Origin of the sequence: Amycolatopsis sp., from assembly GCF_025464955.1 — a bacterium.
Taxonomy (GTDB): domain Bacteria; phylum Actinomycetota; class Actinomycetes; order Mycobacteriales; family Pseudonocardiaceae; genus Amycolatopsis.
In genome coordinates, this window is record NZ_JAODNM010000038.1 from 1 (window position 1) to 50927 (window position 50927).

The following is a 50927-nucleotide window of genomic DNA, read 5'->3' on the forward strand; positions in this document are numbered from 1 at the left end:
CGGCGCCTCGGTGGTGTTGTACTGGGAGATCATCCCGCACAGCACGATCCGGCCGTGCAGGTTCAGCACGTCGATGGCGGCTTCGAGATGCTCGCCGCCGACGTTGTCGAAGTACACGTCGATGCCCTGGGGCGCGGCGGCGCGTAGCTGGTCGACGACGGGGCCGCCGTGGTAATCGAAGGCCTCGTCGAAGCCGTATTCCTCTACCAGCAGCCGGACCTTGTCGGCGCTGCCGGCGGAGCCGATCACCCGGGACGCGCCCATCAGCCGGGCGATCTGACCAACCTGGGTGCCGACCGCGCCCGCCGCACCGGAGACGAACACCGTCTCTCCCGGCTGCAGCCGCGCAATCCGGGACAGCCCCGCATACGCCGTGAGCCCGGTAATGCCCAACACGCCCAAGTAGGCGGAAAGCGGTGCGGCATCGGCGTCGATCACGGTAACGGCAGTGGCGTCGAGCAGCGCGTACTCCCGCCAGCCCAGCATGTGCTGCACATGCGTGCCTACCGCGATCTTGTCGGACTCCGAGGCGACGACGACGCCGACCGCGCCGCCGTCCATCGGCTCGTCGAGTTGGAACGGCGGCACGTAGGACTCGACGTCGTCCATCCGCCGCCGCATGTAAGGATCCACCGACAAGAACTGGTTCCGCACCAAGATCTGACCCGCCGCCGGCGGCGGAATCTTGTGCTCCCGCAACGCGAAATCACTCGGCGCGGGCCGCCCGTGCGGCCGGGCCACCAAATGCCATTGCCTGCTTGATGTGTAGCTACTCATGACGCTCTCTCTGCTTTGTGACATCTCGCGCCAGATCGAAGGCACGGTCGGTCAACTCGATCGGAAGTTCGACGCCAGGGCCGGCCAGCCACTGGTCCAACGCGGTCCGGAACGCGGACACCGAAATGCGGGCCAGCAAGATCGGCGCCGGCTCGACTGGCTCGGGGTGCCGCTCGCGCAGCACGTCGGCCAGCGCGTCCTCCCACTCGGCGTGCTTGCGCATGCTGTACGGCCGCAAACTCGGGGTCCGCTCGACCATCGCCGCGGTCGCGTGCACCTTGGTCACCTCGTCGGTGAACGAGTAGTTCAGCGCCTGGAACGCCGCACGCAGCGACTCCATCGGATGCTCGTCCACCGGCCGGCCCCGCAACGCCTCACACAGCACCGTCGTGGTGCCGCGGGACCACTCCATGACGATGTCGCCCTTGGTGCCGAAGTAGCGGAACAGCGTGCGCCGCGACACCTCGGCCGCGTCGGCGATCTCGTCGACCGTGATGTCGTCGAAGCCCCGTTCGGCGAACAGGCTCATGCCGGCCGCCACGATCTCCTCCCGCTGCCGTTCCTGCTTACGCGCACGCAGCCCCTCCATACTCATTCCTCTCGTGAACGTTCACGCAGTCCGGGGGCTCAGCACGGCCTTGAGCTCGATGAACTCGTCGAAGCCTGCCTCGCCCCACTCGCGGCCGTTGCCGGACTGCTTGTAGCCACCGAAAGACGCGGCGAAGTCCTGTTCGGCTCCGTTGAGCACCACCCTGCCCGTGCGCATGCGGCGGGCCACGACCAAGGCGTGCTCGGGGTCGCTGGACTGCACCGCGCCGGACAGGCCGTAATCGCTGTCGTTGGCGATGTGGATCGCGTCGTCCTCGTCGGTGTAGGTCAGCACGGACAGTACCGGCCCGAAGATCTCCTCCCGTGCGACGCGCATATCCGGGGTGACGCCGGTGAGCACCGTCGGGCGGACATAGAAGCCGGTGTCGAGGCCGTCGGGCTTGCCGAGCCCGCCGACGACCACGCGGGCCCCCTCGTCGATGCCCGACTGGATCAACTCCTGGATCTTGTCGTACTGCGTCTGGGAGGCGACCGGGCCGAGCGCGGTCTCGGCGTCTCGGGGGTCGCCCACGACGAGACGTTCCGTCGCCTTCACGAGCAGTTCCATCAGCTCGTCGTGCTGGTCCTGCTGCACCAGCAGCCGCGTCGGCGCGTTGCAGCTCTGTCCGCTGTTGCCGAAGCACGAGATGACCGCGACCTCGGCCGCCTGGGCCAGGTTGGCGTCGGGCAACACGATGTTGGCTGATTTGCCACCCAACTCCAACGACACGCGTTTCACGGTGTCCGCGGCCACCTTGGAGACCTCGACGCCAGCTCGAGTGGACCCGGTGAAGGAGACCATGTCGACGTCGGGGTGGGCCGACAGCGCGGTGCCGACGACCGACCCCAGACCGTGCACGAGGTTGAATACGCCTGCCGGCACGCCGGCGGCGTCCAGGATCTCGGTGATCAGCACAGCGGTCAGCGGCGCGACCTGGCTGGGTTTGAGCACCATCGTGTTACCCGTCGCCAATGCAGGCGCGATCTTGCACATGATCTGGTTGAGCGGCCAGTTCCACGGCGCGATCAACGCGCAGACACCCACCGGCTCACGCAGGACAACGGTGTCGCCCCGCTGACCCTGGAACTCGTAGTCGCGCAGGATGTCCACGGCGACCCGCAGGTGGGCAAGACCGGACGGAGCCTGCTCCTCGATGGCCAGCGTCTGCGGCGCACCCATCTCGACCCTGACCGCCTCGGCGAGGTCGGGCAGTCGCCTCTCGTATTCATCAGCCGCCGCCTGAAGCACCGCGAGCCGCTCCTCGCGGCTGGTCGTCGACCAGGCAGGGAAGGCAGCCGAAGCCGCTGCGACCGCGCGGTCCACATCCGCCACGCCGCCCAGCGCGATCTGCGCCACCACCTGCTCAGTGGCCGGGTTGACCACGTCGAGCAGGTCGACGCCAGTCGGCTCCACCCACTTTCCGTCGATGTACAGCAAGGTCGCGTTCTCATACAAGTTGCCCATGTTGGGACACCTCCTCGGTTCCTCACCCACCATACAGGCACTGAGGGCCAATTGTCACCCAGTGCCTATAGGCACCGAGTGACGCCCGCGACATTCGAGCAGTCGGCGACCCATGTGCGCTCCTTCGCCAGCTCGAAGTTGCGTGCGATCGACGAAGGTGCACCTGCCACTACAGGGCTGAAGGAGCGGCAGGTTGGTTCAGGCGACCAACAACGCCCACGTGAAGTCGAGGATGGCCATGAAGGTCGAGCCTCGGGACCAATGTCGGGATCGCTTACTGGACAACAGCTTTCGGCGATGCCGCAGTGGTGATGACGGACAGGCTAACCTGCGCCGCCCGCACCGCTGGCGCAGCCGTGCCCGCCGCTGCGCCTTGGTCCTGCTCGCCTTGCCCGTGAGCGCACTCGCCCCTGTACGCCGAGTCCATCGGGTGAACCCAGCACACAACCGCCCAGCGCGGGCCGGTTCTCGGCGATCCACGTAGCCAGAGCGGGCAGGATCTCGGGATGCTCGCGCAGCGCGGTGGTGTCGTGCTCGCGGCCCGGCCGCACCGGCGATGTCCACAGCGGCCAGCCGTCGGTAGCGGTGATGACCTGGATGTTCCCGCCATGGTTGGCGTGTTTGCCCGACCACTACAGGTCCACGCCTTTCGTGGGGGGCCTGGGGTGCGGCACCGATCAGTCTCGATCAGCGTGCCGTCGATCGAAATGTAGCTGTGGCCGGCCATTTTCGCCGCCAGCAACGCCGACTCCACGCGGGTGCCTGGGCGGCGAGCACCGTGAACCCCTCCTCGAGATAGGCGTACACGGTGGACTGCCGATCGCGTTGTCGACCGCCAGCTGCCTGACCCGGGTGCCATCGAGAAACCAGCGCAGCACCAGAACTGCCTGCTTGAACGGGGTCAGGACCCGGCGGTCCCAGCGGGTACCGCGCCGCACACGCTCGGCATGCAGCAGGCCCGACACGTACAGCACGGTCTGGTCGCGTACCGGCAAGGTCGCGGTGTATGACACACTAATCAGGCGCGGAACCTCTATGAAGTTGATCTGTGGTAGGACCAAATTCATACCGAGGTTCCGCGTCTTTACGTTGCACCACAACAACTCCGGCGTGTCGCCACCGCCAGCATCGACCATATCCCGGGCTGTTACCCAGCGTCACGGATGCTTACGCGGAAAGACTCAGTGCTTCGCGTTGGTCGACGTGTTCGGCCCAGTCCTCGGGGAGCAGTGCTTCGTGGATGGCGGCGGCGACGCGGGCGACGAGGTCCGGGGTCCAGGGGTCGTCCCGTACTGCCCTGCCAACCATCGCCACGGTTCTGTTCAGGACGTCGCGCAGACGGACACGCGATCCCGTCCCGGTCCAACCCCGTAGCGATGGCCCGGTCGCCGAGGCCATCGAGATACTCGCCGTAGATCCGGCGCACCACCACGGCCGCCGGCGGGTCGACCTGCAGTACCCGCACCCGCAACCCCTCCGCCGCCTTCCGCGGATGAGGATGCGGGGCGCCGTCAACGACAACGTATCCGTACGGCGCCCGACCACCCTGGTGACGGCCCTCGCTGACAACCTGGGCATCCATCGCCGCACGCGCCCGCGCCTGAACATGCTGCCGCTCCGACTCACTCATCCCGCCCAGCAAACTCATCAACATCGTGTGCGACGGGTTTCGTGGCTCGAATCGCCCACCCAGCTCAGGAACCCACAAGTCCACGCCATACCCGGCAAGTCGCGGCGCGATCAGGGAAAACTGGTTGCCGAACCAGCAGCGAGTGCCCTCGCCGACGACAACCGCCGACCACTTGCGGGAGGAATCCTTCAGCGTGTCCAGTAGCCGGGCGGCCTCCGGGCGCCGGTGCCACGGCACCGACCGCGACTGACCTACATCGAAGAACTCGGCGGACACCCGACCGCCCAGTGGCTCCACCAACCGACGAGCGTTGCCCAGTTGCCAGCCCAGCGACGTCGCCGGGCCCAGATGGTCCTCAGTCGAACACCGACCGTAGAAAGCAATTTCACCGAAAGTGCGTGCTGTACATCCGCTTGAGTTGTGAACCAATACCGGCGTCGACCCAGCAACTACATAATAGGTATGGGCTTACGCGCATGCGGACGAGGCGACCGGAGTTGACCAATTAGTGGCCGAGGTTGACCTGTGCCCTGTGGTGGTCGCCCTTCTCGATCAGGTCGACGAACCCGAGGGCGTAGTCCGCCGCCGAGATCGCGCCGCCGTCCTCGGGCTGAACCGCGACCTCGTCACCGAGCCGATAACGACCGAGTCGTTCGCCGGGCACATGTGCGCCGAACCTGAGCGCCGGGCTCACGTAGACCCAGTCGAGTGTCGCAGGCGTGGCCGGGAGGTCCTCGATGATGAACGCCGCTCCGTCGCGGATCTCGTCGTGGAGCTCCGTGGGGATGAGGCCGAGGTGGCTGGGGTCGGTGACGAAGCGATCCGCCCCGGGCGCAGGGCGCAGCGACGAGGCGCCGCCGACGATGAACAGGCCTACGCCCGCGGCATTGGCCAGACGCGCGATGGTGCGGTGGACATCGCGGGCGTGGCCGACCAGCGGGCCGCGCGGGGCGATCGCGTCCACGACGATGTCGGAACCCTCGATGACCGAAGACAGCGTTGTTTCGTCGGTGGCGTCGCCTTGGACATAGGTCACGTCCGGGATCGGCGCGTCGGGGAGCGAGCGGCTCAGTGCGGTGACCTGGTGACCACGAGCAGCGGCCTCCGCGAGGATGGCCGAACCGGCATAACCGGTGCCGCCGATGACCGTAATGCGAGACACGGGGGTGCCTTTCTGCGAGACGGGGTGGCGTCGGGTGACGCCCTGCGATTACCGTATGAGTGCAGCTCTCCAACGGGAAGAAGGCACCTTGTGGTAACCACTCAGGCCGAGTCGGTGCTCTTCGGCAGCCCCTACCGCGCGGACTGCCCGACTCGCCAGATCCTGGATCGCATCGGCGACCGGTGGACCGTGCTCATCGTGGGCGCCCTCTGGGACGGCAACGTCCGCTTTTCGGAGTTGCGTCGACGCGTTGAGGGTGTCTCGCAGAAGATGCTCACCCAGACTCTCCGCGGGCTCGAACGGGACGGGCTCGTGCGCCGCACCGTCTACCCCCAGGTACCGGTCCGCGTCGAGTACACGCTCACCGAGGCGGGCCGCACCCTGCGGGAGCCGCTGCGGGCGCTGGAGGAATGGTCGATCGCACACCTCGGCGACGTGTCCGGGTCACAGGAAGCCTACGACCGCGCGGATCGACCTCCTCCTGACTCCACGGATCGCGACAAGTAACGCTGCGACATCGGCGCTACTTGCTGCGGACAGTCACAACCGGGGCTTGTGCGGGCTTCCTGTCGAGTGTCACGTTCACCCGGAGCGCTCGCAGCATCGGTCAAGTGCGTGTCCCGGCGCTACGCAGCAGGCTGCCGCTCTCATCGCCTCAGCCCTCGTGAGAGTGCTCGAAGCGCGGTCCCACGACTGAATCCCGGGTTCCGCGTCGTCGAGGAACGCCTGGGCACCTGGATCGCGCTGGTGCTGACCGGTGTGGTGTTCGGTCTGATACACCTGGTCAACCTGGACGCCAGCTTGTGGGGCGCCACCGCCATCGCTGTCGAGGCCGGTTTCATGCTCGCCGCCTGCTACGCCGCCACCCGCAACCTCTGGGTGCCGATCGGACTGCACTTCGGCTGGAACTTCGCCGCGGGTGGCATCTTCAGCGCCGTGGTCTCCCGCAACGGCGAGTCGAAGGGACTGCTGGACGCCACGACGTCGGGCCCGGTCCTGGTCACCGGCGGGGACTTCGGACCGGAGGGCAGCCTGTACACCGTGGGGGCGGGCGTGGCGCTGACAGTGGTGTTCCTGTGGCTGGCCCACCGCCGCGGCCACATCGTCCCGCGTCGCCGTCGCGCGGCCGGTGCCGAGACGCCCACTACTGTTTCCCGGTGATCGACCTCCTGAAGGTCTCGGGCCTGTGGCGGACATGGGATGTCACGGCCCTGGACCTTCCGCGCGCACTCGCGCTGGTCTTCGCTTCGCTGCTTCGGCGCTGACGGGAGGGGGCGTTGTGGGCCGCCGGTGTCGCCGAGCGGGCCCGGGCCGAGCTCGTCACCTCTCGGATCCCCTTGACCTGCGCCAAATAGGTCCGCGCGCCGTCCAGGGCGCCGGTGGCCTGGACGGCTTGGGCGAAATCCCGAGCAAGTTCGGAGCCCATGGCCCGGCAAATCCAGCGCTAAGCAGCGGAACACTCAGTAGGGCGTCCGGCCAGACCAGCCAACGGCCGCGTCGTCAGGCTGTATCTGGCGCGCTCATCCACCAACGAGTGCGCGAGATCCGAAATGTCGCGGCTGTGGCGATTAACATGACGGCAGACCGGCCATCACCGGGCAGCACCTCCTTGCCGCCGACCTCGACGTAGCCCCAGAGTAGGAAACTGGCCGTGTCGAGCCCAGTCGGGCGGGTTCAGCGAACAGTCTGAGAACCCTCCGGTGAGGCTGCATGCTGCTGTTCATCCAGCAATGCGCGGCTCAGATCGCGAAGCGCTCGCAGTTGAGCCGGGTCCAGCGAGCGGGTCATGGCGGCCGCCACGTGCCGCGCGTGTACGCGGCCGAGGCGGACCTGGACCGAGTGCCCTTCCTCGGTCAGCACGATCCGGGAGGCCCGGCCATCTTGAGGGTCGGACCGGCGCTCGACCAGGCCGCGCTGCTCCAGGCGAGCCACCAGCCGGGACACCCCTGCCTGCGTGAGCAGGACGTCGTCAATGAGTTCTGTGATCCGCAACCCCTCGTCGTGCCCAGCCAGTGCGTAGAGCACGCCGTACTCGCTCGGCGCGAAGCCGCCCCACGCCCCAGCCTGCTCGAACTCGCGAGCCAGGGTCGCCTGCGCACGGAACAGCGCCTCCCATGCCTCATTTGCCAATCGGAAGACGCCAGCCATCGACTCGGTTCGACCTCCTCCTGCTAAGGGCTCAGCGCCACAGTATGCCGAAGGGCGACAGGCCGGGCGACGACGCCACGGGAATACATAAGCAGTCATGTTGTTTCACCCGGTGGCAGACACTCTCGCCTGCGGCAGAGCCAGAAAGGAAGAACGCGCATGACCACGCCGGCACCATCAGCGGTACCTCTCGCCTTCGGTCTCGACACCTTCGGCGACGTCCCGGAGGACGATGCCGGCCAGCTGGTCTCCCACGGCGACGCGATCCGCCAGGTCGTCGCCGAAGCGGTCCTGGCTGACGAACTGGGAGTGGACGTCATCGCCCTCGGCGAGCACCACCGACCGGAGTACGCCATCTCCACGCCGGAGACCGTCCTGGCCGGCATCGCGACCCGCACCGAACGGATCAAGCTCGCGTCCGGGGTCACCGTGTTGTCGTCGGACGACCCAGTGCGGGTCTTCCAGCGGTTCGCGACCGTCGACGCCCTGTCCCGCGGCCGCGCCCAGGTAATCCTCGGCCGGGGCTCCTTCACCGAGTCGTTCCCGCTGTTCGGCTACGACCTGAAGGACTACGAAGTGCTGTTCGAGGAGAAGATCGAACTCTTCGCCCAGCTCCTAGAAGAGAAGCCCGTCACCTGGTCGGGCACCACCCGCGCTCCGCTGGAGAACGCCGACGTGTTCCCCAAGACCGACTCCGGACGACTCGACACCTGGGTCGGCGTGGGCGGCTCTCCGCAGTCGGTCATCCGCACCGCTCAGTACGGCCTCCCGCTCATGATCGCCATCATCGGGGGCGCGCCCTCGCGCTTCGCCTCCTACGTCGACCTCTACCGCCGCGCTGCCGCGCAGTTCGGGACGACCTCGCACCCCGTGGGGATGCACTCCCCCGGCTTCATCGCCGACACCGACGAGGAGGCCGCCGAAATTTTCTGGCCTCGCTACCGCGTCATGCACGACCGCATCGGCGCGCTGCGCGGATGGCCACCGATCGGGCGGCGGCAGTACGACGCCGAGGTCGCCGAAGGGTCGCTCTACGTCGGCTCCCCCGACACCGTGGCGCGCAAGATCGCGAGCGCCGTGCAGACCCTCGACGTCGGCCGCTTCGACCTCATCTACACCGTCGGCAGCGTTCCAGCGTCGGCTCGGCTGCACGCGGTCGAGCTCTACGGCACAGAGGTCATCCCTCGAGTGCGCGCCCTGCTCGCCGACCGCGACAAGACGAAGGCGTCGGCATGACGGCCTCGTCCCCTTCGCAACCGATTCGCGTCGGCATCGTCGGCGCCGGCAAGGTCGGCACAGTCCTCGCGCGGCTGGCCCTCGACGCCGGCGACGAGGTCCTGATCTCCGGATCCGGCGACCCGGCCAAGATCGCGCTCATCGCCGAGGTGCTGACACCCGGTGCCGTGGCCACCACCACCGCAGACCTGGCCGCACGATCGTCCGTGGTGATCCTGGCCCTGCCATTGGGCAAGCACACAGCGCTCCCCGTCGAGGCTCTCGCGGGCAAGCTGGTGGTCGACGCGATGAACTACTGGTGGGAGACGGACGGAATCCGCGACGACCTTCGCACGTCGACCAGCGAGACCGTGCAGGCGTTCCTTCCCGCGTCCCGGGTGGTCAAGGCGTTCAACCACATGGGTTATCACGACCTGGAAGCGGAAGCCCGGCCGAGCGGCGCCGATAGCCGCAAGGCGATCGCCATCGCCGGAGACGATCCCGCCGATCTCGCCGCCGTCGCGCAGCTGGTCGACTCACTCGGCTTCGACCCGGTCCGCGCCGGCTCGCTCGCCGACGGCGTCCGCCTCGAACCCGGAAGCAAAGCCTTCGGCGCCAACGTCGACGCCGACGACCTGCGCACCATGATCCACTCGGTCAGCCAAGGAGCAGAGACGTGAAATTCCAAGTCCTGGACATCCTGCCGCACCTGACGAACCCGGTGAGCGGTCGCCAGGTCCGCACTGACGAACGCTTCGCGCAGGCGCTCACCTCGGCGCGCTACGCGGAAGAGTTCGGGTTCGACGCCGTCGCACTCGGAGAACGCCACGCGGGGCCCTTCCTCAGCAGCGGGGTGACCGTGCTGCTCGGGGCGATCGCCGCGACGACCAGCCGCGTCCGGATCCAGACCGGCGTCTCGGTCCTGTCGATCCACGACCCGCTGCGGGTTGCCGAGGACTACGCCACGATTGACCAGCTCTCCCGCGGCCGGCTCGAGCTGGTCATCGGCAAGGGGAACGAGCTGCGCCAGCTGCCGATGTTCGGCATCGACAACGGCGACCAATGGGACGCGCTCGCCGAGAAGTACGAGCTGCTGCGGCGGCTCTGGCGCGAGGAGGACGTCACGTGGGAAGGGCGGTTCCGCGGTCCCCTGCAGGAGGTGACCAGCCTGCCCCGCCCGTTCGCCGGCGCGCCCCGGGTCTGGCACGGCTCGGCGACCACGGCGACGTCGGCCGAGCTCGCCGCGAAATGGGGTGACCCGCTCTTCTCCGCCAACGCGATCCAGCCGCGGGACAACTACACCGTCTTGATCGAGCGCTACCGGAAGCAGTACGCCGAACACAGCCACGACCCGCGCTTCGCCTTCGTCGCCGCCGGCGCGGGATTCCTCTACCTGGCAGACAGCACGCAGGAAGCACGGGAGGCCTTCGGGCCGACCTATGAAAAGATGGTCGCCTTCTTCAACCAGCCCGGGAACCACACACCGGGCAACGAAATGACGTTCGCCACGATCGACGACGCGATCGCGCGCGGGCCGGTCCTGGTCGGCAGCCCACAGCAGATCACCGAGAAGATCCTGTGGTGGCACGAGGCTTACGGGCACGACCTGCAGTCCTTCAGCCTGCCCACCATGCTCCCGCACGAGCAGCAACTCGAGATGCTCGAACGGTTCGCCAGTGAGGTCGCGCCCGTCGTGCGCAAGGCGGCGCCCACCATCTTGTGGACCGACGGCGACCCGTACGGCGGACGTCCCGCTGCCTATGGGCGCACCGTCCCCGACCCGGCTTGAGCACTTTATACCGGCGGAGTGCACATATTCGACTTACGATATTCGTTCACGGCCGCCACCACGGCATCATCACCCGCCCGACAACGCCACAAGAGCGGCATCGGCGTTCGTGGTCGGCCAAGTGCCACGACAGGTCCGCGGTGCGGCACTGCGGGCACCAAGCCGCCCGGCGCTGGGCTCGGCGACACCGCCTGCCAAGGAGATGGACATCGGATTGGTGCCTGCCTACTTTCCTGGCAGTGGCGCGGCAGTGTCGGCGAAGAGGACTGACAGTTCTTCGCAGGTTTGGAGCAGCCGAGGAGCACAGGCGCGCATGCGATCGCCGGTCCACCGGTCCGCGGGGCCGGACACCGCGACAGACATCCCACCACCGGCGGCGAACGCGGACAGGACCGGCGCCGCGATACCGTGGACCCCGGGATGGTTCGCGCCGTACGACAGCACGTAACCATCATGGCGGGCCAGCGCCAGAGAGTCTCTCACCAAGTCGGCGTCGTCGGCCTGGCCGATGATGCGATCGACGTCAGCGGGGTCCAGGTGAGCCAGAATCGCCTGGCCGCTGGCGCCTCGGCCCAGCCACGCCGTCTCGCCGATCGTCGCCGCGCGCCGGAGCACCTGCGCGGTGCTCTCCACGCCGAGAACCAGCACGCTTCGGCTGCCGCTGCGGACGTGCAGCGTCGTCGTCTCTCCCACCGCGTCCGCGAGCAGCCGCAACGATGGCCTGGCCGCTTGGTAGAGCGCCGCCTGTGGCAGCACGGCCGCCGCGATTCCGACAAGCCGGCTGCCGACGACGTAGCCGCCTGACTCGGCGTGGTCGAGGTAACGCTCGTCCTGCAGCACCCTCACCAGGCGGTAGCACGTGCTCTTGGAGAGCCCCACCATCGCGACCAGGTCGTTGAGAGCGACCGGTTCCCCGGCCGTGACCACTGCTTCCATCAGGCGCAGCGCTCGCCGGGCGGTCTCGCCGCCCTCCGTCTGCCCCGGCCCCGCCGGTTGATCCTGCGTCATACACCCCACCCGCGGTCGTTTCACTATTCGAGCAGCCAGTTCCAACTATAGGAACCGTAGGGCGGCAGGCTGGTGGCGTCAAACCACCCCGGTCACGAACCATTCGCGGTACTGCCGAGCCAATCGGCATATGCCCGGACGCCATCCCCGGCAAGAGGGGCGCCGTGGGCGAACGCCACAGCGGACACATCGACCGGAAGACGGCGGAGACTCGCGTCGCGCGCGCCCGAGTCAGCCGACAGTGCTGCCGGGCCCTGCTTGGGCTGACTGGAACGGTGGAACACCGCGTCACCGACGAGGAGCGTCCGGGTCGGTTCGTGCAGCAGCACGATGTGCCCTGGGCTGTGGCCAGGCGTGTGGATGACCTTGAGCCCGTCGATCACCTCGTCGCCGGACAAGGTCCGGTCAGGCTCCGTTGGCCGCCAGTGCAGCTTGGGTACCTTGTCGATCAGGCGGCCGAGGGCGCTCTGGCGGCCGGACACCGGAACCCGTCCGGACCGCAGCCAGTCCGCGTCGGCCGTGTGGATGAGAATCTCCGCTCCAGTGCGGGCCCGCATTTCGTCCGCGCCCTGCACGTGGTCCGGATGGGCATGGGTGAGCACGATCCGTCGGATGTCCGCAGGCTTGCGGCCGAGCTGTTCGACCGCCGCGGCGATCTGTCCCGGAGCCTTCGCCCAGCCGACGTCGACGAGGGTGTAGCCGTCGTCGGCCTCTACCAGGAACGCGTTGTCCCGATCGCGCGCTGTGGTCGGGATTCGCCAGATCCCGGGCGCGAGCCGCTCCACCGTCACGCGCCGCCTCCGGCGTCCGTGGGAATCGCCCCGGACCGCAGTGCGCCGAGCAGCTCGATCGGCAAATATCCCTGCTCGGCAAGGCGAGGCAGCACGCCGCCGCTGGCAAGGATTTCGAGGACCAGCTCCGGAAGCCGCGGGAAGTCACCCTCGGTTCCCTTGGTCTCGTTGACGTAGTGCCCGGCGGCGATGTCGAACTGCCCGACGTCTCCGTCGTCGAAGGCGGAGGTGACGCCGGGGACTGTCGCGGCGGGCAACCCCGCGTTGATCGCGTTGCGCAAGAACAGCGAGTTGAACTCCTCCGCCACGAGTGCACCGACGCCGAGGTGCCGCATCAACGCCGCCACCGGCCGTGAGGACCCGACGCCGAAGTTCTTACCGGCCACCACGATGTCGCCCGGAGCGACCTCGTCAGTCCATCTAGGACGGACCTCGTAGAAGACGTGCTTGGCCGCTTCGGGGATATCCATCTTCATCGCGAACGCGGGGTACATCGCATCGGTGTTCAGCGAATCCCCGAACAGCCACACGCGGCCGGAGACCTTGGTGGCACTCATGTGGTGACCTTCCTCGGATCGGTGATGACGCCCGCGATCGCGGACGCGGCCACGGTGGCCGGCGAGGCCATGTAGATCTCGGCGTCGGTGCTGCCCATCCGGCCGGTGAAGTTGCGAGTGCTCGAGGTGATGCAGACCTCGCCGGGCCCGAGGACACCCATGTGGTAACCGAAGCAGGCGCCGCACGTCGAGTTCGTGACCACCCCGCCGGCGTCGGCGATGTCCTGCAGGTAACCCAGCCGCATCGCGTCGCGGTACACCTTCTGCGATGCCGGGGTCACGAGCAGGCGGACACCCGGCGCAACGGACCGTCCACGCAGGATCCCGGCGGCGATGCGGAGATCTTCGAGTTGGCCGTTGGCGCAGGAGCCGATGAACGCCTGGTCGATCTTGCGATCTTCGATGTCGGAGACCGGCACGCCGTTACGGCTCACTGTGCCAGGCCTGGCGACATAGGGTTCCAGGCTCGACAAGTCGATGTGGCGGACGTCGAAGTAGGAGGCGTCCAGGTCGGCGTCGGCCGCGCGAAACTCCTCGACACCACGTTCGTCGAGGAAGTCGCGCAAGACGTCGTCGACGCCGAAGGTACTGAAGTCGGCGGAGATCTCTGCTCCCTGCGTGGCGATCGTCCGCCGGTCGTTCATCGGCACGCTCGCCAGGCCGGGGCCGCCGAACTCCAGGTTCATGTTGGTGGCGTCACCGTACTCGTTGGCGATGTGGAGGAAGATGTCCTTCCCGCTGACCTCGCCGGGTTTGACGCCGTCGAGCTCGTAGCGGATTGTCGGCGCGACCTGGAACCAGGTCGATCCGGTGCACAGGATGGAATAGACCTCGGTCGGGCCGAGTCCTCGTGCAGCGGTGTTGTAGGCGCCGCCGGCGCAGGTGTGGGAATCCGTGCACGCGAGCACCTCACCCGGGCGAGCCAGGCCGTTCTCGGCGATCACCTGGTGACAGATCCCGTGCCTGCCTACGTCGAAGAACTTCTCGATCCCGAAGTCGGCGACGAACTTGCGGGCTCGCGGTCCGCCGGCCGCATCCTTGAGCGACGGCGCCGGGACCGCGTGATCCATGATCACCGCGACCTTGGCCGGGTCGTGAATGCGGGACGGCTGCATCCATAGGGTGGCGAACTGCAGGTCGATCAGCACGCACAGGTCGACGTCCACAGTCACCGTGTCGCCCGCCGTCACATGGTTGACTCCCGCTTTGCGGGCGAGCAGGTTCTCGATCATCGTCATGCCCATGACTCAGACTCCCGTCACGGCTTCGCTGCGGTAGCGCTCACCGAGGTCGGACCATTCGGCCAGCCCCACGAGGTTGAAGAACTCGGCCGGCTTGCTGGGGATCAGGTCCTTCGGGTCGGTGCCCGCCAGCTCGGCGAGGCCGGTCAGCATCGCGAATGCGGCGCCACCAAGGGGCAGGGACGGATAAATGGCGATCGCGTACCCCAGTTCCCGAAGTCGCTGCGTCGACTCGATCGGAGTCAGACCGCCGATAACGAGGTTGATCAGCAGCGGGGCCGACACCTCGGCCGCGATCCGCTCGATCTCGTCCACCCCCTGCGGAGCCTCGACGAAGATCACGTCCGCGCCTGCCCGGGCGTAAGTGTTCGCCCGCTCAATAGCGGCGTCCACCCCGAGCGGGCCGCGGGCGTCGGTCCGCGCGATGACCACGAGGTCCGGGTCCGTGCGCGCTTCCAGCGCCGCGGTCAGCCTGACGGCGAACTCCTCCTGGCCGATCAGCTCCTTGTCCGGCAGGTGCCCGCACTTCTTCGGGAATGCTTGGTCCTCCAGCTGGATCGCGGCGACGCCGGCGGCCTCGTACTCCCGCACGGTGCGAACCACGTTGAGCTCGGCGCCGTAGCCGGTGTCGGCGTCGGCGATCAGCGGCGTGTCGCCGAGCACCCCGGTGATCATCCGGGCTCGCTCGGCCATCTCGGTCTGGGTCACGAGCCCGATGTCCGGCAGCCCGAACCCGGACGCGGCGATCCCGGCGCCGGTGAGGTAGCCGGCTTGGAAGCCGAGCCGGGCGACCAGGTGGGCGGAGATGCCGTCGAAGACACCCGGCGCGACGACGAGCTCCTTGGCGGCCAGCTGCCGCCGAAGTGCCACGCGCGCGTTCGATGCGCTCATAGTGAGTTCCTTTCGTTCAGTCCAGGACACCGGTCACAGCCGGCGCGAGGAGGTCGATGAGCTCGTTGAGGTCGCCGGCCTCGTCCAGGCCGAGGACCGCGGTCTCGATCGCGTTCTGCCTGGCCGGTGTCAGGGCGGGTTCGGTGAGGCGCCGGTACTTGTCGACGATCTCCTGCGCGGTCACCGGGTCGAACGGCGAGCCGTGTGGCATCACCACGTGCTTCGCCAGTTCGGTTCCGTCGCGCATCGTGATCCGCAAGTCGGTGGCGAACCTCTTGTGCGGCTCGGCGGTGTCGTACTCGGTGGCGTGGCGGACCCGGACACGGTCGATCAAGGCCCACACGTCGTCGGCGTCCAACCGCTCTGAGGTGAACTGCCGGGTGAGAACCTGGCCGTCGCACAACGCCACCGACACCGCGTAAGCGATGTTCATCTGCGCACCGATCGGCGTGAGCGGCCGTTCGGGCGGCCACCAGCCGTGGTGATAAACCGTGTCCCCGACCGCCACGTCGATCCGGTCGATCTGGTCCACGTCGATCGTGTGTTCCGACCGCAGGGCGAGGGCCGCCTCGACGGCACCGTGCAGGCCGCCCATCGCGGCGAACGACTTCACCATGATGATCTCGGTTTCCCATCGCTCGCCCAGCTGGGCGACGATTTCCTCGGGCGCGGGGTCGTGGCCTTCGCCGAACACGGCGAGGAAGCCGCCGTACTCCCGTTCGAACACCGCCTTGATGCCGGTGTAGCCACCCGCGGCCAGCCGCGCGGCGTAGAAACCGTTACGAGCGGCGAAACCGTGCTGCATCCGCTTGGACATCGCCTCGTACTGGGCGGCCATCAGGCCACCCGACTGGGTGCCGGCCATCCCGAGGGCGTCCTCGAGCTGCGCGGCGTCGAGGCCGCACAGTTTGCCGGTGGTCATCGCGGCCGTGTGGGTGCCGAACACAGGCCCCGAGTGCCAGCCTCGCGAGAGCATCTGCGACCCGTGCAGCGCCCGGCCGACCCGCGGCCCCACCTCGAACCCGGCGACCGCCGCCGTCAGCGCGTCCGCGCCGGAGACGTCGAACCCCGCCTGCGCCATCGCGAGGATCGCTGGGATCACCAAGGAGTCGCTGTGCAACGGAGCGATCGGATGGAAGTCATCAAGCTCGAAGCCCTGGACGAACGTACTGTTCAGCAGCACCGCGGCCGGCGCACTCGTGGTCCGGCTCGTGCCCACGACGATCGACTCCCCCGCGCCTTCGATCGCCAGGACCGAGTCGGTCGCCACCCGCGACCACGGCAGCTGCGCGCCTACGAGCGCGGCACCGACGCCGTCGAGAAGCAGATACTTCGCCCTCGTCCGGACGCGCTCCGGGATGTCATCGGGCTTGAGTCCGTGCACCCAGGCGGCGAGCTGGGCGGTGACCCCTCGCTGCGGGATATCCATGGCGTTGCGGCCTCCGATCGGTTTCACTATATGAAGATCCGATTCTATTTTATGAAGCCACGCTAACTCTGAACTCTTGACAAGGTCAACCCGGGACGCGACAGTCTTCATCACATTGTGGATATCTAGTTCCACATATTGGCACCATTGAAGAACGTGCGACCAAAGGCGGCGCAATGACAAAGATGTCTTCCGACTCCCCACCAGGCGATACCGGACGCCGCATCGCCGACCGCCTGGACGGGATCCCCGTCGGCCGCTGGCACCGTTCGCTGGTGACCGTGGTGGGACTCGGCTGCTTCTTCAACTTCTTCGAGGTTGCGGTGGGCGTGCTGATGATCCCGCTGCTGCCAGGCGATTGGGTGCCCACCACCCTCTGGAAGTCGTTGGTCATCGGGTCCACGTTCGCCGGTGAACTGGTGGGCGCACTCGTCCTCACGCCGCTGGCCGACCGCCTGGGCCGCCGCAGGATGTTCCAGATCAACCTCGTGTCCTATGCGGCACTGGCCCTCTTGTGCGCGTTCGCCACCGGTCCGGCTCAGCTGGTCGCCCTGCGTTTCCTGATCGGCATCGGCCTCGGCGCCGAGCTGGCCCTGGTGGACGCCTACCTCGCCGAACTGCTCCCGGCGTCCCACCGCGGCAGGCTGGTTACCCGCAGCTACGCGTTCGGCATGATCGCCGTTCCCGTCGCCGGCGCCGCGGCATCCCTGCTGCCGCACACCCTGTGGGGAGCATCCAGCTGGCGGTGGATGCTCGGCTTCAGCGCACTCGGCGCGGTAGTCGTCTGGGCGCTTCGCCGCAGGCTTCCCGAGTCGCCACGATGGCTGCTCTCGCGGGGACGTGACGGCGACGCGCTCGCCACCCTGACAGCGATCGAAGTACAAGCGGGACACCCCGCACCACCAGATCCCGACCCTGTTCCCACACCACCACCGCCCGGGCAGCATCCACCGTCCACATCGGAACGCCCCCGGCTGCTGCGCCGGCCGCTGCTGGGTCGCACAGTGCTGGCCTGCGTCATCGAAACGCTCGGGCCGGTCGGTTTTTACGGATTCGCCTCGATCGCCCCGCTCGTCCTGCTGTACAAGGGGTTCAACGTCGTTGAATCCCTCTCCTACAGCGCCTTGACCGCGATCGGCTACCCGCTCGGCTCACTTCTGCTAGCCCTCATCGCGGATCGCTACCAGCGCCGCACCCTGACGATCGTGACCTCAGTCGGCGTCGCCGCCGTCGGCACCGTCTTCGGCTTCGCCGGATCCGCCTGGCTGATCGTCGTCGCCGGGACCGCCACATCACTGCTGAGCGTCATCCAGGCGACGTTGTCTCGCACCTACACAGCCGAGCTGTTCCCGACCATTGTCCGCAGCACCATCATCGGCCGCTCCTACGCGCTATCCCGCCTCGTCGCGGGAGTCCTGCCGCTCATCTCCCTCACCATTCTCGACGCGCTGGGGCCGGCGATCCTCTATCTGTCGTGCGCGGCACTGGTCGTGGCGATGAGCGCATGCGTGGCCCTCCTCGGCCCCCGGACCAACGCGGCCCAACTCGAGACCATCTGACGCATACCACAGAACACGACACAACAACGGAGGATCAGGAGGGTTATTCACCGCGGCTGCGTAGAAGTGCGGGGCGATCTTGTTGATCTGGGTGTTGAATTCCTTTTCCCAGTCCAAGCGCTCACGGTACTTCGGCTTCTTGACCGGCGTGAGCGTGCGATTTCCCACGTATCCCTTGTCGCCCAACCAGTGTCATGCCATCACCTTGGCTTCGGCGAGCAGAGCCTCGGAGAGAGCCCACAGGCGTTCGGCGTTGGCCGGATCCAGGGCGTAGCGGGCCACACCGTGCAGGGGCGGGGCGTCACCGCGGCGGTCGATGGTCTTGGTCTCGTTGCAGTCGACGAAGTAACGTCCGCCGATGCCATCGAGCAGCGGTGAGGTGGCGAGCAAGACCGAGGTCGCCGCCCCCTGCTGAGGCGACTTCAACAGCTCGACCGGGGCCTTGCCGCTGCCACGACCGCCGGTGTGGCGCTGCAGGTTGGTGTAGATCGCGCCGGGCATCAGCGCGTTCGCGGTGATCCCGTCGCTGGACCAGCGCCGGGTCGCCTCCACGGCGAACAGGACGTTCGCGGTCTTGGACTGGCCGTAGGCCAGCCACGGATCGTAGGGCCGGAAAGCGAAGTTCACGTCGTCGAAGACCACCGGTGAGGTCTGGTGACCGGTGGAGCTGACCACGACGATGCGGCCGGCACCGTCGGCGGCGAGCGCATCGTGCAGGCCGGTGGCCAGGGCGAAGTGGCCGAGGTGATTGGTGGCGAACTGCCACTCCCAGCCCTGCGCGGTGTACTGCTCGGGGCAGGCCATCACGCCCGCGTTGGTGACCAGGATGTGCAGCGGTCCGTCCCAGGAGGCGGTGAACGCCGCGATCGACGCCGGGTCGGTCAGGTCGAGCGGTGCGACGTGCGGGGCCGCGCCGCCGGTGGTCGCGGCGATGTCCTGGGCGGCGCGTTCGCCCGCCTCGGGGTCGCGGACGGCCAGGGTGACTTCGGCACCCGTGGCGGCCAGTGCGCGGGCGGTCTCGACGCCGATACCGGAGGACGCGCCGGTCACGACGGCGCGCCGGCCGGTCAGGTCGATACCGGCGGCGACCTCGGCCGCGGTGCTGGTGAAATCGAACGGTGTCTGGATCAGGCTCATAACTCCACGCTAGGAGCGAATCGGCCATTCGGCCAGCGAGAGTTACGCACCCCTGGTATTCCTTTATGTCATGGCCTTCACCGATGCCTCACTCACCGCGCTGCGGGTCTTCCGCGAGGTGGCCGAGCGGGGCACGCTCACCGCCGCGGCCGCCGCGCTCGGCTACACCCAGTCCGCGGTGTCCCGCCAGATCGCCGCCTTGGAACGCGCCGCGGGTACGCCGCTGCTGGAGCGACGCCACAACGGGGTCCGGCTGACACCGGCCGGGCATATCGTGGTGCGCCGCGCCGCCGTCGCGCTCGACCAGCTCGACATCACCGCCCGTGAACTGGCCGGCCTGCCCGACGAGCACGGCACCGTCCGGCTCGGCTGGTTCGCCAGCGCCGGAGCCGGGCTGCTACCCCGAGCGCTGGCCGCCCTGCGCCGAACACATCCGGCCATCACCGTGGTCACCCGCGAGGGCAGCACTCCGGCGCTGGTGCGCGCACTGCGCGCCGGCACCCTCGACCTCGCCCTGCTGGCCTCGGCGCCGCCATTTCGTCCACCCGACACCGAGACACCGCCATTGCAGCTGCAGACCCTCACCGAACGCAGCCTTCGCGTGGCCGTACCCGCCACACACCCGCTCGCGCGCGACGACTTTGTCGACGTCGCCGACCTGCACGGTCAACGCTGGATCGCCGGCTCCGGCGAGGACCGGGTGCTGGGGGTGTGGCCCGGTCTGGACGAGCGGCCCGACATCGCCCACACGGCCCGTGACTGGCTGGCCAAGCTCCACCTCGTTGCCGCCGGCTGCGGCATCACCACCGTGCCCGCCGCACTCGTGTCCGCCGTTCCCAGTGGAGTCCGCGTCCTGCCGGTACGCGGCGGGCCTTCCGAACAGCGGCGCATCCTGCTGGCCCGACTCCCCCAGCCACTGCCCGAGCCCGCCGCCCGCCTCGCCGACGCGCTACGCGCCGCCGCGATCGAGACCGACACGCTGATTTAGCCCCCGGCGGTCTCGCGTGTCCTTCAGCGGCTGTGGAACTCCGCCCCGCGGCCGATCTCGCAGGTCAGCACCGGGCTCGACTGGGCGTGCCCACCGGCATCGAGCATGGTGACCGCGACCGTCACGGTCCCCTCCGGCGTGACGCGGTAGCGAATGAACTCGGTGCTCTCCGCGTTCCGCGGATCCAGAGTCACGTGGGTGTCGGAGAAGGCGATGAACTCGTTCCGCGGGATCTGGAAGGCCTGGATGTGCAGACCGCTGACCACCTCGGGCCCGGCGGTGTGCCCGTCAGGCGCTGAGCACTGCCCCAGCATCGTGGTGAGTTCGACGTCCTTGCCCTGCGTCAGCGCGTTGACCACCGCGGGGAAACTGGTGAGCGCTGCCGCCTCGACGGGCTGACTTTCCGCTCCTGCCGCCGAGCCGACGCCGATTACGACTGCGCCGGCCAGCGCGGCTACCACGAGGATTCGCGTCCTCGACATGTCCTTCTCCTCGTCAGGTCTCGGTCGCGGTACCCGAAGACAGTTCGGCGATCTGGGCGCGGGCGGCGAGCACGAGTTCCTCGCTGGTGTTGGCGTGCCCGTTGAGCCCCAGCCGCCGTCGGGCGCCTCAGTGAGCTGCCCCCACGTCCGGTCGACGAGGCTCGGGTCACCGGCCGAAGCCGCGACGATGTCGGTCAGTTCGCGTACGACGGCGATTTGCTTGTCCCGGTCGAGCGCCCCCGCGTTGGTCAGCACCTGCACCCGCACATGGTCGCCATCACAATCCACATTGGACAGTGAATCGGCCGCGAGCTACTCGGCGTCGAGGAACAGCTTGGTGTGCTTGACGAACAGCTCGGGGTACTGGAAGTGGGAGCCGTGGTTGGCGTCCGGGTAGAGAATGAGCTGCACGTCGGGAGCATGCTGCTGGAGTAGGTAGGAGTTGATGGTGGGGATGATGATGTCGTCGTTGCCGTTGACGACCAGTGTCGGCTGACGCAGCCCCTTCAGGTGGGCGTAGGTCTCGTCCTTGTCGGCACCGTAGGCGGCAATGGCGGCGGTCTGCGCTTGGACCGTCTCCATCGCGACCCCGGCGTCACGGTCCGCGCGGGCCATGATGCGCGCGAGGAACGCGCGGCCGGCGGCCTGGCTGGTCTCAGAGGGCGAGAACAGGATCGGCAGCCACATCTCCTCCTGGTGCTCGTAGGTCTTGAAGAACAGCGCCCTGGTCTCCGGCGGAGCGTCGCCGATCCCCACGCCGCCGCGCGGCCCCGTGCCGACCAGGACGAGCTTGCGCACGAGCTCGGGCCGGTCGAACGCCACCTGCTGGGCGATCAGGCCGCCCATCGAGTGGGCCAGCAGGTCGACGGTGCCGAGACCGAGGGCGTCGAGGAACGTCTCGGTGTCGCGGGCGGTCTGCTCGATCGTGTCCGGTGTGGTCCCGGTGGAGGAGGCGATACCGGCGTTGTTGAACAGGACGACCTCGCGCTCGAGGGCGAACGCGTCGGTCAGCGCCGGGTCGTGGTCGTCGAGGTTGCCCATGAAGTGCTGGATGAAGACCAGCGGAACACCGCCGGTGGTACCGAAGCGGCGGTAGGCGAAGCGGTTGCCTCCCGCCTCGACGAACTCGGTGGGGACGGTGTCGTGCGTGTACGTGGACATAACTGCCTTTCGTTTCAACAGAAGGGGATTCAGATTGCGGTCCGGCCGCCGTCGGCTGCGACCGTGGTTCCGGTGACGTACGCGGCGGCGGGCGAGGACAGGAACGTGATCACCTGGGCGATCTCGTCGGCTTGGGCCGCCCGGCCGAGCAGGGTGGTGGCCCCGAGCGCCTCGATGCGTTCCGGGTCGGCGGCGGTGAACACCGGGCCCGGAGCAACGGCGTTGACCCGCACGCCGCTGGGGCTGAACTCGGCCGCCCAGGCGCGGGTCATGGCCGTGAGCGTCGCCTTCGTGCCCCCGTAGGCGGCGCCACCGGCGAGCCCGATCGTGCCCGCCATGCTGGCGACGTTGACAATGCTGCCGCCGCCGTTGGCCGCCATCCTGGGCGCGAGGGCCGCGACCAGGAAGTACGGCGCCCGCACGTTGGCGTCGAACAGCGCGTCGTAGGTGGCGACGTCGAGGTCGGCGGTGGGGCCGAACCAGGAGATGCCGGCGTTGTTGACGAGGACGTCGACCTCACCGCCCTCGCCGGCCTCGTCGGCGAGGCGGCGGATCTCGGTCGGGTCGGACAGGTCGGCCGTGAGGAAGCGCGCCTTCCCGCCCTCCTGCGCGATCTCGGCGACGACCTGCTCGCCCCGATCGGCGTCGCGGCCGTGCACGATGACCCCCGCGCCTTGCCGCGCGAGCTGGATGGCTGTCGCGCGCCCGATGCCGGAGGTGGCGCCGGTGACGAGGGCGATCCGGCCGCTCAAGCTCTGCTCTGTGCTGGTCATGGCGTGCTCCCTACCGAATTCGCTGGTGGTCTCCAGCTGGCTAGCACGAGCGTCGCACCGCGCTGGACCCTCGGGCACCGCATGAACGTGCGATCCGTCCGGCCGGGGTGTCGGGCGAGCAGGAACGTGCCAGGCTGTCGGGTATGGCAGGGACCACGACCACGATCACCACCACGGTGCTGTACGGCCGTGATCCGGAGTTGACCGTCCTGCGCGAGGCGCTGAGCTCGCTGCGCTCGGGGACGGGCGTGGTCGTCGTGATCGAGGGCAGCCCCGGGATCGGGAAGAGCAGCCTGCTCGCCGAGGCGGTGCGGATGGCGGGTCGCCTTTCGGGCCGAGTGGGCCTGGGCGACGCCGACCCGTCCGAGGCCGTCGTCGAACTCGCGCCCCTGCTGCGTGCGCTGTTCGACGGGGCGGCGCCACTGCTGAAGCGTTCTGAGTTACCGGCCGCGCGCAGCGGTCCTGAGCAGCGGTACTGGCTGATGCAGGATCTGGAGTCGTTGCTGGAGGCCGCGGCTGCAGTGGCACCGCTGGTGGTGTGCCTGGACGACCTGCAATGGGCGGACAGCGGCACCCTCGCCGCCTTGCGCGCCCTCCCGGGCCGGCTCGCGTCGGTCCCGATCGCGTGGATCCTGGCCGCACGTCCTGTCCAGCCCGGCAGCGCGTTGGCCGGGGTGGTCGAACAGCTCACGTCGCAGGGGGCTCGGCGGATCACCCTCGAGCCACTCACCTCGTCCGCGGTCGCCGAGCTCGCCTCAGAGGTCATGCAGGCCACCCCCGACCGGGCGCTGCTCGAAGTGGCGACGGACGCGGCCGGCAACCCGTTCTTCCTCGTCGAGCTGCTGCGCGGATTGCGCGAGGAGCGACTCGTACGGATCGAGGACGGTGTCGCCAGGCTGCTGGAGGCCAGGCTGCCCAAGCGTGTTGCCGCCGGCATGCGCCACCGGCTCGCGCGCCTGTCGGAGTCCGCCCGCCAACTCGCCGTCGCGGCCGCGTCACTCGGCCGTGGCTTCACCGTTGGGGAGCTGGCCTCGATGCTGGGCGCTCCGGCGGCGTCCCTGCTCACCCCGGTCGAGCAGCTCATCGAGGCCGGTGTGTTCGCCGAGCGCGCCGACCGGCTCGGCTTCCGCCACGACATCATCCGCGAGGCCGTCCGGGACAGCACAGCGGTCTCCGCGCGCCGGGCGCTCGATCGCCAAGCCGTCGACGTGCTGCTCGCGGCCGGGGCGATCCCCGTCGAGGTCGCCGCGCAGCTGGCGATCAGCGCGGAGCCGGGTGACGAGGTAGCGGTCGGCCTGCTCAAGGACGCCGCTGACACGCTCGGCCCGCGCGATCCGGCCGCGGCGGCGGAACTGAGCTGCCGCGCCCTGGCGCTGATTCCCGCCGGTCATCATGCCGCCGGTCCGCTGGTCGCGACCACCACTGTCCTACTGCACGCAGCCGGCAAAGCCGACGGCGCCCAGGCGTTCGCGCGCGAGCACCTGCGGAACGTCGTTCCGGTGGCCGAGGAGTCGGCGGTGTTCCTCAGTCTGGCCAGCATGTTCGCCCTCTCGCCGGATGTACGCGCGGACGCCGGACGCCGGGCCTTGGCACTGCGCGATCTGTCCGATGAGGACCGCGCCCAGCACCAGGCACGGCTGGCGTACAACCTGGTCCAAGCCGGGCGGCCGCAGGAGGCGACCCAGCAGCTCCAAGAGGCTCGGCCGGCGATCGAACGCGCAGGAGATCTGGCGGCGCGTTCGATCCTGAGGCAGGCCGAGGGAGTGCTGGCGTACGTCGACGGCGACTTCGAGGACGCGCTCGCCACCCACGAGCAGGCGATGCGCGACGGATTCGGCCCCGGCGAGGAGACCCGCGAGTGGGTCGCCCGGCAGTGGCGCAGTGAGCTGCTCGCCGTGCTCGACCGCTTCGAGGAGTCATTCGAGCTGATCTCGGCCGGTATCGCCGCCGCGAACCGGGAGCGGCAGGCGTTCGCGCTCGACTTCTTCGAGACCTGGCGCGGGCGGCAGCTGTTCCAGATGGGCCGCCTCGCCGACGCCGCGGCGGTACTCGAGGGCCGCTTCGACGCGGCCGGCGACGTACCGGTGCTCGGCGCGCTCTACGCAGCGGGCGTCGTCGCTCTCGGGCGGGTCGCGATCCACACCGGCGACGAGCAGCAGAGGCGTGACACCGCAGCGCTGGCACGCACGATGGTGGCCGACGGCACGCCCGCCAACCGCGCGCACGGCGGCTGGCTGCTCGCGCTCGGCGCGATGGCGGACGGCAAACCGGCGGATGCCCGCGCGGCGCTGGACGCCGCCGGTTCAGCCGGACGCATCACACCGCTCTATCCGATGGACGTCACCGACGACCCACAGCTCGTCCGGATCGCGCTCGACGCCGGCGACGCGCGACTCGCCGCCGACACGGTCGCGACGGCGGAAGAGCGGGCGCGGCGCAACCCGGGGATCGGCTCGGTGCGCGCGGCGGCGGCTCACGCCCGTGGTCTGCTCGACGCCGATGTCACGCTACTTGCCGAGGCCTGCCTGCTCTTTGAAGCAGTTCCGCGCCCCATGGCCCTCGCATCAGCGCTTGAGGACCTGGGGGTCGCACAGCTGCGCACGGGCGCGCTGGAGGCAGGAGTGGAGACACTCGGTCGCGCGCTCGTCCGGTACTCCGAGGCCGGTGCGACCTGGGACGCCGGGCGGGTACGCGGGCGGCTGCGGGCCAACGGGGTTCGCCGTCGGCTGGTGACCAGCACGCGCCCCGACTCCGGGTGGGCCGCGCTCACCGACTCCGAGCTGGCCGTGGTCGACCTCATCGCCCAGGGGCTCACCAACCGCGAGACAGCCGAGCGGCTGTTCGTCTCACCGCACACCGTCAACAGCCATCTACGCCACGCGTTCACCAAGCTGGGCGTCAACTCCCGCCTCGAGCTCGCCCGCGTGGTCGCCGCGCAGAACTAGACATCGCACGGCCGTGCGATGTCGCACCGCCGTCGCGGGGGCAGTGTCGTTGTCAGGTCATTCGACCGAAGCAGCGACGAAGAAGGTCTCACGATGTCTGGATTGAACGGAAAGATCGCCGTCGTCACCGGCGGGACGAGCGGGATCGGCCTGGCCATCACGCAGCGGTTCGTGAAGGAGGGCGCGCACGTCTTCGTGACCGGCCGGCGCCAGTCCGAATTGGACAAGGTCAAGGCCCTGATCGGCGACGGTGTGACCACCGTACGCGGTGACGCGACCAGGACCGCCGACCTCGACCACCTCTTCCGCACTGTCCTGGCGGAGAAGGGCAGGCTGGACGTCCTGGTCGCCAACTCCGGCCGCGTCGAGCCGGAGGAGTTCGGGCAGGTCACCGAGGAGAACTTCGACCGGACGTTCGACCTCAACGCCCGGGCGGCGCTGTTCACCGCGCAGAAGGCACTGCCGCTGATGGGTGACGGTGGGTCGATCATCTTGGTCGGCTCCATCGCCGGCGGCAAGGGCCTCAACGGCTACAGCACCTACAGCGCCACCAAGGCCGCAGTGCGCTCCTACGCCCGCACCTGGACGCAGGAGTTCAAGAACCGCGGCATCCGGATCAACACCCTGAGCCCCGGCCCGATCGACACCCCGATCATGGACGGCCAGGCGGACACCAAGGAAGGCGCCGACGCCATCCGCGCCGCCTTCGCCTCGGTCATCCCGCTCGGGCGCATGGGCCAGCCCGAGGAAGTAGCCGCCGCCGCGTACTTCCTGGCCTCCGACGAGAGCAGCTTCGTGGCCGGCATCGACCTCGCCGTCGACGGCGGCATGGCCCAGGTCTAGCGCCGACTCCCCACGACCAGTACACAATCCCCAGAAGGACCTCATCATGAGCAACTCCGTGATCGGCCTGAGCATCGACTGCGCCGACGCCGCCACCCTGGCCAGGTTCTGGGCCGACGTCCTCGACCGGAAGGTGAGCCCCCAGCCCATCGCCCAGTTCGCCGCGATCGCAGCAGGCGAGGCGACGCAGGGTCCGGCACTCGCGTTCCACCAGGTCCCGGAGGCCAAGACGGTCAAGAACCGGCTGCACCTGGACCTGATCAGCAGCGACTTCGCCGCGGAAGCCGACCGGCTGCTGTCCCTGGGCGCCACTCGGGTCACCGACGTCGACGGAGGCGGCGCGCGCTGGACCACCTTCCGTGACCCCGAGGGCAACGAGTTCGACCTGGTTGCCGGGTGAAGCCCCAGGACCTCGCGGCGGAGTACGTGCCAAGCACTCGCGAGCGCGTACGAAACCAGGTGTCGAGCTACGAAGCCACCGACGGACGAGAAGGCGGAACGCTGGAAGGGCGCCCGGTGGTCATCCTGACCACGACCGGAGCCACCAGCGGCAAGGTCCGCAAGACCCCGGTGATGCGGATCGAGCGCGACGGCACCTACGTCGCCGTTGCCTCCTTCGGCGGCGCACCGAACCACCCTGCCTGGTACCGCAATCTGATCGCCAAACCCGAGGTGCGCCTTCAGGACGGGGCCCACGTGCACCATCTGCGCGCCCGCGAGGTCTTCGGCGAAGAAAAGGCCGAAGCCTGGGAGCTGGCCGACTCGCGGTGGCCCCATTTCCCTGAGTATCGCGCCAAAACTGAGCGGGAGATCCCGATCCTGCTCCTCGAACCCATTACGCCCTAGTGAATTTGGACCGTGATGACAACCTCCGATACGGATACGTCGACAACCGCCGAGCCTGACCAAGGCGCGAGCCGCCGCGGCTGGGTAGGGGTCGCCGCGGTGACCCTGGGCACCTTTACCTTGGTCACGAACGAATTCATCCCGGTCGGCTTGCTGACGAATATCGCCAAGGACATGCACGTCCCCCTCGGCGTGGCCGGCACGACCGTCACCGTTCCCGGGCTCGTCGCGGCCGCCGCGGCACCGCTCGTCACGGTGGCGGTCGGGCGGCTGGATCGGCGGATCGTCCTCGCCCTGATGAGCATCGCGTTCATCGTGGCCGACGTTCTCGCCGCGGTCGCGCCAAACATCGAGGTGCTGCTGCTCGCCCGATTCGCGTTGGGGCTGGGTATCGGCGGTTTCTGGGCGATCGGCGCGAGCATCGGCGGGCGCCTGGTGGGCTCCGCCGCGGCGGGGCGGGCCACGGCGCTGATCTTCGCCGGGGTGTCCATCGCGACCGTGCTCGGGGTCCCGCTGGGGACCTACGTCGGCGGGCTGTTCGGCTGGCGGACCGCGTTCCTCGCCACCGCGGTGCTCGGACTGGCCGCGTTAATCCTGCAGCTGATCTTCCTGCCACCGATCCGGGTGGACCAGCCGGTCACCTTCCGGCAACTGGGCTCGGTGCTGCGTGGCCGCAACGGCCGCGCCGGGCTGATCGCAACGCTGCTGCTCGTCGTCGGCAACTTCACGGCGTACACCTTCGTCGAGCCGTTCCTGCAGGAACGGACCGGGGTCAACCCCGGGCTGGTCAGCGTGTTCCTGCTGCTGTACGGCGTCGCGGGCATCGTGGGCAACTTCGCCGTCGGGCGGCCACTCGCCACCCGGATGCGACCCACCGTCCTCGCGGTCATCACCGTGCTCGGACTGTCCATCCTCGCCATGCCCCTGCTGGGCCTGTCCGCTCCCGGAGCCTTCGCGGTGCTGGCCTTCTGGGGTCTCGGTTATGGGGCTCTCCCGGTCGCCATGCAGACCTGGGTGTTCACCGCCGATCGGATCAAATCCGAAGGCGGCTCGGCGCTCTACATCTCCTGCTTCCAGATCTCGCTGGCCTTGGGTGCCTTCGTCGGCGGCCGCATCGTCGACGCGGCGTCCGTCCCCACCACCATGTTCACCGGCGCCGCACTCGCCGCCGTGGCCCTCGTCGCGTTCGCGACGCTCAGCAAACCTGTCCCAGCCGAATAAGACCCCATCGGAGGCCGCAGTGGCAACGCCCGAGCAGAACAAACAGCTTGTCCGAGAAGCATTCGACACACTCTTCAACCGACGCGACTACGCGCAGGCGGAGACCTACTGGTCGCCGGAGTACATCCAGCACAGCGCACACATCCCGCCCGGCCGAGAGGGCCTGTTCGACCTGATCAAGGCCCTGCCCGACACCTTGCGCCACGAAACCGAACTGGTCATGGCGGAGGACGACCTGGTGATGCTCCGGGGCCGTTTCACCGGGCACGCCCAACCCGCCCCGTGGATCGTGGTGGACACCGTACGGGTCCGTGACGGGAAGTTGGTCGAGCACTGGGACGTCATCGAGGACGAGGTGTCCCGGGCCGACTCGGTGAGCGGGCTTCCCATGTTCGGCGAGAGGTTCCCCGATGAGTGAGCAGGTTGTGCTCGTCACCGGAGCGCTCGCCGGAATCGGACGGGCGACGGCGACCGCTTTCGCCCGCGACGGCGCGTCCGTCGTGGTGTCCGGACGGCGTGATGAGGAAGGCAAAGCCCTGGCCGCCGAACTCCGGGGACTGGGCGGCAAGGCCGAGTACATCCGCGCCGACGTCACCAACGAGGACGACGTCCGCGCGCTGGTCGAGGGCACCGTCAAGCTCTTCGGCAGGCTCGACGCGGCCGTCAACAACGCGGGCTACACCGGCAGCGCCGGTCCTCTGGCGACCCAGACCGCGGAGGCGTACGACACCGTGTTCAACACCAACGTCCGCGGCCTCCTGTTCTCCCTGAAGCACGAACTGCGCGTCATGATCGAGCAGGGACACGGCAGCATCGTCAACCTCTCCTCGACGTTCGGCGAGCGCGGCGGCCGAAACGCGGGCCTCTACGTGGCCAGCAAACACGCGGTGAACGGGTTCACCCGGTCAGCGGCCCTCGAGGTGGCCACCGAAGGCATCCGCGTCAACGCTGTCGCCCCCGGTCCCGTGGCGACAGCGGGCCTGGACACCTTCGCCGGTGGAGCGGACGCCACCGCCGCACTGGCCGCCGGCGTCCCGATGGGTCGCCTCGGCCACGTCGACGAGATCGCCGACGTCATCACGTTCCTCACCTCCGACCGGGCGAGGTTCATCACCGGTCAGATCATCGCCGTCAACGGCGGCAAGACAGCGCTCTGAGAGCGCCTGCCGTTGCCGGCACAGGGAGTACCGCATGCGACAAGACTTCCCGGAACCACCGCTGACCACCGCCGTGACCGCGGCCGTGCGTAGCCCGGTCAGCCACGACGACTTCGATCCCACGACCGCGCTCACGACCGTCCTCGCCGATATCGGGATGGACCTCTCCGAGACCGGAGGCTCCGTCGAGTTCGTCGGCGCCGACCCCGTCGTGCCCAGCCCGCTGCGGCTCGGCGCGGGCGCGGCCATCGCCCTGGCCGCGAAGTCGGCCGCCGTGGCCAAACTCTGGCGGCTGCGCGGGCGGGGCGGACAGGACATCTCGGTCGACCTGCGACCCGCCCCGCATCGACTGTGTCCCTTCTATGACCAGCGCTGGGAACAGCTCGGCGGGTACACCACCGGAATGCCCGCGACCGACGACGAGGGCTTCGGTTTCCGCTTCTACCCCACCGCGGACGGCCGCTGGATGATGCCGCTCAACCCTTACCGCAACCTGCGCCGCACGGCGCAGGGTCTGCTCGGCGTCCCCGACGATGCCGAGGCGGTCAGGCGGGCCATCTCCGGCTGGCGCGGCCACGACCTCGAGCAGGCGGGCGTGGAGGCAGGCTGCGTCTTCCCGATGCTGCGCAGCGCCGAGGAGCTGCTGGCCGAGCCGCACTACCGCGATCATCTCGCGACGATGCCGCTCATCGAGATCTCCAAGATCGGGGACTCCGCGCCCGAGCCGCTACCGGCGCAAGTCGCCCAGCCGCTCACGGGCATCAGGACGCTGGGCATGGGACACGTCATCGCCGGTGCCGGCGCGGGGCGCGCACTGGCCCTGCACGGTGCTGACGTGCTCAACATCTGGCGCCCGGGAGAAGAGGAGAACCCAGCGACCTACGCGACGGCCAACGTCGGCGTCCGCTCGACGCTGCTCGACCCGCGCACCCTCGACGGCGCCGAGCGAATCCGAGTACTGCTGCGCGGGGCGGACGTGTTCTACGCCAACCGCCGGCCCGGCTTCCTCGACGACGTCGGACTCTCGGCAGGCGAAGCCAGCGCCCTTCGCCCCGGCATCATCCATGCGACGGCGTCGCTGAACGGAGCGACCGGCCCCTGGGCGCGCCGCATCGGATTCGATCAGAGCGCAGGGTGCCTGGCCGGGATCATGAATCTCGAAGGCGACGAGAACGGGCCCGCGTTGCCGGTGATCAAGGTCGTCAACGACTACATCACGGCGTGGTTACTCACCACTGGAATCGTCGAGGCGCTCGCCCGCCGCGCCGTCGACGGCGGCAGCTACCGCGTGCACGTATCGCTGACCCGAGCCGCACTGTGGCTGATCAGTCTGGGCGTGTTCGAGAAGTCCTACGCCACGGCGATCGCAGGAACCGGTGGCGCACACGCGTATCTCGACCCTGAAGTGTTCACCGCGGACACTCCGATGGGCCGGTACCAAGGGGTGACCGATCAGGTCGGCATGTCGCAGACCCCGGGGTACTACCGCGACATCTTGGTCCCGCAGGGATCGAGCCGAGCAGAATGGCTCTCCACACCATGACGGACACCACGACAACGATCCTGTTGCGGGTCAACGGGAACGAGCAGAAGCTCACCGTCGACAACCGCACCACACTGCTCGACGCGCTGCGCGAAGGCCTCGGACTGACCGGGACCAAGAAGGGCTGCGACATGGGGCAGTGCGGCGCCTGTACCGTGCTCCTCGACGGGCGTCGAGTGGTGTCCTGTCTTCGGTTGGCCGTCGCCGCCGACGGCCATGACGTCACGACGATCGAGGGTATCGCCGACGCGGACCGCTTGCATCCGGTGCAGCAGGCTTTTCTCGAGCGTGACGGATTCCAGTGCGGCTACTGCACTCCCGGCCAGATCTGCTCCGCTGTCGCGGTGCTCGCCGAACACGCCGCCGGGTGGCCCAGCGCCGCGACCGCCGACGTGCGGCCGGACACGGCGCCGGTCCCGCTCGATGCCGCGGAGATCCGCGAGAGGATGAGCGGCAACCTCTGCCGGTGCGGCGCCTATGTGTCCATTGTGGAGGCCATCGGGCAGGCGTCCGAGGAGTTGCCGTCGTGAAGGAGTTCGCCTATACCCGGGCCGCCACCGTCGCGGACGCCGTTGCCGCGGTCAACGAGACACCCGGTGCCCGCTACCTCGCGGGCGGCACCAACCTGGTCGATCTGATGAAGGCCCGGGTCGAGCAGCCCACCCGGTTGGTGGACCTGCAGGGCCTGCCGCTGGACCGGATCGAGGCCACCAACGACGGCGGGCTGCGGATCGGGGCGATGGTGACCAACAGCGACCTCGCCGCCCACCCGGAGGTAAGGCGCCGCTACCCGGCGTTGACGAAGGCCGTTCTGGCGGGCGCGTCCGGCCAATTGCGCAACACGGCGACCGTGGGTGGCAACCTGTTGCAGCGCACCCGATGCGGATACTTCGCCGACCCGACCAAGCCGTGCAACAAAAGGAATCCAGGGTCAGGCTGCCCGGCGATCGCCGGTGAACACCACAACATGGCGATCCTCGGCGCTTCGAGCAGCTGTGTCGCCACCAATCCCTCGGACATGGCCGTGGCGTTGACCGCCTTCGACGCCGTTGTGTCCCTGGAGACGATGGACGGCCCAGCCACCACGGCGCTGTCCGAGTTCTATCTCCCCGTCCGAGACACGCCGGAACGGGAGACGGCGTTGCCACCAGGAGCCCTGATCACCGCGGTGACCGTGCCCGCTGCGCCCGTCGCTGTTCGCTCCACTTATCGCAAGGTTCGGGAGCGCGCGTCCTACGCGTTCGCCAACGGTTCCGTCGCCGCCGCACTGGTTGTCCGGAATGGCCGGGTGCACGACGTCCGGCTGGCGTTCGGTGCCGTCGCGTCGCGGCCGTGGCGAGCTACCCGCGCCGAAGAAATGCTTCTCGGTGCACCCGCCACAACCGAGGTCTTCGGCGCGGCGGCCGACGCCGAACTGCTGGACGCGGCACCGCTGCCGCACAACGAGTACAAGGTGGCGCTCATGCGGAACCTGACCGTCGCGGTGCTGCTGGAGCTGGCGGAGTCGAGCCGATGACGACCACCGCCAACGCGACCTCACCCGTCGGCGCCGTCCGGACCCGGGTCGAGGGCCGGGCCAAGGTGACCGGCGCCGCGCTGTACGCCGCCGATGTCCCCTACGCCGACCTCGTCCACGGCTGGGCGGTGCTGTCCACGATCCCGCACGGCCGAGTCCACACGGTGTCGACCGCAGCCGTGGAGTCCATGCCAGGCGTGGTCGGCGTCCTGCACCACGGCAACGCCCCACGCCTGAATCCGACGGCCGGCTGGGGTGCGCCGGACGGGACCCTGCAGATCCTGCAGGACGACCAGGTCCCGCACGCCGGCTGGCCGGTCGCGCTGGTGCTTGCCGACACCCTCGAACAGGCGAGAGCCGGCGCCGAGGCGCTGGTCGTGGCGTACGACGAAGAACCCTTCGGCGTCACCTTCGCCCACGACCACCCTGGTCTGCGGACGGCCACCGAATCCCCGCTCGCTCCGCCGTTGTCCGCCGAGCATGGTGACGTGGAGCAGGAGCTCGTCACCTCTGCCGTGGTCGTCGACCAGCTGTACACGACGCCCGGCGAACACCATGTGGCGATCGAACCGCACGCCGCGACCGCCCGGTGGGCCGACGGGCGGCTGGAACTGGTCGACGCCAACCAGGGATCCTTCCTGACCGCCCGCATCCTCGCGGACCTGTTCTTCCTCGACCCGGACTCGGTCCGAGTGCGATCCGAGCACGTCGGCGGCGGTTTCGGCAGTAAGGCCCTGGTGCGTCCGCAGGCCGTGCTCGCGGCGATGGCCGCCACCGTGTTCCGCCGAACGGTGCGGGTGGTGTTGTCCCGGCGGCAGGTGTTCACTCTGACCGGATATCGGTCACCGACCGCGCAACGGATCAGGCTCGGCGCCGACCGGGACGGCCGGCTGCGGGCGATCGATCACCAGAGCTCGTCGCAGACCTCGACCGTGCTCGAGTTCGTCGAGCCGGCCGGCGCCATGACGCGGGTGATGTACGGCTCGGACGCGCTGCGTGTGAAGCACAAGGTAGTGCGCCTCAACGTGCCGAGCCCGCGCTGGATGCGCGCACCGGGCGAGGCACCGGGTTCCTTCGCGCTCGAGTCCGCTATGGACGAACTCGCCGTCGCGTGTGGACTGGACCCGATCGAACTCCGTGTCCGCAACGAGCCGACGGTCGCGCCCGGCTCGGGTCTCCCGTTCACCAGCCGCAACCTGGTGGCCTGCTTCCGCGAGGGGGCTCAGCGGTTCGGCTGGGCCACGCGGGATCCCCGGTCGGGCATCCGGCGGGACGGGCGCTGGTTGATGGGCACAGGAATGGCCGCCGGCTCGTACCCCGGCGACACCTCCTTCGCGACGGCCACCGCGACCGCTGAACCCGACGGAGGCTTCACAGTCCGGGTCGCGGCGGCCGACATCGGTCAGGGGGCACGAACAGCGCTGACCCAGATCGCAGCTCAGGCGCTCGAGGTCGGTACCGACCGGGTCCGGTTGCTGATCGCGGACAGCGATTTCGGGCCCGCGATCCTGGCCGGCCACTCCTGGGGCACCGCGTCCTGGGGACTGGCCGTCACCCGGGCGGCTACCTCGCTGCGGAAGACGATCGCGGACCTGCCATCGATCCCCGCCACCGGGATCTCCGTGAAAGTCGACACGGCGAAGGAGGTCGAGGCGATGGGCCATCCCGAACGCCACGCCTACGCGGCACAATTCGCCGAAGTCGCCGTCGACGTCAGCACCGGCGAAGTACGAGTGCGACGGCTGCTCGGGACCTTCGCGATCGGGCGGGTCGTCAATCCGCTCACCGTCTCCAGCCAGCTGATCGGCGGGATGACGTGGGGCCTGTCGATGGCGCTGCACGAAGCAGGAGTCATGGATCCGGCCTTCGGCACCCAAGTCAACGCCGACCTCGCCGGCTACCACATCGCCACGCACGCGGACGTCCCGCCCATCGAGGTCAGCTGGGTCGACGACGAAGACCTGCACAACCCCACCGGCATCAAGGGTGCCGGAGAGATCGGGATCGTCGGTACCGCGGCGGCCATCGCGAACGCGGTGTGGCACGCCACGGGCGTCCGCCACCGCGCACTGCCGATCACCCCGGACCGTGTGCTGGGTAGGGGGATCTCGTGACCGTTCCTTGCGCGCCCGCCGGGACCGAGCCGCTCACCGTTGACGCCGCCTTCGCGCGAGCGGCGTCAGGGGCGCTCGTCGAGTCGGAGGTCGGCACCGTCGGGCTGGAGGCAGAGGCCCATCTTGTGGCACTGGACTCCGTGAGCGACGCGCTCCCGTGGAGTCGGGTGGAACCGTTGGCTGCTGCGGTACATGCCGTCGCGGGCCGGAGCGCGGTCACTCTCGAGCCCGGCGGCCAGGTGGAACTGTCCGGTCTGCCCGCACCGGACATCACGACCGCGGTCTCGGAGCTCCGCGCCGACGTCCAACGCGCCCGCCTGGCTCTCGCCGATCTCGGCCTGGGACTCGTGTACACCGGCAGCGACCCGGTCCGCCCCGGCCGCCGGATCAACCCCCATCCGCGCTACCGGGCGATGGAACAACACTTCCGCGCGACCGGCCGGGCCACCCCGGGCGCGGTGATGATGAACTCGACGGCGGCCATCCAGGTCAACCTGCAGGCCGGCCCCGCCGACCAATGGATAGCCCGAATCGCCCAGGCACACCGACTCGGGCCGACGCTGGTCGCGATCTCCGCCTGCTCGCCGTGGCTGTCCAGGCGGGACACCGGCTGGAAGTCGGCCCGCCAGCGCGCCTGGGCCGGTCTGGGCGCGCGCACGGCGGGGCCGGTGTTCGGCGAGGTGTCCACGGAGGACGGTCCGGCGGCGGCCTGGGCCCGCTACGCCCTGCGAGCTCCGGTGATGTTCGTGCAGGGCGAAGGCACCGATGCGGTGCCCGTACGCCAGGTTGTTTCGTTCGAACGCTGGGCGAGCGGTGAGGTACTCCTGGACGGGCGGGCGCCGACAGCGGCGGACCTCGACGTCCACCTGACCACGCTCTTCCCACCCGTGCGCCTGCGGGGCTACCTCGAGCTGCGCTACCTGGATATGACACCGGCCCGCTGGTGGCCTGCGGTGGCCGCGACGGTATCGATCCTGATGGACGACCCGGTGGCGGCCGACCTCGCCGCCGAAGCCACGGAGCCGGCCACACACCTGTGGGAGCAGGCAGCGCGGGACGGGCTGGAACATCCGGTGCTTGCCGAGTCGGCACGTCGCTGCCTGCGCATCGCCGCCGACCGAGCTCCCCATGCGCTCGCACACGCCGTCGCCGATCTCGCGGAGCTGGTCGAGGCCGGCCGCTGCCCCGGCGACCTGGTGGCGAAGCGCGTCACCGAGATCGGACCGCATGCGGCATTCCAGGAGTTAGCCCATGCCTGAGAGTCAACCAACGAAGAAGGAGAACACCATGAACCGCCAGCCCAAGATCCCCGGCACCGATCACCCGATCACGATCGAGCCGAGTGGGGTGCACGTCGTCGTCCGCTCCGGTGAACACGTCGTCGCTGACACCACGAAGACGCCAGTCCTGCGGGAGGCCGGCTATCCGCCGGTCTACTACGTGCCGCTCACCGACGTCGACCAGACGCTGCTGCGGCCCAGCGCGACAACGACCTACTGCCCGTACAAGGGCGATGCGTCCTACTTCAGCATCGGGGATATCGAGGACGCGGTGTGGACCTACGCCGACCCGTACCCGGCAGTTGCCGAGATCGCCGGCCACGTCGCGTTCTACCCCGAGCGCGTGGATATCACCGCAACCGAGAGCTGAACGGGTTCGTGCGATGAAAATCTCCAGCCAGTTCCCGACTTCCCTGGAATCGCCCAGGCACATCGCCGTCGCCGAGCGCCTGGGCTACGACCGTGCCTGGCTGTTCGACACCCCGCAGCAGAGTCCGGACGTGTGGATGATGCTGGCGCTGGCCGCCGAACGCACCGAGCGCATCGGGCTGGGCCCGGGGGTGCTCGTGCCCACTCTGCGACATCCGATGGTCAACGCCTCGGGTGCGGCAGCACTCTCGGCCCTGGCGCCCGGTCGTGTCGCGGTCGCCTTCGGCACCGGCTTCACCGGCGCGCGGGCCATGGGCGCGAAGGCGAGCACCTGGTCGTATCTGCGGGACTACGTCCGTGCCTTCCGGGGGCTGCTGCGCGGCGAGACGGTCGACTGGGACGGCGGCCGGATGCGCATGCTGCACCCCGCCGGCCACGCCCCGCCACGGCCGATCGACGTGCCCGTCCTGATCTCGGCGTTGGGCCCCAAAGGCCTTGCCGTGGCGAAGGAGTTGGCCGACGGGTTGTTCACCGTCAACGGCGAGACGGGGTTCGCGAAGGAGCTCACGTGGGCCGCGCTCGGAGTGCACGGCACGATCCTGGCGGCGGGCGAAGAGCTCGACTCGCCACGGGTGCGTGCTGCCGCGGGCCCGGGGAACGCGCTCGCTTACCACGCCGCGTACGAATTCGGCGGTGATGTGACGGCGCTGCCCGCCGGGAAGGTGTGGCTGGACGTGGTCAACCGCACTCCCCACCGGAACGGCACCTGGTGGTGCACGACCAGCACCTGGTCGCCCTCAACCCGGCGGACGACGCCGCGTGGGCGGCCGGGAGCTGGGCGGCGATCCCGGCCACGACGCTGACCGGAACGGCCGCGCAGGTGTCAGAACGCCTCGCCGCCTTCGCCGAGCAGGGCATCACGGAGATCGTCTACCAACCGACCGGGCCCGACATCGAAGGAGAACTGGAGGCATTCATCAATCTGACGGCAGCACTCTTCCACAGCTGATTGAGGGGCGGTCTCACTCCGATTGTCAGAGGCACGTGGCGAGCGAACCGGCTTAGCAACCTCGGCGGTACGCGACCGGCAGTCCGTTCTCGTCGAGTACGAGCACGAGCGCGGCATGCGCCGCATCCGCACGGTTCCTGACACTGGCCAGCAATGGCTTCTGCAAGTGGTGGCCAACCTCAGGTCCCCAGGGCGTGGTGTGATCAGCACCATTTTGGCCGGCGGATTTGCGAGGCCCAGTCCGGCCCGGCCGTGCTGGCGAGGAAAGGCATGATCTTTTCGGTCATCCTCTGGAGCCAGCCTTTGTCCTGGTCCATCACGGTGATACGTGTGAGCGGAGTCCAGGCCGAGCCGCGCTCGAAAGTCCGTCCTAGGAGGACACCAAGGTGCCCTTGGCGTAGTGCGGCTTAAGGTTGCGGCGCAGGAAGCGGTCGAGCAACCGGTCGGAAGCGAAGCGGGCGAGTTTCACGATGATGGCGGCGTCGCGTCCGACGGTGTAGCGGGTGCGCGGTTTCTTCGCGGCGATCGCGCCGACGACGATCTTCGCGGCATGCGTCGCCGGAACGCCCGCCTCGGTGAAGCTCCGGGACTGGGCAGTGATCGCGTTGATCAGCGCGTCATAGTGCCTATGCTGCTCAGCGGTCATAGCGTCGGCGAGACTGTCGGCGGTGGCGATGCCGCGGCCCGACATTTCCGTGATCACGGCTCCGGGCTCCACCACGACGATCTTGACGCCGAACTCGGCGACTTCCCGACGGAGGGCGTCGCTGACGGCTTCTAACGCGAACTTGGAACCCGCGTAGGCGCCGTAGGTCGCCATCGCGACCTTCCCGCCGACGGAGCTGATGTTCACGACGGTTCCGGAACTGTCCCGCAACGCGGGAAGTAGCGCCTGGGTCATCGCGATGTGGCCGAAGAGATTGACCTCGAACTGCCGGCGCCATTCCGCGATGGGCAGCGCCTCGACCGGCGCGTTGACGGCGATCCCGGCATTGTTGACCAGGGCGCGGAGTTTGCGGTGGGCCGGATCGTGAGCGACACGCTCCGCGATCGCGGCGACATCGGCATCCACGGTGATGTCGAGCGTCAGCGGTTCGATGCGTTCGGACCGCAGCGCGTCAGCATCGCTGTCGCGGCGCACCCCCGCCAGGACGTGGAAGCCCCGAGAGGCGAGTTCGCGGGCGGTCGCGGCGCCGATGCCGGTCGAGGCGCCGGTCACGATGACCAGCTCGGTGGGGGTGGACCTCTTTTCATCTGACGTTGTCATACGAACAGGCTAGCCGTTCATATGACATTGTCAACTACACTTACATGATGGCGACCAGAACCGAGAGCGCAGCGGCTACCCGCCGAGCACTGCTCGACGCCGCAGGCGCACTGCTGGACACCGGCGGCCCAGAAGCGGTGACACTGCGCGAAGTCGGCGCCCGCGCGGGTGTCTCACGATCCGCGCCCTACGGGCACTTCGCCAACAAAGACAGCCTGCTGATGGCACTCGCCGCAGAGACATGGGACAGCGTCGGCGACGCCCTCGAAGAGCTGGCCGCCCGTCTCGACAGCCCACCCAGCACGCTGCGCCACGCCCTGATCTCGCTGATCACACTCGGCCGCGCCCGGCCCCACCTCTATCGCCTGATGTTCACCACCACCCCGGCCGCCGACCCGACCGCGGCGATGCAGGCCGCCGGACGGGCCCAGGACCTGTTCCTGGCGATCGTTTCCCGTGTCGTGGGTCCAGACCGGAGTCGGCAGGATGCCGCACTGCTGCTGACCAACGCCCACGGCATCACCAGCCTCGAACTCAGTGGACACCTGACCTTCGACAAGTGGCAGACCACGGCCGAAGATCTCGTCGAACGACTGATCGGCCTGCTCCCGCAGCACCCTTGACGCCCCCGTTACCTAATGAATCCTGAACGGCCCGCCGACACCAGTAGACGCCTTCCTGTTACCAGACCGTCCGAGGTCTTGAAAAAGATCGGTAGCTCGGGTTTCGACGGGTCGTTCACCCTAGCTCGGCACCGCGCCAAGACCTGGCCCCTTCCTGGACGGCAAGTCCTCACGGGAGACCGGTGGACACGGCGTGTCGGACCACCACCGCGACCACCACAGGAGCAGTTTGATGCTCGTGGTTCGAGCCCGCCCGCACGATGGAGACCTCGCTTTTCGAGAGCCGTCGAGCTCTGACACAAAGACTGGTGCCGTGCGGGTCGCTGGGATCGCGAAAACAGCTCATCGGGGGGAAGGCCACCGAGCCTCGTCATTAGGGCGCTGCGCGTTCTCGCTAGGTCTCTGACCAGCAGGGATACCGGATGATGGAGGTATCGAGTTGCTGATAGTGTCACTGCCTGTCCCGGGTTTGATGGAGTCTGCGCCAGTCTGACCAGTGGAATGCGTGCGCCTCGGAGTGGATGGCTTCGGCCAGGGCCGCCCAGACTTTCCTGATTTCATTGCAGGACAACGCAATAAACTGTTGGGCTCGTCCAGTTCCGCCCCTTTTGAGGCCGTTCTCGTTCAGCACGGGCGGTGGCGGCGAGGAATGCCGCGGCGAGCATGGACAAGGTGACGTGGCGATACGAGGCGTTGCAGGTGCGGACCTGGTAGTGATCGAGACCGGTTTCGTTCTTCGCGAACTGGAACGTTTCCTCGACACCCCACCGCAATCCGGCCACCCGTACCAGTTCGGCGACCACCACCGGCGCCCGGGTGTGGCAGATGTAGTAGGCCAGCTCGGTCGGCTTGCTGATCGAGCGCCGAAGTACGGGCGAGTTCATCGGCTCGCACCGGCCCGGTCGGCGTGGTGAACCCGCTGTCGCAGGACACCGCCCTGACGAAGTTGCGGTCGCGGGTTTCCATCCCCCAGCACGACACCCGAAGTCGCGCCTCCAGACCGTCGAGGACCCGAGCCCATAGACGAAGTTCTCCTCGCGAACTTCCGCCGCGTCTTTCCCCAACTGTGCCCGGCCGCGTCGCCAGAGCACTTCGGCCAAAGGCGGCTCGTGCACAGCCGTCAGGTCGGCACGGTTCTCAGGACACGACCTACGCGTCGCGCAGCCGGAGCAACGCTCCTCCGGCCAGGAGTGCCCCTGCGGCCCAAATCGCGAGTATGCCGAGGCCCTCCCAGGGATCGAGGGACTGACGGCCGAGGTCGACGGTGGCCTGGACGGCCAGCCCTGCGGTCATCGGCCCGATCTGCTGAAGCCGCCGATACCACTCCGGATCCGAAACCGCGGCGGCGATGATCGGGAAGAGGTACAGCAGGCCGAGCACGATCCCGATGGCCGCTGCCGCGTCCCGGACGGCGGCGGCGACGCCGAGGCTGAGCAGCCCGATCAAAACCAGATAGAGGACCGAGCCTGCCGCGGCGCGCAGCACCGGACCGTCGGCCAGCGACAGGGCTGCGTAGCCGTGCTCCGCGGTGAAACCGTTGCCAGGCAGGATAAGCAGCCCCGCTAGCATGGACGCGAGCACGGCCACGGTTCCGGCCACCAGCACCAGCCCGCTGACAACGGCGGCTTTGGCCGCCAGAACAGTGGTGCGACGCGGCATCGCCGCGAAAGTCACGCGGATCATGCCGGTGCTGTACTCACCGCTGACGGCCAGCACGGCCAGGATGGCGACGGCCGCCTGGCCGACCGCAATCCCGGCGAGGCTGACCTTGGCGGGATCCTGGTGGCACCCCGGCTCGGCACAGGTGACCGCGGCCGCCGACGCCGCGCCCAGCGCCACCGTCAGCGCGACGACAGCGAACAACAGCCAGATCGTGCCGGTCGTGGTGCGAAGCTTCGTCCACTCGACGTGCAGTGCTTCGGCCGAGCTCGTCCAACGCACCTTCACACGTCCCTCCGCCGCAGCACGAATGTGGCCAGCACCAAGGCAAGCGCGGCGTAGGCGCACAGAACGGCGAAGCCGCCCCACGGGCCGAGCGGGAAGTAGCCATCCGCCGGGGTGTAGGCGGCGGCGACCTGTGGATACTCCGGCATGCTTTGCAGGATGGCGAAACCGGCCGCGGGGGTGAGCCGCAGCAGCCATTGCGAGGCGCCCGAGGGCAGGACGGAGGCGACAGCGAAGACGTACGGCAGGACGGTCGCCACGACTACCACGGTGACCGCCCCGGCACCGCGCCGCAACACAGTACTGACGGCGAGGGCGAGTATCGCGGCAACGGCGAGCAGCGCCCCGGTTCCGGCCACCACGCGCAGCTCCGTCAACGCCGACACGGGGAAGACGTAAAGCCCCTTGTCCCGCTCCAGTTTCTCGACGATCGGGACAGCGATCGCGGCGGCGACCAGACCCGTGATGAAGGCGACCGAGCCGATCACGAAAGCTTTCGCCACCAGTACCCGGCCGCGTCGCGGGCTCGCGGCGAGCGTGGTGCGGATCAGGCCTCGCCGATACTCGGAGGTGAGGAACGTCGTGGCGACGACGATGATCGCGATCAGCCCGGCGAACGCGCCCACGAGACCGCTCTCGATCGTCTTGCTGAGGCTGCCCCGGCCGGCCACGACCGGCGCGATATCGCCGGTCCCGCTGACGGTGAAGCTGTCGCCGGACTGCTGGAATCCGGTGACCGGCCCGGTCCCGCCGGCCGGCCCGGTCCCGCCGCCTTGGCCGCCGATATCGTCGCCGGTCCAGGTGCCCCGTGGCTTCGTGCCTTGCAGGTCGGCGTGGTCGAAAAGGGCGGTGGCCAGCGTCCCGCCGCCGCTGCCAACCGCGCTGCCGAAAGACTCGGTCGTCACCGTGTAGCCGGGGGAGGTGGCGAACAGACCGGCCTCCACGGTCGAAGGCAGACCTGCCAGGTTGACCGTGCTGACCACGCTCCAGTTCGTGCCATCGACCGACTCGTACCCGGCAATCGTGTCGCCGGAACGGGTCAGGCGCAGCCAGCGCGGTGACGCCGGAGAGACCCCACCGGGCAGGCCTGCCGTATCGCCGGTGTAGTTGTGCTGCATGCGCACCCCATTGGCGCCGGTGACCATCAGCGCCGCATAGGCCGAACCCTGGGTGGTGCTCTCCTTGAGAATGATCCCGGCCTTGGACCACGGCTGGAGGCCGCTACCCGCCGGCACGTCCGGGTTGCCTGCAGGCTGCCCGGGCGCGTCCAGGTAACGACCGGTCAACGAGGTCACCCGGACGGTGATGCTGCCGTCTCCGGCGAGCGGCTGGTGTACGAGGAAGAAGCTGTCGTTCACGGCCTCGCCGCCCGGACCCAGCGCCGGGCTGTGGCTGCTGCAGGTCTGGCCGTTCGGTCCGCTGCAGGAGAAATTGCTTCCTGCCGCCGCCAGGATTCCGACCAGCACGGTCACCAGCGCCGCGACGACCACGCCGATCACCCAGCCGCGGACCGTCCGGAACTTCGTCCATTCCGCACGGAGCAGTTGGGCGAACCCGTCACGCACCGAGCGCGTCTCGGAGCGATACGGTGTGGTCGTGTTGGTGGTCATCGGGCCGTCTCCTCGGCGGTGGCGGCGCGGAATTCGACCACGCCCCTGGTGAGCTCCATATACGCCTCTTCCAGCGACGCGCGATGCGCCGACACCTCGGAGAACGGCACTCCGCTTTCGCCGAGCAGCGCCACGACGCGCTGTGCGGGCAGCCCGGAGACGGTGAGCGTGGCGGGTCCGGTCGCGGCGACGGTGGCCCCGACGCGGGCGAGCACCGTCATCGCCGGTGTCCGCTCGGTGGTGCGTAGGGTGACGCGGTCGCCGGACGCAGTCGCGATCAGGTCCGCGACACTGGTGTCGGCGATGACCTTGCCGCGGCCGACCACCACCAGCTGGTCGGCGGTGTCCTGGAGCTCGCCCATCAGGTGGCTGGACACCAGCACGGCCCGGCCCTGTGCGGCCAGCGACCGCAGGAAGCCGCGCATCCACACGATGCCTTCGGGATCCATGCCGTTGAACGGCTCGTCCAGCATGAGTACCGACGGGTCGCCGAGCAGCGCCGCGGCGATCCCGAGCCGCTGCCGCATGCCCAGGGAGTAACCACCCGCCTTACGCCGGATCGCCGTCCCCAGCCCGGCTTGCTCGACGACCTCGTCGACCCGCTTAGCCCCGAGGCCCTGGGAATGCGCCAACCACAGCAGGTGATTGCGAGCGGTGCGGCTCGGCTGCAGTGCGGCGGCGTCCAGCAGCGAACCAATCTGCCTCAGCGGGTGTCGCAGGCTCCGGTACGGCCGGCCGCCGATCAATGCTTTGCCTTCGTCGGCCGCGTCCAGGCCGAGAATCACCCGCATCGTGGTGGACTTCCCCGCGCCGTTGGGGCCGACGAACCCGGTGATCCGGCCCGGCAGCACGGTGAAGGACATCCCGTCCAGTGCCAAGGCCTGCCCGAACCGCTTGCGCAGGCCGGCGACTTCGATGGTTGCTTCCATGACGAAAAGGCTAGGGAGCGGAAGGGCGCACGTCGTCACGCCAGGCGGTGATCCGTGCCGTCGCTGGCGCGAGGGACATCCGGCCGGCGCGCGTCCCTCGCGCGAGGGACGTGCTATGCGGAACTTTCGGACACAATGGTCCGCGTGACCGAAGCAGACGGCCGGCGCGGCGAATGGGCCGGCATGGGATTGCGGATCGCCGCGGCCCGGCAGGCGGCTACCGTCGCCGGAGCGCTGCTCGGCGTCGCCGGGGTGGCCGAGACGATCGCGAGGAACGCGGGTACCGGCGTGAGCGTGCAGTTCGCCTTGGTGCTCGGCCTGCTCGCCGGGTCTGCGGGGCTGGCTTTTCTGCGTCCGGCCGAGGCCGCTGTCGCCATCTCTGCGGCCAGCTTGCTGTCACTCATCCTCTTCCACGGTCTCACCGTGGCCGGCCTGTTCGCGCAGTTGATCGTCCTGTACCGCCTCGGCCGGACCGGCGCCCAGTTCCTCGCGACGACGTTGGCCGTTCCGTTTCTGGGGCTGGCACTGATCGGTCCCGCGGACGAGGTCATCACGGTGCTGCTGGCTGCGCTGGCGCCGGCGGCGGCCTGGGCCGGGATCGCCCACCGGGCGCGCGGCGAGGCACTGATGCACCGTGCCGCCCGCCAGGGCATCGCCGGAACCCTCCTAGAGCACACGGCACGTGGGGAACGGGCTCGCATCGCCCGCGAGCTGCACGACGTCGTCGCCCACCACATCTCCATGATCGCCGTGCAGGCGGAGACCGCCCGGCTGACCACTCCGGGAATGCCCCCCACCGGGGCGCAGCGTCTCTCGGAGATCGGCGATACCGCACGGACCTGCCTGACCGAGATGCGGCGGCTGCTCGGTGTGCTGCGCGAAGACGCCCAGACCGATGTCGCGGACCGGCTGCCCCAGCCTGGCCTGCAACAGCTCAACGACCTGCTCGACGAAGCACGGGAAAACTCGGTAGCGAGCATCCGGCTGATCGTCTCCGGCCTACCCGTCGAGCTCGACCCCGGCGTCGAGCTCGCCGCGTACCGGATCATCCAGGAAGCCCTCACCAACGCCCGCCGCTACGCACCCGGCACCGCTGTCGACGTCGAAATGCACTACGCGGGAGACGCCCTGAGGTTGCGGATCCGCGACAACGGCCCCGGCCCACCCGCCGCGTCACCGGCAACCGGCGGCCATGGTCTCCCCGGCATGCGCGAACGCGCCGCGGCCGTCGGCGGCGAACTTCGCACCGGTGCCGCGGCCGTCGGCGGCTTCCTCGTCGAAGCCAAGCTCCCCGCCAAGGCCGCCGCATGAACGCCGCCACTGTCCGGGTCGTCGTGGCCGACGATCATCAAGTGATCCGCACCGGATACGCCGCGCTGCTCGACACGCAACCGGACTTCACGGTCGTCGGCACCGCCTGCGACGGCGCCGAGGCGGTGCGGATCTGCCGCGAACTGTCCCCCGGGGTCGTCCTCATGGACGTCCGGATGCCGGGCACGGACGGCATCGAAGCCACCCGGCAGCTGACTGGCCCCGCGGCGGACGGGCCGCGAATCCTCATCCTCACGACCTTCGACCTGGACGAGTACGTCTACGACGCGCTACGCGCCGGCGCCAGCGGCTTCTTGCTCAAGGATGTCACCGCCGAACGGCTCTTCGACGCCGTGCGCGTCATCGCGGCCGGCGAGGCACTGCTCGCGCCGACCGTCACCCGGCGCCTCATCAGCGAGTTCGCCCAGCTGCGCCCCCCACCGGACGCGCCACGCACCACGGCTCTCGCCACGCTCACCCCGCGCGAGACCCAAGTGCTCCGGCTGGTCGCCGAGGGCCTGTCCAACACGGAGATCGCGGCGCGGCTGGTCGTCGCGGAGGAAACCGTGAAGACACATGTCAGCCGTGTGCTGAACAAACTGGGGTTGCGAGATCGCACACAGGCTGTCGTCACCGCCTACGAATCGGGACTGGTCGTACCCCGCTCACGGTGATTCTGGCGGCCCACGCGCTGACGGCCTTCGGCCAAAAGAGGGCGCCCGCTGTGGTCTTTTCACCTGCCGCCCAGCGGGTTTACTGCGGTAGCTCGAGACTTGGCGGCCGCATGAAAAACACCACCCGATCCACGAGATGCACACTCAGCATCGCCAGCAAATGAGAAATCAAATGATCACAGCGTACTTGCGCACGAGCCACCCCGAACTGTTCGGCGACTGCTAATTCCTCTTCAGGAGAGAGCATCGTCAGAGACCTCGCAGAACTCTGCCTGTATGTTGTGACTCGCAGCCTGGACCCGACCGGGACCGGCCGCACTCGATGGGCGATGCGCTGGAAGCCTGTGCTGAACGCCTTCTCCATCACATTCAGTGACCGCTGGCCGGCCGCTGAGGGGACCCGCCGAACATCTTCGTCTGCGGCGCGAACTACTTCTCGCACCTCGAAGAGGAGGGCATGGAGCCGGAGAAGATGCCGAAGCTGCCGGTCATCTTCCAGAAGCCGGCCTCGGCGCTGTCGGGCCCGGCCGATCCGATCGTCCGGCCGGTCGAGTGCGCCCAGTTCGACTACGAAGCCGAACTCGCCATCGTCATCGGAAAGGGCGGACGCCGAATCCCGGCCGACCGCGCCGCCGGCCACATCGCCGGCTACATGATCACCAACGACGTCAGCGCCCGCGACCTCGGCGAAGGCGAAAGCAAGAGACTGAACGCCGCTCCCCTGTTCCAGCTCATGCGGATGAAAGGCTGGGACACCTTCCTGCCGACCGGTTACCACCGACGAAACCGGGAGCTACGAGGACATCCGGATCCAGACCTGGGTGAACGACGAGCCACGCCAGGACTCCCACGCCAAGGAGATGGCGACCAATCCCGGCGAGAAGGGGTAGCTCCCCCTCGTCGCGGGGAGCAGCGTCACGGGGTAGCAGTCGGTCCCCCAGGACGGTGGCCGGGCTTCCTCGCCCTGGCCACCGTCTCCGGGCGGGCCTGCCCGGCCAGGGCGTGTCCCGTGCCCTAATCCGATCAGCCGCCCTGCCTGTTGCCGTAGTCCCGGGACGACACGATCAGACCGTCACGGACCCGCATCACCCGGATTCCCGGCTGGCTCACTTCCTTGCCGCCGAAAGTGGCGCGCATGGTGCTCTCGCACACCACGACCTCCGGATCGGTCGTCTCGTAGACGACGATGTCGCCGATCCGCAGGTCGGCGTCGAACCCGGCCATGCGGGCGAAGTGCTCACGCACCTTTTCGCGCCCTTCGATCCTCGCCTCAGGCCCGGTGGACAGCGGGTGAAAGATCACCACGTCTTCGGCGAAGAGGTCCGGCAGCTGCTCCCACTTCTTGCCGACCGTGCCGTCGACCAGCTGCTGGAAAACCTCGCGTGGCGTACTCATATCGCTCTCCTGACGTAGTTGCACCACATTCAGAGTAGTATCGATACAGTCAATGTACATACGATCCGGTCGGTGGGTCCAGCCTCCCGGCCGACGAAAGCCAGTAGTTCAAGCCACCCTTGACCGTCTCGAGAGGACTCCGTTCATCATACGAATGCTATAATGAAAGGATGACCACCCGCGCGTACCGATCTCCCCGGCGGGAGCAGGCCGCGGCTGAGACTCGCACCGCGATCCTCGATGCCGCCGAGAAACTGTTCGCCGCCAACGGCTATGCCGCCACGACGGTGAACGAGGTCGCCGTGGCCGCGACGGTGGGGCCGAACACCGTCTACACCAGTGTCGGCGGAAAACCGCAGTTGGTCGTGGCCCTGATCGAGCGCGCTTCCGCCGATCCACTGATCAGTGCGAGCCTCGACGAAATAGACGCGCTGACCGACGGTGCGGAGATCATCAAACGGCTGGCCGCCGGCACGGGCGCGACCAGGCGCAGCCAGCAGCGCGCGGTCGCCGTGATGCTGGACAATCTCACGACGGATCCCTTGATCACCGAAGCGGCCGAGCGGACCGCGGCGCTCCTGCGCCAACGCCTGCACCGGACCGCCGCCCGCCTCACCGCGGTACGGGCCCTTCGGGACGGGACGACCGTCGCGCGCGCCACCGCCATCCTCTGGTTCTATTTCGGCTTTACCCCGTGGCGGGAACTCCGCGACCTCGGCTGGACCTGGAAAGAAACCGAACGGTGGCTGGCCGAGCAAGCGATCAACGCACTGATCAACGCCTGAACGGGCTTGCCCGGCGCCGGCGAACCCGTTGCGAGAAACCGGTTTTGGTCCAGCGGCGGAAGATGATGACGTGTGCCACACCCAGGCACGCCCGACGCCAATGGGTCGTTCGGGGGGCGTGAACGCTTTCGGTGGCTGGGACAACCGAAAACCCTCACGGCCCCCGAGAAATCCGCTCACCAGTCAGGTACGGCTGCGCAAAGCATGCGAGAGCGCGCTCATGCTGATGTCGACGATCGTCCGGAGCTGCTTCCGGCTCGCCCCGACCCGGCTCATCACGGCCAGCGACTGGTTGACCGCCACGATGTGAGTCGCGTAGTTCTCGGCGTCGCCCTCGGCCAACTCCGCGGTGTTCAAGGCGGTCCGCAGTCGTCGACGCTGCAGCCCCACAGCTTCGATCGCACGCGCGGCGATGGCGGGGCTCAGTACCGGTGCCGACATCGCGGTCTGGGCGACCAGACATCCGTCCGGCACGTCGGGGTCGGCGATGCGGTGGAGGGTGACCTCGAAAAACGCCTGTATCGCCCGCAACGGTTCCCCAGACGCACCCAGGGAAAGCGCTTGCTCGTACTGATCTCCGTACCGGACGGCGTAGCGATCCAGGCAGCGCAGGTAGAGCGAGTCTTTGTCGCCGAACGAGGAGTAGAGGGAACTCCGGTTCAATCCGGTCGCCATGGAGAGGTCGTCGAGCGAGGTGTCGGCATACCCGGCCCGCCAGAACCGGACCATCGCCGCGTCGAGCGCGATGTCCACATCGAACTGCTTCTTCCCGGCCATCCCGTACGCACCCCGTTCTCGAGACAGTTCCATCTTGAACCGAACAGTACAAGATACGGTAGCCTCGAAGTATGACCGACGCCCCGAACCACTTCCCCGGGCTGCCGCTGCGCGATCTCGCGGGCTTCACCCATCGCTGGGTCGACGCGGAAGGAATCCGGCTTCACGCCATGGAAGGCGGCCTGTCGAGCGGCCCCACCGTCGTGCTGCTCGCCGGATTCCCGCAGACCTGGTGGGCTTGGCACCAGGCGATGCCGCGCCTTGCCGAGCGCTTCCACGTGATCGCGATCGACCTGCCGGGACAGGGCCACTCCGACCGTCCTCAAGGGAGCTACGACACGCACACCGTCGCTTCCCGCGTCCAGGCCGCGCTGACCGCGCTCAACGTGCCGAAGTACTGGCTCGTCGCCCACGACATCGGGGCCTGCGTCGCCTTCTCGCTCGCCCTGAGGTACCAAGACCACCTGCACGGCGTCGCCCTCCTCGACGCCGGCATTCCCGGAATCACCCTCCCGGACACCATCCCCACCGATCCCGAACGGGCCTGGAAGACCTGGCACCTGGCATTCCACGCGGTGCCCGAACTGCCCGAGACGCTGATCACCGGCCGCGAGCGTGACTACGTGGGCTGGTTCCTGAGGGTCAAGACACTGTCCCCGAACACGTTCGACAGCGCCGATATCGACCACTACGCCGCCGCCATCGCAGCCGAGGGCGGGCTCCGAGCATTTCTCGCCTACTTCCGCGACGGCGAGGAATCAGCGCGTAAAAACCGTGACGCTCTCGAACGAGGGCACTTGACCATCCCGGTCCTGGGAATCTCCAGCTCCCACGGCTCGATCCCCGACATGGCCGCCTCCCTCAGCCCCTGGGCGGAGAACGTGACCGGCGTCGTCATCGGAGAAGCCGGGCACTTCATTCCCGACGAGCAGCCCGACGCAACCGTGGACGCTTTGACCGCGTTCATCGATCAGGCGCGCGGTCAGGGGTGACGCTACGAAGGTGACCTTCGGGAAATGCCATCTCCCGAAGGTCACCTTCGTGCCGGCCAGCCGTCAGGGGGTGAGGACGAGCCGGCCTCGCAGCCCACCCTTGACGAGGCGTTCGTGGGCCCGCGCCGCCTCTTCCAGCGGATACGTCCGGGCGACCCGAAGGGTGAGTGCGCCTGCCGCGGCGAGGTCGGACAGGGTTGTCAACATCGCCGCGTCGGGACCGACCGAGGTGAGCCGTACCCGAATGCCGCGCTCCGCCTGCGGCACGGCATCCATCCGCGTGGTGACGAACGTTCCGCCGTCCTTGGCTGCCGCGATGACACCAAGCATGGCGGTGTCCAGCACCGCGTCCACGCCGTGGGGGTAAAGCCGACGCACCGCGGCGGCGGGGTCCTCGCTCCCGGGCACGAAGGCGTCGGCGCCGAGCACGTTCATGACGAAGCTCTCGTCGTCGGAGAAAGCGCTGGCGACCACCGTCAGTTTGCGTCGCTTGGCCAGTTGCACCGCATAGCCGCCGACCGCGCCGGCGGCGCCGGTGATGAAGACGCTCTGCCCCTCATCGAGACCGAGAAGCTCCACCGATTGCGCGGCGGTCAGGCCGTTCAGCGGGATGGTGGACGCGTGCGCGGCGTCGACCCCGGCCGGCGCCTGAGCCAGGGCGTTACTGGGCACGATCGTGTATTCGGCCTGGCCCCGCACGATGCCGGTCGCGCCGTGCACCAGCGCGATCACGGGCGTACCGACCTCCCACGGCGCGCCAAGGCCGACCGCGTCGACAGTCCCTGCCACATCCCAGCCCAGCCCGAAGTGACTTCCCTGCGCTGGAGCGGGAAACACACCGCTCCAGGCCGACACGTCGGCCGGGTTGAGGGCAGCGGCCGCCACCTTGATCCGTGTTTCGAACAAGCCCGGTTCGGGCAGGTCGACGTCCGCCACCTCGATGACGTCTGGGGCGCCGACAGACCGGTAGACAACTGCTCGCATGA

51 protein-coding genes and 3 pseudogenes are annotated in these 50927 nt (G+C 68.7%); 28 read left to right on the plus strand and 26 right to left on the minus strand.

The features are described 5' to 3' along the window. From JWQ81_RS07860 to JWQ81_RS07890, 7 genes and pseudogenes are all read right to left on the minus strand, one after another. Positions 1-777: NADP-dependent oxidoreductase (locus tag JWQ81_RS07860; protein WP_297539121.1), on the minus strand; the 777-nt coding region annotated here is incomplete at its 3' end. Further along, on the minus strand, positions 770-1366 hold the full coding sequence (locus tag JWQ81_RS07865) for a TetR family transcriptional regulator (protein ID WP_297539123.1): 597 nt from the start codon (positions 1364-1366) through the stop codon (positions 770-772). The genes JWQ81_RS07865 and JWQ81_RS07860, both read right to left, overlap by 8 nt. Positions 1367-1387: 21 nt before the next feature. Beyond that, positions 1388-2830: an aldehyde dehydrogenase family protein gene (locus JWQ81_RS07870; protein ID WP_297539124.1), complete on the minus strand. Its 1443-nt coding sequence runs from the start codon at positions 2828-2830 to the stop codon at positions 1388-1390. A 476-nt stretch (positions 2831-3306) separates the two neighbouring features. Beyond that, positions 3307-3849 (minus strand): annotated as a pseudogene (locus JWQ81_RS07875) (transposase family protein); the annotation flags it as partial. A 148-nt stretch (positions 3850-3997) separates the two neighbouring features. Next, positions 3998-4138 (minus strand): hypothetical protein, encoded by a 141-nt coding sequence (locus JWQ81_RS07880; RefSeq protein ID WP_297539216.1) that lies wholly within the window; start codon positions 4136-4138, stop codon positions 3998-4000. Between the two features lie 274 nt (positions 4139-4412). Then, positions 4413-4889: pseudogene (locus tag JWQ81_RS07885) on the minus strand (recombinase family protein); the annotation flags it as partial. 76 nt (positions 4890-4965) lie between these two features. After that, positions 4966-5622, minus strand: coding sequence for an NAD(P)-dependent oxidoreductase (locus JWQ81_RS07890; RefSeq protein WP_297539126.1), 657 nt, complete (start codon positions 5620-5622; stop codon positions 4966-4968). 90 nt (positions 5623-5712) lie between these two features. On the opposite strand from JWQ81_RS07890, the gene JWQ81_RS07895 reads away from it, so the two are divergent. Further along, complete coding sequence (locus JWQ81_RS07895) at positions 5713-6129, plus strand: helix-turn-helix domain-containing protein (protein WP_297539128.1); 417 nt, start codon at positions 5713-5715, stop codon at positions 6127-6129. Between the two features lie 108 nt (positions 6130-6237). After that, the gene (locus tag JWQ81_RS07900) at positions 6238-6783 is read left to right on the plus strand and encodes a CPBP family intramembrane glutamic endopeptidase (protein WP_297539130.1); all 546 of its coding nucleotides are present in this window, start codon (positions 6238-6240) and stop codon (positions 6781-6783) included. A gap of 513 nt (positions 6784-7296) precedes the next feature. On the opposite strand, the gene JWQ81_RS07905 is transcribed toward JWQ81_RS07900, so the two are convergent. Next, the gene (locus tag JWQ81_RS07905; protein ID WP_297539132.1) at positions 7297-7770 is read right to left on the minus strand and encodes a MarR family transcriptional regulator; all 474 of its coding nucleotides are present in this window, start codon (positions 7768-7770) and stop codon (positions 7297-7299) included. Positions 7771-7929: 159 nt separating this feature from the next. Here JWQ81_RS07905 and JWQ81_RS07910 point away from each other — a divergent pair, with 159 nt between their 5' ends. Genes JWQ81_RS07910 through JWQ81_RS07920 form a run of 3 tightly spaced genes read left to right on the plus strand, consistent with a single transcriptional unit; the run spans position 7930 to position 10774 of the window. Further along, a complete protein-coding gene (locus tag JWQ81_RS07910) occupies positions 7930-9006 on the plus strand; it encodes an LLM class flavin-dependent oxidoreductase (protein WP_297539134.1) in 1077 nt (358 codons plus the stop codon). Beyond that, positions 9003-9665, plus strand: a complete 663-nt coding sequence (locus JWQ81_RS07915; protein ID WP_297539136.1) for an NAD(P)-binding domain-containing protein — start codon at positions 9003-9005, stop codon at positions 9663-9665. Before JWQ81_RS07910 ends, JWQ81_RS07915 begins: the two co-directional genes overlap by 4 nt. Beyond that, a complete protein-coding gene (locus JWQ81_RS07920) occupies positions 9662-10774 on the plus strand; it encodes an LLM class flavin-dependent oxidoreductase (RefSeq protein WP_297539138.1) in 1113 nt (370 codons plus the stop codon). The genes JWQ81_RS07915 and JWQ81_RS07920 overlap by 4 nt, the downstream gene beginning before the upstream one ends. Before the next feature lie 225 nt (positions 10775-10999). Here the strand turns inward: JWQ81_RS07920 and JWQ81_RS07925 are convergent, their stop codons facing one another. From JWQ81_RS07925 to JWQ81_RS07950, 6 genes are all read right to left on the minus strand, one after another. Further along, positions 11000-11782, minus strand: a complete 783-nt coding sequence (locus JWQ81_RS07925) for an IclR family transcriptional regulator (protein ID WP_297539140.1) — start codon at positions 11780-11782, stop codon at positions 11000-11002. A gap of 92 nt (positions 11783-11874) precedes the next feature. After that, on the minus strand, positions 11875-12573 hold the full coding sequence (locus JWQ81_RS07930; protein WP_297539142.1) for an MBL fold metallo-hydrolase: 699 nt from the start codon (positions 12571-12573) through the stop codon (positions 11875-11877). Then, complete coding sequence (locus JWQ81_RS07935; RefSeq protein ID WP_297539144.1) at positions 12570-13130, minus strand: 3-isopropylmalate dehydratase; 561 nt, start codon at positions 13128-13130, stop codon at positions 12570-12572. The genes JWQ81_RS07930 and JWQ81_RS07935 overlap by 4 nt, the downstream gene beginning before the upstream one ends. Further along, positions 13127-14374 (minus strand): aconitase/3-isopropylmalate dehydratase large subunit family protein, encoded by a 1248-nt coding sequence (locus JWQ81_RS07940; protein WP_297539146.1) that lies wholly within the window; start codon positions 14372-14374, stop codon positions 13127-13129. The genes JWQ81_RS07935 and JWQ81_RS07940 overlap by 4 nt, the downstream gene beginning before the upstream one ends. Before the next feature lie 3 nt (positions 14375-14377). Then, positions 14378-15262 carry an isocitrate lyase/PEP mutase family protein gene (locus JWQ81_RS07945; RefSeq protein WP_297539148.1) on the minus strand — a complete coding sequence of 295 codons (885 nt, stop codon included), beginning with the start codon at positions 15260-15262 and terminating at the stop codon, positions 14378-14380. 16 nt (positions 15263-15278) lie between these two features. After that, positions 15279-16718 carry an MmgE/PrpD family protein gene (locus JWQ81_RS07950; protein ID WP_297539150.1) on the minus strand — a complete coding sequence of 480 codons (1440 nt, stop codon included), beginning with the start codon at positions 16716-16718 and terminating at the stop codon, positions 15279-15281. A gap of 149 nt (positions 16719-16867) precedes the next feature. Here JWQ81_RS07950 and JWQ81_RS07955 point away from each other — a divergent pair, with 149 nt between their 5' ends. Beyond that, the gene (locus tag JWQ81_RS07955) at positions 16868-18250 is read left to right on the plus strand and encodes an MFS transporter (protein ID WP_297539152.1); all 1383 of its coding nucleotides are present in this window, start codon (positions 16868-16870) and stop codon (positions 18248-18250) included. Positions 18251-18442: 192 nt separating this feature from the next. Here the strand turns inward: JWQ81_RS07955 and JWQ81_RS07960 are convergent, their stop codons facing one another. Then, positions 18443-19387, minus strand: a complete 945-nt coding sequence (locus JWQ81_RS07960) for an SDR family NAD(P)-dependent oxidoreductase (RefSeq protein WP_297539153.1) — start codon at positions 19385-19387, stop codon at positions 18443-18445. 70 nt (positions 19388-19457) lie between these two features. Between JWQ81_RS07960 and JWQ81_RS07965 the strand changes: the two genes are divergently transcribed. Next, complete coding sequence (locus JWQ81_RS07965) at positions 19458-20375, plus strand: LysR substrate-binding domain-containing protein (protein WP_297539154.1); 918 nt, start codon at positions 19458-19460, stop codon at positions 20373-20375. A gap of 23 nt (positions 20376-20398) precedes the next feature. Here the strand turns inward: JWQ81_RS07965 and JWQ81_RS07970 are convergent, their stop codons facing one another. The 3 genes from JWQ81_RS07970 to JWQ81_RS07980 are packed head-to-tail and all read right to left on the minus strand — an operon-like array spanning position 20399 to position 22791. Beyond that, entirely contained in the window at positions 20399-21118 is a 720-nt protein-coding gene (locus tag JWQ81_RS07970; protein ID WP_297539155.1) for a VirK family protein, read from the minus strand. Positions 21119-21169: 51 nt separating this feature from the next. Continuing rightward, positions 21170-22018, minus strand: a complete 849-nt coding sequence (locus JWQ81_RS07975; protein ID WP_297539157.1) for an alpha/beta hydrolase — start codon at positions 22016-22018, stop codon at positions 21170-21172. A 29-nt stretch (positions 22019-22047) separates the two neighbouring features. Then, the gene (locus JWQ81_RS07980; protein ID WP_297539159.1) at positions 22048-22791 is read right to left on the minus strand and encodes an SDR family oxidoreductase; all 744 of its coding nucleotides are present in this window, start codon (positions 22789-22791) and stop codon (positions 22048-22050) included. Positions 22792-22934: 143 nt separating this feature from the next. Between JWQ81_RS07980 and JWQ81_RS07985 the strand changes: the two genes are divergently transcribed. From JWQ81_RS07985 to JWQ81_RS08055, 15 genes are all read left to right on the plus strand, one after another. After that, positions 22935-25736 (plus strand): helix-turn-helix transcriptional regulator, encoded by a 2802-nt coding sequence (locus JWQ81_RS07985; RefSeq protein WP_297539161.1) that lies wholly within the window; start codon positions 22935-22937, stop codon positions 25734-25736. A 93-nt stretch (positions 25737-25829) separates the two neighbouring features. Further along, positions 25830-26579 carry a glucose 1-dehydrogenase gene (locus JWQ81_RS07990; RefSeq protein ID WP_297539163.1) on the plus strand — a complete coding sequence of 250 codons (750 nt, stop codon included), beginning with the start codon at positions 25830-25832 and terminating at the stop codon, positions 26577-26579. Positions 26580-26625: 46 nt separating this feature from the next. Next, positions 26626-26979, plus strand: coding sequence for a VOC family protein (locus tag JWQ81_RS07995; RefSeq protein WP_297539165.1), 354 nt, complete (start codon positions 26626-26628; stop codon positions 26977-26979). Beyond that, positions 26976-27425, plus strand: a complete 450-nt coding sequence (locus JWQ81_RS08000; protein ID WP_297539167.1) for a nitroreductase family deazaflavin-dependent oxidoreductase — start codon at positions 26976-26978, stop codon at positions 27423-27425. The genes JWQ81_RS07995 and JWQ81_RS08000 overlap by 4 nt, the downstream gene beginning before the upstream one ends. 15 nt (positions 27426-27440) lie before the next feature. Continuing rightward, positions 27441-28646: an MFS transporter gene (locus JWQ81_RS08005; protein ID WP_297539169.1), complete on the plus strand. Its 1206-nt coding sequence runs from the start codon at positions 27441-27443 to the stop codon at positions 28644-28646. A 19-nt stretch (positions 28647-28665) separates the two neighbouring features. Further along, positions 28666-29064 (plus strand): ester cyclase, encoded by a 399-nt coding sequence (locus tag JWQ81_RS08010; protein ID WP_297539171.1) that lies wholly within the window; start codon positions 28666-28668, stop codon positions 29062-29064. Continuing rightward, entirely contained in the window at positions 29057-29803 is a 747-nt protein-coding gene (locus JWQ81_RS08015) for a glucose 1-dehydrogenase (RefSeq protein WP_297539173.1), read from the plus strand. Before JWQ81_RS08010 ends, JWQ81_RS08015 begins: the two co-directional genes overlap by 8 nt. Positions 29804-29837: 34 nt before the next feature. After that, positions 29838-31346, plus strand: coding sequence for a CoA transferase (locus JWQ81_RS08020; RefSeq protein WP_297539175.1), 1509 nt, complete (start codon positions 29838-29840; stop codon positions 31344-31346). Continuing rightward, positions 31343-31876, plus strand: a complete 534-nt coding sequence (locus JWQ81_RS08025) for a 2Fe-2S iron-sulfur cluster-binding protein (RefSeq protein ID WP_297539177.1) — start codon at positions 31343-31345, stop codon at positions 31874-31876. Before JWQ81_RS08020 ends, JWQ81_RS08025 begins: the two co-directional genes overlap by 4 nt. Continuing rightward, positions 31873-32862, plus strand: a complete 990-nt coding sequence (locus JWQ81_RS08030; RefSeq protein ID WP_297539179.1) for a xanthine dehydrogenase family protein subunit M — start codon at positions 31873-31875, stop codon at positions 32860-32862. The genes JWQ81_RS08025 and JWQ81_RS08030 overlap by 4 nt, the downstream gene beginning before the upstream one ends. Then, positions 32859-34976 carry a xanthine dehydrogenase family protein molybdopterin-binding subunit gene (locus JWQ81_RS08035; protein ID WP_297539181.1) on the plus strand — a complete coding sequence of 706 codons (2118 nt, stop codon included), beginning with the start codon at positions 32859-32861 and terminating at the stop codon, positions 34974-34976. The genes JWQ81_RS08030 and JWQ81_RS08035 overlap by 4 nt, the downstream gene beginning before the upstream one ends. After that, entirely contained in the window at positions 34973-36235 is a 1263-nt protein-coding gene (gene egtA, locus JWQ81_RS08040) for an ergothioneine biosynthesis glutamate--cysteine ligase EgtA (protein WP_297539183.1), read from the plus strand. Before JWQ81_RS08035 ends, egtA begins: the two co-directional genes overlap by 4 nt. A 28-nt stretch (positions 36236-36263) precedes the next feature. After that, positions 36264-36626, plus strand: coding sequence for a DUF427 domain-containing protein (locus JWQ81_RS08045; protein WP_297539185.1), 363 nt, complete (start codon positions 36264-36266; stop codon positions 36624-36626). A gap of 13 nt (positions 36627-36639) precedes the next feature. Further along, complete coding sequence (locus tag JWQ81_RS08050; RefSeq protein WP_297539186.1) at positions 36640-37488, plus strand: LLM class flavin-dependent oxidoreductase; 849 nt, start codon at positions 36640-36642, stop codon at positions 37486-37488. 17 nt (positions 37489-37505) lie between these two features. Then, positions 37506-37634 (plus strand): hypothetical protein, encoded by a 129-nt coding sequence (locus JWQ81_RS08055; RefSeq protein ID WP_297539188.1) that lies wholly within the window; start codon positions 37506-37508, stop codon positions 37632-37634. Positions 37635-38004: 370 nt separating this feature from the next. Here the strand turns inward: JWQ81_RS08055 and JWQ81_RS08060 are convergent, their stop codons facing one another. Continuing rightward, positions 38005-38901, minus strand: coding sequence for an SDR family oxidoreductase (locus tag JWQ81_RS08060; RefSeq protein ID WP_297539190.1), 897 nt, complete (start codon positions 38899-38901; stop codon positions 38005-38007). A 47-nt stretch (positions 38902-38948) separates the two neighbouring features. Here JWQ81_RS08060 and JWQ81_RS08065 point away from each other — a divergent pair, with 47 nt between their 5' ends. Beyond that, a complete protein-coding gene (locus tag JWQ81_RS08065) occupies positions 38949-39524 on the plus strand; it encodes a TetR/AcrR family transcriptional regulator (protein WP_297539192.1) in 576 nt (191 codons plus the stop codon). A 557-nt stretch (positions 39525-40081) separates the two neighbouring features. Here the strand turns inward: JWQ81_RS08065 and JWQ81_RS08070 are convergent. The 4 genes and pseudogenes from JWQ81_RS08070 to JWQ81_RS08085 all read right to left on the minus strand — a co-directional run. Next, positions 40082-40396: pseudogene (locus tag JWQ81_RS08070) on the minus strand (IS701 family transposase); the annotation flags it as partial. A gap of 277 nt (positions 40397-40673) precedes the next feature. Continuing rightward, the gene (locus tag JWQ81_RS08075; RefSeq protein WP_297539194.1) at positions 40674-41471 is read right to left on the minus strand and encodes an ABC transporter permease; all 798 of its coding nucleotides are present in this window, start codon (positions 41469-41471) and stop codon (positions 40674-40676) included. Next, the gene (locus JWQ81_RS08080) at positions 41468-43078 is read right to left on the minus strand and encodes an ABC transporter permease subunit (protein ID WP_297539195.1); all 1611 of its coding nucleotides are present in this window, start codon (positions 43076-43078) and stop codon (positions 41468-41470) included. The genes JWQ81_RS08075 and JWQ81_RS08080 overlap by 4 nt, the downstream gene beginning before the upstream one ends. Continuing rightward, on the minus strand, positions 43075-44007 hold the full coding sequence (locus tag JWQ81_RS08085; protein ID WP_297539197.1) for an ATP-binding cassette domain-containing protein: 933 nt from the start codon (positions 44005-44007) through the stop codon (positions 43075-43077). The genes JWQ81_RS08080 and JWQ81_RS08085 overlap by 4 nt, the downstream gene beginning before the upstream one ends. Before the next feature lie 144 nt (positions 44008-44151). Here JWQ81_RS08085 and JWQ81_RS08090 point away from each other — a divergent pair, with 144 nt between their 5' ends. The 3 genes from JWQ81_RS08090 to JWQ81_RS08100 all read left to right on the plus strand — a co-directional run bounded on the left by JWQ81_RS08090 (position 44152) and on the right by JWQ81_RS08100 (position 47010). After that, positions 44152-45318 (plus strand): sensor histidine kinase, encoded by a 1167-nt coding sequence (locus JWQ81_RS08090; protein ID WP_297539199.1) that lies wholly within the window; start codon positions 44152-44154, stop codon positions 45316-45318. Then, positions 45315-45992 carry a response regulator transcription factor gene (locus JWQ81_RS08095; RefSeq protein WP_297539201.1) on the plus strand — a complete coding sequence of 226 codons (678 nt, stop codon included), beginning with the start codon at positions 45315-45317 and terminating at the stop codon, positions 45990-45992. Before JWQ81_RS08090 ends, JWQ81_RS08095 begins: the two co-directional genes overlap by 4 nt. Before the next feature lie 409 nt (positions 45993-46401). Beyond that, on the plus strand, positions 46402-47010 hold the full coding sequence (locus JWQ81_RS08100; protein ID WP_297539214.1) for a fumarylacetoacetate hydrolase family protein: 609 nt from the start codon (positions 46402-46404) through the stop codon (positions 47008-47010). Positions 47011-47015: 5 nt separating this feature from the next. Here the strand turns inward: JWQ81_RS08100 and JWQ81_RS08105 are convergent, their stop codons facing one another. Continuing rightward, positions 47016-47387 carry a nuclear transport factor 2 family protein gene (locus JWQ81_RS08105; RefSeq protein ID WP_297539203.1) on the minus strand — a complete coding sequence of 124 codons (372 nt, stop codon included), beginning with the start codon at positions 47385-47387 and terminating at the stop codon, positions 47016-47018. A 170-nt stretch (positions 47388-47557) separates the two neighbouring features. Between JWQ81_RS08105 and JWQ81_RS08110 the strand changes: the two genes are divergently transcribed. Further along, the gene (locus JWQ81_RS08110; protein ID WP_297539205.1) at positions 47558-48172 is read left to right on the plus strand and encodes a TetR/AcrR family transcriptional regulator; all 615 of its coding nucleotides are present in this window, start codon (positions 47558-47560) and stop codon (positions 48170-48172) included. Between the two features lie 183 nt (positions 48173-48355). Here the strand turns inward: JWQ81_RS08110 and JWQ81_RS08115 are convergent, their stop codons facing one another. Next, positions 48356-48982: a TetR/AcrR family transcriptional regulator gene (locus JWQ81_RS08115; RefSeq protein WP_297539207.1), complete on the minus strand. Its 627-nt coding sequence runs from the start codon at positions 48980-48982 to the stop codon at positions 48356-48358. Between the two features lie 38 nt (positions 48983-49020). Between JWQ81_RS08115 and JWQ81_RS08120 the strand changes: the two genes are divergently transcribed. Then, on the plus strand, positions 49021-49941 hold the full coding sequence (locus JWQ81_RS08120) for an alpha/beta hydrolase (protein ID WP_297539209.1): 921 nt from the start codon (positions 49021-49023) through the stop codon (positions 49939-49941). Between the two features lie 63 nt (positions 49942-50004). Here JWQ81_RS08120 and JWQ81_RS08125 read toward each other — a convergent pair. Further along, a partial coding sequence (locus JWQ81_RS08125; RefSeq protein WP_297539211.1) for an NADP-dependent oxidoreductase occupies positions 50005-50927 on the minus strand: 923 nt, incomplete at its 5' end.

Excerpts from the sequence above, each read along its gene's own strand:
- JWQ81_RS07865 (WP_297539123.1), bottom strand. The coding sequence starts at position 1,366 with ATGGAGGGGCTGCGTGCGCGTAAGCAGGAACGGCAGCGGGAGGAGATC.
- JWQ81_RS07870 (WP_297539124.1), bottom strand. The coding sequence starts at position 2,830 with ATGGGCAACTTGTATGAGAACGCGACCTTGCTGTACATCGACGGAAAG.
- JWQ81_RS07880 (WP_297539216.1), bottom strand. The coding sequence starts at position 4,138 with ATGGTTGGCAGGGCAGTACGGGACGACCCCTGGACCCCGGACCTCGTC.
- JWQ81_RS07905 (WP_297539132.1), bottom strand. The coding sequence starts at position 7,770 with ATGGCTGGCGTCTTCCGATTGGCAAATGAGGCATGGGAGGCGCTGTTC.
- JWQ81_RS07910 (WP_297539134.1), top strand. The coding sequence starts at position 7,930 with ATGACCACGCCGGCACCATCAGCGGTACCTCTCGCCTTCGGTCTCGAC.
- JWQ81_RS07915 (WP_297539136.1), top strand. The coding sequence starts at position 9,003 with ATGACGGCCTCGTCCCCTTCGCAACCGATTCGCGTCGGCATCGTCGGC.
- JWQ81_RS07925 (WP_297539140.1), bottom strand. The coding sequence starts at position 11,782 with ATGACGCAGGATCAACCGGCGGGGCCGGGGCAGACGGAGGGCGGCGAG.
- JWQ81_RS07935 (WP_297539144.1), bottom strand. The coding sequence starts at position 13,130 with ATGAGTGCCACCAAGGTCTCCGGCCGCGTGTGGCTGTTCGGGGATTCG.
- JWQ81_RS07940 (WP_297539146.1), bottom strand. The coding sequence starts at position 14,374 with ATGGGCATGACGATGATCGAGAACCTGCTCGCCCGCAAAGCGGGAGTC.
- JWQ81_RS07945 (WP_297539148.1), bottom strand. The coding sequence starts at position 15,262 with ATGAGCGCATCGAACGCGCGCGTGGCACTTCGGCGGCAGCTGGCCGCC.
- JWQ81_RS07955 (WP_297539152.1), top strand. The coding sequence starts at position 16,868 with ATGACAAAGATGTCTTCCGACTCCCCACCAGGCGATACCGGACGCCGC.
- JWQ81_RS07960 (WP_297539153.1), bottom strand. The coding sequence starts at position 19,387 with ATGAGCCTGATCCAGACACCGTTCGATTTCACCAGCACCGCGGCCGAG.
- JWQ81_RS07965 (WP_297539154.1), top strand. The coding sequence starts at position 19,458 with ATGGCCTTCACCGATGCCTCACTCACCGCGCTGCGGGTCTTCCGCGAG.
- JWQ81_RS07975 (WP_297539157.1), bottom strand. The coding sequence starts at position 22,018 with ATGTCCACGTACACGCACGACACCGTCCCCACCGAGTTCGTCGAGGCG.
- JWQ81_RS07980 (WP_297539159.1), bottom strand. The coding sequence starts at position 22,791 with ATGACCAGCACAGAGCAGAGCTTGAGCGGCCGGATCGCCCTCGTCACC.
- JWQ81_RS07985 (WP_297539161.1), top strand. The coding sequence starts at position 22,935 with ATGGCAGGGACCACGACCACGATCACCACCACGGTGCTGTACGGCCGT.
- JWQ81_RS07990 (WP_297539163.1), top strand. The coding sequence starts at position 25,830 with ATGTCTGGATTGAACGGAAAGATCGCCGTCGTCACCGGCGGGACGAGC.
- JWQ81_RS07995 (WP_297539165.1), top strand. The coding sequence starts at position 26,626 with ATGAGCAACTCCGTGATCGGCCTGAGCATCGACTGCGCCGACGCCGCC.
- JWQ81_RS08005 (WP_297539169.1), top strand. The coding sequence starts at position 27,441 with ATGACAACCTCCGATACGGATACGTCGACAACCGCCGAGCCTGACCAA.
- JWQ81_RS08015 (WP_297539173.1), top strand. The coding sequence starts at position 29,057 with ATGAGTGAGCAGGTTGTGCTCGTCACCGGAGCGCTCGCCGGAATCGGA.
- JWQ81_RS08020 (WP_297539175.1), top strand. The coding sequence starts at position 29,838 with ATGCGACAAGACTTCCCGGAACCACCGCTGACCACCGCCGTGACCGCG.
- JWQ81_RS08025 (WP_297539177.1), top strand. The coding sequence starts at position 31,343 with ATGACGGACACCACGACAACGATCCTGTTGCGGGTCAACGGGAACGAG.
- JWQ81_RS08035 (WP_297539181.1), top strand. The coding sequence starts at position 32,859 with ATGACGACCACCGCCAACGCGACCTCACCCGTCGGCGCCGTCCGGACC.
- JWQ81_RS08045 (WP_297539185.1), top strand. The coding sequence starts at position 36,264 with ATGAACCGCCAGCCCAAGATCCCCGGCACCGATCACCCGATCACGATC.
- JWQ81_RS08050 (WP_297539186.1), top strand. The coding sequence starts at position 36,640 with ATGAAAATCTCCAGCCAGTTCCCGACTTCCCTGGAATCGCCCAGGCAC.
- JWQ81_RS08060 (WP_297539190.1), bottom strand. The coding sequence starts at position 38,901 with ATGACAACGTCAGATGAAAAGAGGTCCACCCCCACCGAGCTGGTCATC.
- JWQ81_RS08065 (WP_297539192.1), top strand. The coding sequence starts at position 38,949 with ATGGCGACCAGAACCGAGAGCGCAGCGGCTACCCGCCGAGCACTGCTC.
- JWQ81_RS08080 (WP_297539195.1), bottom strand. The coding sequence starts at position 43,078 with ATGACCACCAACACGACCACACCGTATCGCTCCGAGACGCGCTCGGTG.
- JWQ81_RS08085 (WP_297539197.1), bottom strand. The coding sequence starts at position 44,007 with ATGGAAGCAACCATCGAAGTCGCCGGCCTGCGCAAGCGGTTCGGGCAG.
- JWQ81_RS08095 (WP_297539201.1), top strand. The coding sequence starts at position 45,315 with ATGAACGCCGCCACTGTCCGGGTCGTCGTGGCCGACGATCATCAAGTG.
- JWQ81_RS08105 (WP_297539203.1), bottom strand. The coding sequence starts at position 47,387 with ATGAGTACGCCACGCGAGGTTTTCCAGCAGCTGGTCGACGGCACGGTC.
- JWQ81_RS08110 (WP_297539205.1), top strand. The coding sequence starts at position 47,558 with ATGACCACCCGCGCGTACCGATCTCCCCGGCGGGAGCAGGCCGCGGCT.
- JWQ81_RS08115 (WP_297539207.1), bottom strand. The coding sequence starts at position 48,982 with ATGGAACTGTCTCGAGAACGGGGTGCGTACGGGATGGCCGGGAAGAAG.
- JWQ81_RS08120 (WP_297539209.1), top strand. The coding sequence starts at position 49,021 with ATGACCGACGCCCCGAACCACTTCCCCGGGCTGCCGCTGCGCGATCTC.